At 50.9% G+C, this 57671-nt stretch carries 50 protein-coding genes, 5 tRNA genes, 1 riboswitch and 1 other annotated feature (1 of these 57 running past the window's edge); of the genes, 8 read left to right on the top strand and 47 right to left on the bottom strand.

The features are described 5' to 3' along the window. The 13 genes from WMO41_RS05145 to WMO41_RS05085 all read right to left on the bottom strand — a co-directional run. Positions 1–834 carry the 5' portion of an AAA family ATPase gene (locus tag WMO41_RS05145; RefSeq protein ID WP_349228838.1) on the bottom strand. Its footprint begins 753 nt before the window's first position, so 834 of the gene's 1587 nt are visible here — the first part of the coding sequence; the start codon lies at positions 832–834; its stop codon lies off the left edge, out of view. 278 nt (positions 835–1112) lie between these two features. Further along, complete coding sequence (locus WMO41_RS05140) at positions 1113–2405, bottom strand: adenylosuccinate synthase (protein WP_349228837.1); 1293 nt, start codon at positions 2403–2405, stop codon at positions 1113–1115. A 222-nt stretch (positions 2406–2627) separates the two neighbouring features. After that, on the bottom strand, positions 2628–4058 hold the full coding sequence (purB, locus tag WMO41_RS05135; protein WP_349228836.1) for an adenylosuccinate lyase: 1431 nt from the start codon (positions 4056–4058) through the stop codon (positions 2628–2630). 67 nt (positions 4059–4125) lie between these two features. Further along, a complete protein-coding gene (gene purF / locus WMO41_RS05130) occupies positions 4126–5565 on the bottom strand; it encodes an amidophosphoribosyltransferase (protein WP_349228835.1) in 1440 nt (479 codons plus the stop codon). 146 nt (positions 5566–5711) lie between these two features. After that, positions 5712–6107, bottom strand: a complete 396-nt coding sequence (locus WMO41_RS05125) for a hypothetical protein (RefSeq protein ID WP_349228834.1) — start codon at positions 6105–6107, stop codon at positions 5712–5714. Positions 6108–6289: 182 nt separating this feature from the next. Continuing rightward, positions 6290–6616 carry a hypothetical protein gene (locus WMO41_RS05120; protein WP_349228833.1) on the bottom strand — a complete coding sequence of 109 codons (327 nt, stop codon included), beginning with the start codon at positions 6614–6616 and terminating at the stop codon, positions 6290–6292. Between the two features lie 130 nt (positions 6617–6746). Continuing rightward, the gene (gene dapB / locus WMO41_RS05115) at positions 6747–7502 is read right to left on the bottom strand and encodes a 4-hydroxy-tetrahydrodipicolinate reductase (protein ID WP_177292119.1); all 756 of its coding nucleotides are present in this window, start codon (positions 7500–7502) and stop codon (positions 6747–6749) included. A gap of 89 nt (positions 7503–7591) precedes the next feature. Further along, positions 7592–8476 carry a 4-hydroxy-tetrahydrodipicolinate synthase gene (gene dapA, locus WMO41_RS05110; protein ID WP_349228832.1) on the bottom strand — a complete coding sequence of 295 codons (885 nt, stop codon included), beginning with the start codon at positions 8474–8476 and terminating at the stop codon, positions 7592–7594. 153 nt (positions 8477–8629) lie between these two features. Continuing rightward, positions 8630–8805, bottom strand: a riboswitch (Lysine riboswitch). A 40-nt stretch (positions 8806–8845) separates the two neighbouring features. Then, a complete protein-coding gene (locus WMO41_RS05105; RefSeq protein ID WP_349228831.1) occupies positions 8846–9331 on the bottom strand; it encodes a cob(I)yrinic acid a,c-diamide adenosyltransferase in 486 nt (161 codons plus the stop codon). 145 nt (positions 9332–9476) lie between these two features. Beyond that, complete coding sequence (locus WMO41_RS05100) at positions 9477–10121, bottom strand: single-stranded DNA-binding protein (protein ID WP_177292116.1); 645 nt, start codon at positions 10119–10121, stop codon at positions 9477–9479. Positions 10122–10205: 84 nt separating this feature from the next. After that, positions 10206–11549, bottom strand: a complete 1344-nt coding sequence (locus WMO41_RS05095) for an MATE family efflux transporter (RefSeq protein WP_177292115.1) — start codon at positions 11547–11549, stop codon at positions 10206–10208. Positions 11550–11687: 138 nt separating this feature from the next. Continuing rightward, positions 11688–13517 (bottom strand): translational GTPase TypA, encoded by a 1830-nt coding sequence (gene typA / locus WMO41_RS05090; protein WP_349228830.1) that lies wholly within the window; start codon positions 13515–13517, stop codon positions 11688–11690. Positions 13518–13704: 187 nt separating this feature from the next. Beyond that, complete coding sequence (locus WMO41_RS05085; RefSeq protein WP_349228829.1) at positions 13705–14355, bottom strand: YigZ family protein; 651 nt, start codon at positions 14353–14355, stop codon at positions 13705–13707. Positions 14356–14530: 175 nt separating this feature from the next. On the opposite strand from WMO41_RS05085, the gene WMO41_RS05080 reads away from it, so the two are divergent. Beyond that, a complete protein-coding gene (locus tag WMO41_RS05080; RefSeq protein WP_349228828.1) occupies positions 14531–17212 on the top strand; it encodes a transglycosylase domain-containing protein in 2682 nt (893 codons plus the stop codon). A gap of 90 nt (positions 17213–17302) precedes the next feature. On the opposite strand, the gene WMO41_RS05075 is transcribed toward WMO41_RS05080, so the two are convergent. After that, on the bottom strand, positions 17303–18763 hold the full coding sequence (locus WMO41_RS05075; RefSeq protein WP_349228827.1) for an SLC13 family permease: 1461 nt from the start codon (positions 18761–18763) through the stop codon (positions 17303–17305). A gap of 15 nt (positions 18764–18778) precedes the next feature. After that, positions 18779–19732 (bottom strand): 3-hydroxyacyl-CoA dehydrogenase family protein, encoded by a 954-nt coding sequence (locus WMO41_RS05070; protein WP_349228826.1) that lies wholly within the window; start codon positions 19730–19732, stop codon positions 18779–18781. A gap of 205 nt (positions 19733–19937) precedes the next feature. On the opposite strand from WMO41_RS05070, the gene WMO41_RS05065 reads away from it, so the two are divergent. Together WMO41_RS05065 and ilvD are read left to right on the top strand one after the other, a co-directional pair. After that, positions 19938–20849 (top strand): LysR family transcriptional regulator, encoded by a 912-nt coding sequence (locus WMO41_RS05065; protein WP_349228825.1) that lies wholly within the window; start codon positions 19938–19940, stop codon positions 20847–20849. Positions 20850–20864: 15 nt separating this feature from the next. Further along, positions 20865–22550, top strand: coding sequence for a dihydroxy-acid dehydratase (gene ilvD, locus WMO41_RS05060; RefSeq protein WP_349228824.1), 1686 nt, complete (start codon positions 20865–20867; stop codon positions 22548–22550). 231 nt (positions 22551–22781) lie between these two features. On the opposite strand, the gene WMO41_RS05055 is transcribed toward ilvD, so the two are convergent. From WMO41_RS05055 to WMO41_RS05020, 8 genes are all read right to left on the bottom strand, one after another. Next, positions 22782–23138 (bottom strand): SpoVA/SpoVAEb family sporulation membrane protein, encoded by a 357-nt coding sequence (locus WMO41_RS05055; RefSeq protein ID WP_349228881.1) that lies wholly within the window; start codon positions 23136–23138, stop codon positions 22782–22784. An 82-nt stretch (positions 23139–23220) separates the two neighbouring features. After that, positions 23221–24354 (bottom strand): stage V sporulation protein AD, encoded by a 1134-nt coding sequence (locus tag WMO41_RS05050; protein ID WP_349228823.1) that lies wholly within the window; start codon positions 24352–24354, stop codon positions 23221–23223. A gap of 168 nt (positions 24355–24522) precedes the next feature. Continuing rightward, positions 24523–26502, bottom strand: a complete 1980-nt coding sequence (locus WMO41_RS05045; RefSeq protein ID WP_349228822.1) for a TRAP transporter permease — start codon at positions 26500–26502, stop codon at positions 24523–24525. 73 nt (positions 26503–26575) lie between these two features. Further along, positions 26576–27634, bottom strand: a complete 1059-nt coding sequence (locus WMO41_RS05040; RefSeq protein ID WP_349228821.1) for a TAXI family TRAP transporter solute-binding subunit — start codon at positions 27632–27634, stop codon at positions 26576–26578. A 270-nt stretch (positions 27635–27904) separates the two neighbouring features. Further along, positions 27905–29818 (bottom strand): ABC transporter ATP-binding protein, encoded by a 1914-nt coding sequence (locus WMO41_RS05035; protein WP_349228820.1) that lies wholly within the window; start codon positions 29816–29818, stop codon positions 27905–27907. A gap of 4 nt (positions 29819–29822) precedes the next feature. Continuing rightward, entirely contained in the window at positions 29823–31562 is a 1740-nt protein-coding gene (locus tag WMO41_RS05030; protein ID WP_494338428.1) for an ABC transporter ATP-binding protein, read from the bottom strand. Between the two features lie 27 nt (positions 31563–31589). Next, positions 31590–32024: a MarR family winged helix-turn-helix transcriptional regulator gene (locus WMO41_RS05025; RefSeq protein ID WP_349228818.1), complete on the bottom strand. Its 435-nt coding sequence runs from the start codon at positions 32022–32024 to the stop codon at positions 31590–31592. Between the two features lie 191 nt (positions 32025–32215). Continuing rightward, positions 32216–33097, bottom strand: a complete 882-nt coding sequence (locus tag WMO41_RS05020; protein ID WP_349228817.1) for an NAD(P)/FAD-dependent oxidoreductase — start codon at positions 33095–33097, stop codon at positions 32216–32218. A gap of 197 nt (positions 33098–33294) precedes the next feature. On the opposite strand from WMO41_RS05020, the gene WMO41_RS05015 reads away from it, so the two are divergent. Further along, a tRNA-Leu gene (locus tag WMO41_RS05015) sits at positions 33295–33378 on the top strand. Positions 33379–33383: 5 nt separating this feature from the next. After that, positions 33384–33467: transfer RNA gene (locus WMO41_RS05010), tRNA-Leu, on the top strand. 49 nt (positions 33468–33516) lie between these two features. Here WMO41_RS05010 and WMO41_RS05005 read toward each other — a convergent pair. From WMO41_RS05005 to WMO41_RS04955, 11 genes are all read right to left on the bottom strand, one after another. After that, a complete protein-coding gene (locus WMO41_RS05005) occupies positions 33517–33972 on the bottom strand; it encodes a SpoVA/SpoVAEb family sporulation membrane protein (protein ID WP_349228816.1) in 456 nt (151 codons plus the stop codon). 112 nt (positions 33973–34084) lie between these two features. Further along, a complete protein-coding gene (locus tag WMO41_RS05000) occupies positions 34085–34516 on the bottom strand; it encodes a stage V sporulation protein AB (RefSeq protein WP_349228815.1) in 432 nt (143 codons plus the stop codon). Then, entirely contained in the window at positions 34506–35138 is a 633-nt protein-coding gene (locus WMO41_RS04995; protein WP_349228814.1) for a stage V sporulation protein AA, read from the bottom strand. Before WMO41_RS04995 ends, WMO41_RS05000 begins: the two co-directional genes overlap by 11 nt. Beyond that, a complete protein-coding gene (locus WMO41_RS04990) occupies positions 35135–35290 on the bottom strand; it encodes a hypothetical protein (RefSeq protein ID WP_349228813.1) in 156 nt (51 codons plus the stop codon). Before WMO41_RS04990 ends, WMO41_RS04995 begins: the two co-directional genes overlap by 4 nt. Before the next feature lie 125 nt (positions 35291–35415). Then, positions 35416–36135, bottom strand: a complete 720-nt coding sequence (locus WMO41_RS04985) for a SigB/SigF/SigG family RNA polymerase sigma factor (RefSeq protein ID WP_349228812.1) — start codon at positions 36133–36135, stop codon at positions 35416–35418. A 4-nt stretch (positions 36136–36139) separates the two neighbouring features. Continuing rightward, positions 36140–36556, bottom strand: coding sequence for an anti-sigma F factor (spoIIAB, locus tag WMO41_RS04980; protein ID WP_177292430.1), 417 nt, complete (start codon positions 36554–36556; stop codon positions 36140–36142). Positions 36557–36677: 121 nt separating this feature from the next. Continuing rightward, positions 36678–37019, bottom strand: coding sequence for an anti-sigma factor antagonist (locus tag WMO41_RS04975; protein ID WP_177292428.1), 342 nt, complete (start codon positions 37017–37019; stop codon positions 36678–36680). Positions 37020–37177: 158 nt separating this feature from the next. Next, positions 37178–38482, bottom strand: coding sequence for a tetratricopeptide repeat protein (locus WMO41_RS04970; protein WP_349228811.1), 1305 nt, complete (start codon positions 38480–38482; stop codon positions 37178–37180). Positions 38483–38494: 12 nt separating this feature from the next. Further along, the gene (locus tag WMO41_RS04965; RefSeq protein ID WP_279221191.1) at positions 38495–38629 is read right to left on the bottom strand and encodes a hypothetical protein; all 135 of its coding nucleotides are present in this window, start codon (positions 38627–38629) and stop codon (positions 38495–38497) included. Positions 38630–38631: 2 nt separating this feature from the next. Beyond that, positions 38632–39864: a bifunctional folylpolyglutamate synthase/dihydrofolate synthase gene (locus WMO41_RS04960; RefSeq protein WP_349228810.1), complete on the bottom strand. Its 1233-nt coding sequence runs from the start codon at positions 39862–39864 to the stop codon at positions 38632–38634. 117 nt (positions 39865–39981) lie between these two features. Then, entirely contained in the window at positions 39982–42633 is a 2652-nt protein-coding gene (locus WMO41_RS04955) for a valine--tRNA ligase (RefSeq protein ID WP_349228809.1), read from the bottom strand. A 678-nt stretch (positions 42634–43311) separates the two neighbouring features. On the opposite strand from WMO41_RS04955, the gene WMO41_RS04950 reads away from it, so the two are divergent. Together WMO41_RS04950 and WMO41_RS04945 are read left to right on the top strand one after the other, a co-directional pair. Continuing rightward, positions 43312–43384 (top strand) — tRNA-Val (locus WMO41_RS04950). 14 nt (positions 43385–43398) lie between these two features. Then, positions 43399–43472 (top strand) — tRNA-Met (locus WMO41_RS04945). 83 nt (positions 43473–43555) lie between these two features. On the opposite strand, the gene WMO41_RS04940 is transcribed toward WMO41_RS04945, so the two are convergent. After that, the gene (locus tag WMO41_RS04940; RefSeq protein ID WP_349228808.1) at positions 43556–44167 is read right to left on the bottom strand and encodes an SAM-dependent methyltransferase; all 612 of its coding nucleotides are present in this window, start codon (positions 44165–44167) and stop codon (positions 43556–43558) included. Then, positions 44164–44364 (bottom strand): hypothetical protein, encoded by a 201-nt coding sequence (locus tag WMO41_RS04935; RefSeq protein WP_349228807.1) that lies wholly within the window; start codon positions 44362–44364, stop codon positions 44164–44166. Before WMO41_RS04935 ends, WMO41_RS04940 begins: the two co-directional genes overlap by 4 nt. Before the next feature lie 189 nt (positions 44365–44553). On the opposite strand from WMO41_RS04935, the gene WMO41_RS04930 reads away from it, so the two are divergent. Further along, entirely contained in the window at positions 44554–45645 is a 1092-nt protein-coding gene (locus WMO41_RS04930) for a ribonuclease H-like domain-containing protein (protein WP_349228806.1), read from the top strand. An 82-nt stretch (positions 45646–45727) separates the two neighbouring features. Here WMO41_RS04930 and WMO41_RS04925 read toward each other — a convergent pair whose 3' ends face one another. The 11 genes from WMO41_RS04925 to WMO41_RS04875 all read right to left on the bottom strand — a co-directional run bounded on the left by WMO41_RS04925 (position 45728) and on the right by WMO41_RS04875 (position 57570). Beyond that, on the bottom strand, positions 45728–47659 hold the full coding sequence (locus WMO41_RS04925; RefSeq protein WP_349228805.1) for a diguanylate cyclase: 1932 nt from the start codon (positions 47657–47659) through the stop codon (positions 45728–45730). A gap of 164 nt (positions 47660–47823) precedes the next feature. Further along, positions 47824–48600, bottom strand: coding sequence for a tryptophan synthase subunit alpha (gene trpA, locus WMO41_RS04920; RefSeq protein WP_349228804.1), 777 nt, complete (start codon positions 48598–48600; stop codon positions 47824–47826). Next, positions 48593–49777, bottom strand: coding sequence for a tryptophan synthase subunit beta (gene trpB, locus WMO41_RS04915; protein WP_349228803.1), 1185 nt, complete (start codon positions 49775–49777; stop codon positions 48593–48595). The genes trpA and trpB overlap by 8 nt, the downstream gene beginning before the upstream one ends. 75 nt (positions 49778–49852) lie before the next feature. After that, positions 49853–50200 (bottom strand) — a binding site (T-box leader). Between the two features lie 130 nt (positions 50201–50330). Continuing rightward, positions 50331–50984, bottom strand: coding sequence for a fructose-6-phosphate aldolase (fsa, locus tag WMO41_RS04910; RefSeq protein ID WP_349228802.1), 654 nt, complete (start codon positions 50982–50984; stop codon positions 50331–50333). A gap of 111 nt (positions 50985–51095) precedes the next feature. Beyond that, complete coding sequence (locus WMO41_RS04905; protein WP_177291944.1) at positions 51096–51791, bottom strand: L-ribulose-5-phosphate 4-epimerase; 696 nt, start codon at positions 51789–51791, stop codon at positions 51096–51098. 142 nt (positions 51792–51933) lie between these two features. Next, entirely contained in the window at positions 51934–53550 is a 1617-nt protein-coding gene (locus WMO41_RS04900) for an FGGY-family carbohydrate kinase (RefSeq protein WP_177291943.1), read from the bottom strand. A 501-nt stretch (positions 53551–54051) separates the two neighbouring features. Further along, positions 54052–55086, bottom strand: a complete 1035-nt coding sequence (locus WMO41_RS04895; protein ID WP_349228801.1) for an ABC transporter substrate-binding protein — start codon at positions 55084–55086, stop codon at positions 54052–54054. 15 nt (positions 55087–55101) lie between these two features. Beyond that, positions 55102–55818 (bottom strand): ABC transporter ATP-binding protein, encoded by a 717-nt coding sequence (locus tag WMO41_RS04890; protein WP_349228800.1) that lies wholly within the window; start codon positions 55816–55818, stop codon positions 55102–55104. Then, a complete protein-coding gene (locus WMO41_RS04885) occupies positions 55805–56617 on the bottom strand; it encodes an ABC transporter permease (RefSeq protein WP_349228799.1) in 813 nt (270 codons plus the stop codon). Before WMO41_RS04885 ends, WMO41_RS04890 begins: the two co-directional genes overlap by 14 nt. Continuing rightward, positions 56614–57309: a hypothetical protein gene (locus WMO41_RS04880; protein ID WP_349228798.1), complete on the bottom strand. Its 696-nt coding sequence runs from the start codon at positions 57307–57309 to the stop codon at positions 56614–56616. The genes WMO41_RS04885 and WMO41_RS04880 overlap by 4 nt, the downstream gene beginning before the upstream one ends. Before the next feature lie 189 nt (positions 57310–57498). Beyond that, positions 57499–57570, bottom strand: a tRNA-Glu gene (locus tag WMO41_RS04875). Positions 57571–57671 lie beyond the last annotated feature (101 nt).

Raw genomic sequence — 57671 nt, 5'->3', positions numbered from 1 at the left:
CTTCATAATTTCAACTACAGCTTTCGGATTATATACCTGTGTTTCCTTGAGCAAATATCCATCATACCAGTGTTTTACTTCATCAAAATCTACATCGTACTTTTTGCAGAGTTCTGATACTTCTTCTTCCGTAAAACCTGTATAATCCGCAAAAATTTTTGCATCCAGCATAGTAAACTCATCAAAATTATTAAGAGCGGACTGTGTTTTTACTTTCTTGATTGGCAGAATCCCCGTCAGATACGCAAGCTGAATGTACTTGGTAGGTTCCGTTCCTTTGAAAAGGCCACGTAAAAAATTGATGTATTCTTCCTGTACCTTTTTGTTAGCTGCTTCATCACGAATCAAAACATCCCATTCATCAATAATAACAATAAATTTCTTTCCGGTTGCTGTATTGATGCGCGATAATGCCTCCGGCAAAGATGTAACTGTTTCTGAAAGCTCCTCTGGATAATACTCTCTCAGTTCTTTAATTGTCTGCTCTGCAATATAAGTCAGCACACCTGCCGCACCACCTGCCGGTTCCAGGCACCATTGAATATCGAGATGAATGACATCATACTGGTTCAGATGCTTCTGAAAGTCTGCGCTCTTTCCAATTTCGAGATTCATAAACATGGCGGCTGAATCACAGCCTTTGCTGTAATATGCCGTAAGCATATCTGCGGTGATTGACTTTCCAAACCTGCGCGGACGGCTGTTGCAGATGAATTTGGAAGTGGTATCCATGACACGGTTTGTATAATTCAGCAAACCGGTTTTATCTACATAAATTTCTGAATTTAACGCAACCTGAAATGCCGCGTTTCCGGAATTTACAAAAGTTCCCATGCCTGCACACTTCCTTCCATTTGTTCTTATATAAACCAACGCATATATTTTGATTTTATCATTGCCACACAGAAATAGCAAGTTTCATCGTCATTTTGCCCACAGTACGCTTTGTGAATTTCGTACAATTTGGTCTTTGAATTTTTGTTGATTTTTATGCTAAAATTTGATTATGGAACAGAAAATGCCAGGTGGCGCCAATTCGGCGCCCCTGGCATTTTCGTCACTTCATAACTGTTCAGTACCCTCACAGTTACGTTACTTCATAGTATTGCTATTTACAGTCTTACGATCATAGCCTCGCGTCCAGCGCCGGTTCCGATGAACTTCACCGGAGTCTTGGTGTACTCCTCAATGAAGTTGATGTAAGCCTTTGCGTTCTTCGGGAGATCCTCGAAGGTCTTGCAGCCGGACAGATCACCGAAGTTACCGTCGAACTCTTTGTAAACCGGCTTGCAGTTCTCTAAGAACTTTAAGTTAGTGGAGAAGTCCTCGGTCTCTACGCCGTTGTGGTCGTATGCTACACAGACTTTGATCTTGTCGAACTTGCCGATGGTATCTAAGTGGTTTACGGAAATACCGGTCAGTCCATTCAGACGCTTTGCGTATTTTAAGGTTACCAGATCCAGCCAGCCGCAGCGTCTCGGTCTGCCGCTTACAGTGCCGTACTCATGACCCAGGTCACGGATCTTGTCGCCGGTTTCGTCAAGCAGCTCGGTTACGAACGGGCCCTCGCCAACACGGCTGGAGTAAGCCTTGATGATACCGTATACGTTGCCGATATCGGATGCGCTTAAACCGGTACCGGTAATGATGCCGCCGATAGTCGGGTTGGAGGAGGTTACATACGGATAGGAACCGAAGTCGATATCAAGCAGGGTTGCCTGGGCACCCTCTACGATGACCTTCTTATCCTCTTCCAGTGCCTTGTGCAGATAGGTTACGGTATCGCACACATACGGCTTTAACTGCTCTGCGTACTCAGAGTAGGTCTTGTATACATCCTCAAAATTCAGTTTCTCATCGATGGTGGTGTCTTCCGGATTGTAGAACTTTAAGAGTGCTTTTCTGGACTCTACCAGTTCTTCCAGATGGCTCTTGAAGTTATCTGCGTACAGATCCTCCACTCTTAAGCCGGCACGCTCGTACTTATCACAGTAGGTCGGTCCGATACCTCTGCAGGTGGTACCGATCTTGGATGCCTTTCTCGCTTTCTCTAACGCGCGGTCCAGCATCGGATGGTACGGCAGGATGACATGGGTCTTGTCGCTGATCTTTAAATGGTTGTCGATATCATATCCGTGTGCCTTTAAGTTCTCGATCTCTCCTAACAGCACCTGCGGGTTCATAACAACTCCGTTGCCGATTACGCCAATGGTATGACCGGACAGGATTCCGGACGGAATCAGACGCATTGCAAATTTTACTCCGTTTACTTCGATTGTATGGCCTGCATTGTCACCGCCGGTTGCGCGGACAGCGATATCTGCATCCGTTGCAAGATAATCAATGACTTTACCCTTACCTTCGTCACCATAAAAACATCCAATAACTACATCTACCTTTGACATAATCAGTCTCCTTCGTTATAACTGCTGCCGTAACTGTTCTTTGCTGTTCCAGTTACCTGCTTTCCTTAAATTCAGGCGGAGCTTTCTGCTCCGCAAACATTAACAGTATATAAGATTCCTGCACTAAAATCAATACGCAAACACAAAAAGGCGGACAGATTTTCTAATCTGCCAGCCTTTTATTATCAATGTATCTTATTAATATTTATTAGTTTAAAAGGTTTATACCGTAATCTCGGCGGTCATGCCCAGATCCTCTTTGTTTGCTTCCAGGATCGGATTTACCACTTCGCTTAAGAACTCATCTACCTGCTTCGGCGCGCGGCCCACATAGCGGGACGGCTCCATGCATGCCTTCAGCTCGTCTAAGGAAAGTCCGAATGCCGGATCTGCAGCAATGAGCTCTAACAAGTTGTTGTCCAGGCCCTTCTCTTTGACATTTCTGCCTGCTTCCATAGAAAGCTGGCGGATGCGCTCATGCAGCTCCTGACGGTCGCCGCCTGCCTTTACTGCATCCATCATGATGTTCTCGGTAGCCATGAACGGAAGTTCTGCCATGAAATGCTTTTCGATCACCTTCGGATATACCACCAGGCCATCTACCACATTCAGGTACAGATCCAGAATACCATCAATAGCAAGGAAGCCCTCCGGGATGCTCAGGCGCTTGTTTGCGGAGTCATCCAGGGTACGCTCAAACCACTGGGTGGAAGCCACCATCATCGGGTTCATGACATCACTCATCACATAGTTGGAAAGGGATGCGATACGCTCGCTGCGCATCGGGTTTCTCTTGTAAGCCATAGCGGAGGAACCGATCTGGTTCTTCTCAAACGGCTCTTCCACTTCTTTTAAGTGCTGTAACAGACGGATGTCGTTGCTGAACTTATGGGCGCTCTGGGCAATGCCTGCCAGAATATTTAACACACGGGTGTCCACCTTACGGGAGTAGGTCTGTCCGGATACCGGGTAGCATGCGGAAAAGCCCATCTTCTCCGCGATCATCTGGTCTGCCTTGCGGCATTTCTCGTGATCGCCCTCAAACAGCTCCAAAAAGCTTGCCTGGGTACCGGTGGTTCCCTTGGAGCCAAGAAGCTTCATGGTAGAAAGCACATGATCCAGATCTTCAAGATCCAGACAAAGCTCGTTTAACCACAACGTTGCGCGCTTGCCCACGGTAGTCGGCTGGGCCGGCTGGAAATGGGTAAATGCCAGGGTCGGCTGGTTTTTGTATTTGTCTGCGAATTTTGCCAGCTCTGCCATCACGTTGATGAGTTTTTTGCGGACCAGTCTTAATCCCTCAGTCATGATGATGAGGTCGGTGTTATCACCAACATAGCAGGAAGTAGCACCCAGATGGATGATACCCTTTGCTTTCGGGCACTGCTGGCCGTATGCGTATACGTGGGACATCACATCGTGGCGCACCAGACGCTCGCGCTCCTTTGCTACCTCGTAGTTGATATCCTCCGCGTGTGCCTTTAACTCATCGATCTGCTCCTGAGTGATCGGCAGGCCCAGCTCCTTCTCGGTCTCTGCCAGCGCGATCCACAGTTTTCTCCAGGTTTTGAATTTCTTGTCCGGGGAGAAGATGTACTGCATCTCCTTACTTGCGTAACGCTCGGACAACGGGCTTTGGTATCTGTCGTTCATAAGAACCCTCCAATATTTTTCTGATTGATAGTTGTTTTTGCTGACTGCGGCCTGCGCAGCCAGACTTTTATTTGGTGTATTCGCCGCGGATGTCCTCGTGCGGCGGGTCTAACGGATAATCTCCGCTGAAGCATGCAGTGCAGATTGGAAGTCCTGCAGACAGCTCCTGCAAACGCTCCATCTTTAAATAAGATAAGGAATCTGCCCCAATGATCTGGCGGATTTCCTCAATGGTACGGCCACTGGCGATCAGCTGGTCCTCGGATGGAATATCAGTTCCGAAATAGCACGGATGTAAGAACGGCGGCGCACTGATCTTCACATGAACCTCTTTCGCTCCTGCATCCCGCAGCATCTTGACAATGAGATGGCTGGTGGTACCGCGGACAATGGAGTCATCAATCATGATGACGCGTTTTCCGGCTACTGCTTCCTTTAATACATTCAGTTTGACCTTTACCGCGGAGACACGGCTGCTCTGTTTCGGCTTGATGAAGGTACGTCCCACATAGGAGTTCTTCACAAACGCCGTTCCGTACGGAATGCCGGACTGCATGGAGTAACCAAGGGCCGCGGCGTTTCCGGATTCCGGCACGCCTACCACAAGGTCGGCATCCACCGGGGAGTCAATGGCGAGACAGCGTCCTGCATGGATGCGGGCATGGTAAACGCTCACACCGTCAAACACACTGTCCGGTCTCGCAAAGTAAATGTACTCAAACACGCATCTGGCCTGCTTTTTCGGATCTGGCAGGCACATGCTCTTATCGGATTTGATGCCATCCTTTGTGATGGTAACGATCTCACCCGGCTCTACGTCACGGACAAACTCCGCGTCGATGGTAGCCAGAGCGCAGCTCTCGGATACCAGAATGTAGGCATTCTCCTTTTTACCGATACAGAGAGGCTTAAAGCCAAACGGATCTCTGGCGCCAATCATTTTGCGCGGGCTCATGATGACCAGGGAGTAAGCGCCTTTGATCTTCTTCATGGCATTGGCTACCGCTTCCTCTACGGAAGAAGTACGCACACGCTCTCTGGCAATGTGGTACGCAATGACCTCGGAGTCAATGGTAGTCTGGAAGATTGCTCCGGTGTATTCCAGTTCTCTCCGCAGCTCCGGCGCGTTGACCAGGTTTCCGTTGTGGGCCAGCGCCAGGGTACCTTTGACATAGTTTAGTACCAGCGGCTGCGCGTTCTCGCGGGTACTGCTTCCCGCGGTGGAATAACGCACATGTCCCACACCAATATTTCCATGTAACCCCTCTAAGATGTCCGGTGTGAACACCTCATTGCAAAGCCCCATCCCCTTATACGCATTTACCTTCCCCTTCGGTCCCTCTGTGTCACTGACCGCAATACCGCAGCTCTCCTGCCCCCGGTGCTGCAATGCGAACAGTCCGTAATAGATCTCGGATGCCACATCATTGCCGTCAAAATCGTACATTCCGAATACGCCACACTCTTCATGCAGCTCATCTGGATTCAGCAAGCGTTTTTCTTCCATCGGCTTTCTTATTCCTCTCTGTGTATTTATAAGTGTCATAAATAAAAGAAGTTAATTTCAGAAGAAATTATAATACACAGGTATCTGAATTGCAATATATTTTTTTCGTCTGCCTGTTCTTTGCATGCACAAAGTTTCAAACAGGCCTATTTCCGCTGCACGGAATCGATCCGGTGGTAGAACTGAACCTCCAGTGCCTCCAGATTCAGGCGGACGCCGTAAATATCCTGTTCTTTTGCGCTTGCCGCTTCCCCGGCGGCATTGCCTTTCCCGTCCCTTCCGGCATCCATATCCTCCATCCCATCCAGGCTGGTCTTTGGGATCAGCTCCACCTCACAGATTTCTTCCCTGCACACCAGATTCAGCTCCGGCCGGTTCTGGTTCCAGTACAGGCCTGCGCCAGCCAGAAGCTCCGCACAAAGCGCTGCTGCCAGACAGGTCCGGAAACGCCGAATCCGCTGCGCACGCTGAAATTTTTGTGCCAGCCGCCGGATACCTCGTTTTCTCCAGCGTCTGCACGCACGATTCCATTTTCCGATCAAGAATCCTCCTATGTAAGCTCCCGCGAAATAGCGGGAACTTTGTGAAAAGCGAAGGACACCGCCCCGCAGCGTATTCTTTTCCCTGCTGCGCTGCAGCAAAAGGGAAAGTGACTCGTTTTGCTTAAGACGGTGTCTCTCTTGTTTGTTACTCTGCCGTACGGAATTTTCGGTTCAGAAAATTCCTATCTGTCAACTGCACGCTCCACATCATTCACCAGACCATCTACCACGCCGGTGCTCTCCCGCACGTCGCTGCGGTTTCCGGTTGTTCCGCCGGTTCCTCCGGTGCCATTACCGGCTCCTCCATTTTCCATGGAACCATTGCTTTCCATTCCGTTTGCGGCAGTGCCGCTCTCTCGCATGCTGCCGTTTGCTCCGTCGGACGCGCTCTGGGAAGCGGTGGTAGCTTCGTCTGCCATGCCGGTGTTGTTCTTATTGCTGCATCCGGCCAGGGCGCAGACGACCAGCGCCAGGATGAGCACACATGCGGTCATTCTGATTTTTTTCATCATCATATTCTCCTTTCTTTCCTGTTGCTAGTATGGGAAAAAAGGGAGGTTTTTATAAAAAATCAGAATTTCCTTTTTTATCAAATTTTCAGCCGGTTTTCTCCGGCATAAATGCCTTTGTGCCAGCTGCCTAGCCGATTACATCCTGCATATCGTACAGACCCGGCTCCTTTCCGGCCAGAAACAGTGCTGCCTGCAGCGCGCCTTTTCCGAAGATCGCCTTGGAATATGCGGTGTGGCTGAAGGTGATGACCTCGTCAGTTCCTGCAAAGATCACATCGTGGTCGCCTACAATGGTACCGCCGCGCACAGCGGAAATACCGATTTCGTTTTCATCACGTCTCACGCGCTCTGTACTGCGGTCGTATTTGTAGTGATAGCGGTTGTCCATCGCCTCGTTGATGGAATCAGCCAGCGCCAGCGCGGTTCCGCTCGGAGCATCCAGCTTCTTGTTGTGGTGTTTCTCCACAATCTCAATATCAAAGCCTGCGTTAGCCAGAACCTTAGCCGCATCCTGTACCAGCTTCATCAGGGTGTTGATGCCAAGGGACATATTGGCAGAGCGCAGAATTGCGGTCTTTTTGCTGGTCTCTTTTACTTTTTCAATCTGCTCCGGGGAAAGTCCGGTGGTGCAGAGTACTAACGGCATCTTGTGAGCGCCGCAGTAATCTAACAGATGGTCCACTGCCTTTGCGGATGCGAAATCTACGATCACATCTGCCTCCACATTGCATTCCTCCAGGGATGCAAATACCGGGTAGTCGCTTAACACAACCGGGTTTACGTCAATTCCTGCTACGATCTCAATGCCGTCCATCTCTTTAGCCAGGCCGGTAATGGTGCGTCCCATAGCGCCATTACAGCCGTGCATGATCATTCTTACCATATTCAGAAGTCCTCCTGTGCAAGTCTCATTCCATTTTCTGCAGTTTCTGTTGCTGCGATCAGCCCTGCTGTTTCGCAGCTTCTTTTCTTTTACAGAATTCCGTACTCCTGCATTGCCTTTTTCAGGCGCTCCTGGTTCTGCGGCTCCATCTCGGTCAGCGGCAGTCTTAACGGGCCTGCTTCCTTACCCATCAGGTTCAGCGCAGCCTTCACCGGAATCGGATTTACCTCGCAGAACAGGGCATTGATCAACGGAAGAGCATCTAACTGCATCTGACGGCTCTTTTCAATATCGCCCTTGAAGAAGTTCTCGCAGATCTCGTGGGTCTGTCTCGGAGCTACATTGGACAGAACGGAAATCACGCCCTTGCCGCCCATAGCCAGCAGCGGAACGATCTGGTCATCGTTGCCGGAGTACAGGTCTACGCATCCGTTTGCCAGATGCATGATCTCAGCGATGGCGGAGAAGTTACCGCTTGCTTCCTTCACGCCGACGATGTTCGGAACCTCGCGGCAGAGCTTTACGATGGTTTCCGGCTTCATGGTCAGGCCGGTACGAGTCGGAACATGATATAACAGGCACGGGATGCTTACAGACTCCGCAATTGCGGTGTAGTGAGCAATCAGGCCATTCTGGGTTGCCTTGTTGTAGTAAGGAGTTACCAGCAGCAGTCCGTCTGCACCAGCCTTCTCAGCCTCTTTGGAAAGATGGATTGCCTCTCTTGTGCAGTTGGAACCGGTACCTGCAATGACCGGAATCCGCTTGTTTACTACCTTGCAGGTGAAACGGATCACATCCAGATGCTCCTCGTGGCTCATGGTAGCGGACTCACCTGTGGTGCCGCATGCGATGATCGCGTCGGTGCCCCCTGCGATCTGCTCCTCTAACAGTGCCTCAAGTTTCTCGTAATTTACCTCTCCAGATTCTGTAAACGGGGTTACCAGCGCAACACCAGCGCCTTCAAAAATAGCCATGTGATTTTCCTCCTTCATATTCTTCCTGTGTAGTCTTAAAACCGGCACAATCGTTCGGATATTATTCAGAGCATGCGCATAAGTGCTTTTACAGACAAAATAAGGAGACTGACAAATTCCGGTCAGCCTCCTTAAAGTCGTTCTTTGCTTTCTGCTTTAAGTAGCTCTCCATCCGGTTGGATGACAGTTACAGGATTCTTCACCCTGTCCCCAGATAAATGACGTCCAGACCGCCCTGTATCTTCGGCGCCCGCCCTTTCAAGAAACCCTCTTCTGCTTCTGGTGCATCAGATCCTCTACTCATGCTTCGCGCAACCTCTACTTGCCTGTTTGTGTATAATAGTAGCATTAACCTATTTAATTGTCAAGTTATCTGCAATCCACTTCTTCCACTTTGTCTGCGATGCGGCGGATGCCTTCCGGCAGTACCTTGCCGGTCACAATGACCTGGACCTGGTCGCGGCATTTCAGCAGACCCTCCAATTCCTCTTCCGTCACGATGTTCTGATCCACCAGGCCAAGGGCCTCGTCAAGCACCAGAAGATCGCACTCTTCCGTGGTCAGCACCTTTTTTGCATAGTTCAGTCCATTGCGGATATTGATTTCTTCATCTTTCTTTTCCGCATCGCTCAGCTCCGCAAAATAACGGTCTGACTTTTCAAACCGGAATACTTTGAGTTCCGGCTCCATGCGCTTTAATACTTCCAGATTTCCTGTTTTTTCACTGCCTTTTAAAAACTGGATCACGATCACGGTTTTCTGCTCTGTGAGCGCCTGGAGCGCTCTGCCAAGGGCCATCGCTGTCTTTCCTGAGCTGTCTTTGCCGCAGATGGCCTCTAGTCTTCCTGTACTCATCGCTTTTGCACCTCTGTTTTTCTTAGCATTTGGGAGCCTTCTGTCTAAGCAGACGCTCCGTCGAAATCATTCATCTCGTTGATACAAGCGTCATTATCCTATCACATTCCCCTGCCATTTGCAAGTCCGTGTACCGTAAATCCGTTTATACAGCGTCATCCTCCGGCTCTCCACACTCCAATTTGCTGATGGAAACCTCATAGGCCACGCGCTTTTCGCACTCCGTCTCACTGAGCTTTTTGGTGTATTCCCGGCTCTGGACACGCCCCCAGACTCTCACCCGGGTTCCCACCTCAAAGCCGGATGCAAACCTTGCGTTTCTGCCCCAGGCAATGCAGGGAATGTAGTCAGACTTGCCATACGGACGGTTCACTGCCAGGAGAAGATCCGCGATCTCACGGCCCAGCGGCGTTTTCCGGTAGACCGGTGCCTTGCAGATATAGCCGTCCAGGAAAATCTGGTTCGTTTTGGTATAATCCGTGAACTTTTCCATAAAATGAATCTCCCGGACAAATACCGACAGCACCAGGCGGTTTTTGATACCCTCATGCCGGTTATAGGAACGGAACTGGCCAATGGCCTCCACCGTGCAGCCAATGTAATCTTCCTTTACGTCCAGAAGGCGCTCAGAAATCATGAGCGGGATAATGTCAGCCTGTTCGCTCAGGCGGCTCACCGCCACATTTACCAGATAGAAGCCCTCTCCGAACACCTCATGACTGAAGGTAAATCCGGAAATGATCTCCCCGATCACACTCACCTTATTGTTTTCAATCACTTTTTCTGACATAGTATTTTCTCTCCTCTTCCCATTTCATTTCTTTTAGCTTGCTCTCAGCTATTATCATATGTATGGGAAAATGAGAAAATTTATTCAGTGTTTCGCTCGACAAATGGCGGCAAATCGCGCCACCAGACAGCCGGAAACGACAGCAGAGATCCACTCACTGATCCAGAATCCGTGCCATACCCCCACCGGACCCAGAAAATGGTTTAAAATCCAGGCCGCCGGGAGGATCACAACCAGATAGCGGCACAGGGAAATGATGAGGGAGGACATGCCCATTCCAAGTCCCTCAAAGGCGCCGCTGGCCGTTACCGACACGGAGGAGATCAGGAATCCCATGCTGATCAGCCGGAGGGCCTGCGCCCCGGCCTCCACGGTCTCCGGATTTGTGGTAAACAGCTGCATGAGTCCCCGGGAGAAAAACATGCAGCCCAGGGTTCCCACCGCCATGATGGCGGCGCTCATCACCAGAGTCAGCTCAAATAGCCGCCATACGCGCTTCATTTCCTTTGCGCCATAATTGTAACCAATGAGCGGGCGCAGGCCCTGCACAATGCCGCTGGCCGGAAGGTAAAGGAAGGTCTGGAGCTTGTAATAAATACCAAGCACCAGCACGTAACTGGCAGAGGATGCCGCCAGAATCCCGTTTAACGCAGAGATCAAAAGGGATGGCAGCGCCAGGTTTAAGATGGCCGGAACGCCGATTCCGTAAAGCCGCTTAAGGATCGGCGGATTTGGCCGCAGATCCCGCCCGGAAAATTTAACCGGGAACGGTTTTCCCACATACATCACCAGATAAACCGCCAGGGAAACCATCTGTCCAACACAGGTGGCAATGGCCGCGCCGGAAATTCCCAATTCCAAGAAACCTCCTATTCCAAAGATCATGACCGGATCTAAAACAATGTTGGTGACAGCGCCGCACAAAAGGCTCACCATGGCCACCTTCATACGGCCCACTGCCTGGAAAATCTTCTCAAAAAACAGTTCTGCCATAATGACCGGCGCAAACGAAAATGTAATCCATACATAGCGCATAGCCAGCGCTTTTACCTGTTCATCGTCCGTAAACATGGCTAAAAAATGCGGCATAAATAAGAGGGAAATCACTGCCAGCACCACGCCGTGCACCAGGCAGCATAACAGCCCCTGTCCGGCCGCATTTCCGGCCTTTTCCTTTTCCCCCGCCCCCAGATAAAGGGACACCAGCGCGTTGATACCCACGCCAAAACCAATGGCTGCCGCGTTGATAAAATTCTGGACCGGATATACCAGAGAAAGCGCCGTCATGGCATCTTCACTGATTTTCGCCACGTAAAAGCTGTCGATGATGTTGTAAAGGGAGTTCACCAGCATGGACACCACCATCGGCAGTGCCATGGATACCAAAAGTGGGAACACCGGTTTTTCTTTCATGAATGTATCTGTCATGTTCGTCTCCTTTCGTAAATGAGTTTGTCCAATGAAACCAAAAAAACGCCACACAGCCGCCCTCTCAGAAACGAAAAGGAGCTGTGTGGCGAAAAGTAGTCAAAGCTAGAAAATTCCACACCAGGTTTTGGAACTATTTTATTTTTTGAAGGAAGCTCTCTTACGCATGGTCGGATCCAGGATCTTCTTGCGGATACGCAGGTTCTCCGGGGTTACCTCAAGAAGCTCGTCGGTATCGATGAACTCCAGGCACTGCTCCAGGCTCATGATCTTCTTCGGAACCAGCTTTAATGCCTCATCGGCGCTGGAGGAACGGGTGTTGGTCAGCTTCTTGGTCTTGCAGACATTGACCTCAATATCCTCGGTCTTCGGGTTCTGGCCGATGACCATACCGGAATAAACCTTCTCGCCCGGTCCTACAAAGAGGATACCGCGCTCCTGTGCGTTGAACAGACCGTAGGTGATGGTCTCGCCGCTCTCGTAAGCGATCAGAGAACCGGTCTTACGGTAGCTTAAGTCACCCTTGTACGGGCCGTAGCCATCGAAGATGGTGTTAATGATACCGTTACCCTTGGTATCGGTCATGAACTCACCGCGGTAGCCGATCAGGCCTCTGGCCGGAATGGAGAACTCCAGACGGGTATAGCCGCCATTTGCCGGGCTCATGCCCTGCAGCTCGCCCTTTCTGGAAGTCAGCTTCTGGATGACTGCGCCGGTAAACTCTTCCGGAACGTCAATATAAGCTAACTCCATCGGCTCTAACTTCTGGTTGCGCTCGTTATATTTATACAGTACCTCAGCCTTGCTGACTGCGAACTCAAAGCCCTCACGGCGCATGTTCTCGATGAGGACAGACAGATGCAGCTCACCACGGCCGGAAACCTTGAAGCAGTCCGGAGACTCAGTCTCCTCTACACGCAGGCTGACATCGGTGTTCAGCTCACGGAACAAACGCTCTCTTAAATGACGGGAGGTCACAAACTTACCTTCCTGGCCTGCCAGCGGGCTGTCGTTTACCATGAAGTTCATGGAAATGGTCGGCTCGGAAATCTTCTGGAACGGAATGGATTCCGGATTTTCCGGGGAGCAGATGGTATCACCGATGTGCAGATCCGCAATACCGGATACAGCCACGATATCACCGATGGTTGCTTCCTGAACCTCAACACGCTTTAAGCCATCGAACTGGTACAGCTTACCGATCTTGACTCTGCGCATCTTGTCCGGATCATGATGGTTTACGATAACACAGTCCTGATTTACCTTCAGGCTTCCGTTGTCGATCTTGCCGACACCGATACGGCCAACGAAATCGTTGTAGTCAATGGTGCTGATGAGCATCTGGGTATCTGCGTCCGGGTCTCCCTCCGGAGCCGGGATGTAGTCTACGATAGTCTCAAACAGCGGGCTCATGTCTACTTCCGGATCGCTCAGCTCCTTCTTTGCGAAACCTGCACGGGCAGACGCGAAAATGAACGGGCAGTCTAACTGCTCGTCAGAAGCGTCCAGGTCCATGAACAGCTCTAATACCTCATCGATAACAGCTTCCGGTCTTGCCTCCGGACGATCAATCTTGTTGATGCAGACGATAACGGACAGGTCCAGATCCAGGGCCTTCTGCAGAACGAACTTGGTCTGCGGCATCGGTCCCTCGTAGGCGTCTACCACCAGGATAACGCCGTTTACCATCTTCAGAACTCGCTCAACCTCACCACCGAAATCCGCATGTCCTGGGGTGTCGATGATGTTGATCTTCTTATCTTTATAAAATACTGCGGTATTCTTGGAAAGAATGGTAATTCCACGCTCACGCTCGATATCGTTGGAATCCATAACACGCTCTGCTACTTCCTGATTGGCACGGAATACACCGCTCTGCTTTAACAGCTCGTCTACCAGGGTGGTTTTACCGTGGTCAACGTGGGCAATGATCGCGATGTTACGGATGTCTTCTCTCTTCATTTTCATAATCGTAATCTTCCTCTTTCTTTAGGCGAAAATGCGCATCGGCGCACTCTCTTAAGCTTTAAAAAAACTAAGGACTTGTTGCCAGGTCCTTAGTTCACGTCTATCATCACAATTTATTAATATAGCATCACGCATAGCGGATTGCAAGACTTTTTTCCGCAATCCCAGGCTTTTTTCTGTTTAAAATTTAAAACAGCACCAGTTCTCCATCCGCAAAGCCATAATAACATTCTTTTTCCCGGGTCATGACCGCTTTTCCACCGGTTTTCTCGGTGATCTGAGCCACCAGGGATCCTTCTTTTTCCAGCGGCACCATACAGACTACATCCACCGCGTCCGTGTACTGGGTATCCAGAACCGGAATCTCCATCTGGGCGGTGATGTACTGAATCTTGCCGATGCCATTGTAATCGGTATGGATCTTTAATTCCACGCCCGGGCATTTCTCCACGATCACGCTGTTTTTAAGCCCTTCCTGCACCGCACCGGAGTAAGCCCGCACCAGGCCGCCGGTTCCAAGGAGCGTTCCACCAAAATAACGGGTCACCACCACGCAGATATTCTTCACTTCCGCGCCCAGAAGCACATCTAACATCGGGCGGCCCGCGGTCTGGGCCGGCTCGCCGTCATCACTGCAGCGCTGCACCTGTCCGCGCTCGCCAATGACATAAGCCGAGCAGTTGTGTCTGGCATCCCAGTATTTCTTTTTCATCTCATCAATGAAGACCACCGCCTCCTCCTCGCTCTCCACCGGTCTTGTGGTGGCAATGAAGCGGGATTTTTTCTCGGTCAGTTCGCCCTCTCCGCCCTCGAAGAGGATTTTATATCGTTCCATCATGGGTATACTTCCTATATATCATTAATCTTGTTTCGCTCCTATCTTACCAGTAAATACGGCTTCTTGCAAGGAGTTATGCTGTTCCACCGTCATACGTTGCATTGTAACGCCCGTTTTGGTATAATCATAATTGGATTTTTATAGAAAAATCCCGACAACAAAGGAGGATTCCTACATGAATTATGGAAAAGACGCGACAGAAAAGCGTCTGCAGGCCGTAAACTCCCGGAGCCGCAAATACCGCTCCCGGATTTTTCTTACCTTTATAAAGACCTGCTGCGTGCTCTGTCTGTTTAGCGTTCTGGTCATATCCAGTATCGGCATCGGTATTGTCATGGGCATCATCGACAATTCCCCGGAGCTGAATGTGGACAGCATCGTCCCCATCGGCTATGCCACCACCGTGTATGACAGCGCCGGTAACTTAACCGACACTCTGGTAACCGCAGGCTCCAACCGGGAAGAAGCTACCTACGATGAACTCCCGCAGGACCTGATCAACGCTTTCGTTGCCATTGAGGACTCCCGCTTCTGGACCCACAACGGCATCGACCTACGCTCCATCTCCCGTGCCGCGGTCGGTGTGCTGACCGGCGAGAACCGCGGAGGCGGAAGTACCATCACCCAGCAGCTCATCAAGAACAACATGTTCAATGGCGGTATGGAGACCAGCTTCGGTGCCAAGTTAGAGCGAAAGCTCCAGGAGCAGTATCTGGCCTTACAGCTCACAAAATCCATGGACCGCAAGCTGATTTTAACCAACTACTTAAACACCATCAACTTAGGTAACAATGCCCTGGGCGTCAAGGTAGCGGCAAGGCGGTATTTTAATAAGGATATTTCTGACCTGACGCTCTCCGAGTGTGCGGTCATTGCCGGAATCACCCAGAATCCGTCCCGCTTAAACCCCATCAGCGGCCAGGAAGCCAACGCGGAAAAGCGCAAGGTCATCCTGCAGTATATGTTTGAGCAGGGGTACATTACCAAAGCGCAGCAGGAGGAAGCCCTGGCAGACGACGTATACGCCCGCATCCAGATGGTGGACAATGTCTCCAAAGAGAACTCCACTCCGTACAGCTATTTTACCGACGAGCTGACCCAGCAGGTAAAGGATACGCTGATGGAAAAACTGGGCTACACCGAGACGCAGGCCCACAACCTGCTCTACAGCGGCGGACTTCAGATCTACACCACCCAGGATCCGGCCATCCAGGCCATTGTAGATGAGGAAGTCAACGATCCGTCCAACTACTCGGCTGCCCGCTACAGCCTGGAATACCGTCTCTCCGTAACCCATGCGGACGGCTCCACCGAACATTTCTCGGAAAAGAACTTAAAATCCTGGCACGCGTCCACCTTAAACGCAGGCTGGGAAGGCCTTTACAACAGCGAAGCCGAGGCGGACGCCGATATTGAAGCCTATAAGGCGGCTATCCTGCAGGAAGATGACACCATCATCGGAGAACGTTCCAGCAAGGTGCTGCAGCCTCAGGTTTCTTTCGTGATCATGGACCAGAAAACCGGACAGGTCAAAGCCATCAGCGGCGGCCGCGGTACCAAGACGGCCAGCCTGACCTTAAACCGTGCCACTGATACTACCAGACAGCCGGGTTCCACCTTCAAGGTCATCACCGCCTTTGCCCCGGCGCTGGATACCTGCGGCGCTACCCTGGGAAGCGTTTATTACGACGCGCCATTCACGGTAGGAACCAAAACCTTTAAAAACTGGTATAAGCAGGGTTATCTCGGCTACTCCAGCATCCGCGACGGTATTATCTACTCCATGAACATCGTTGCCGTGCGCACCATGATGGAAACCGTAAGCCCGCAACTGGGCGTGGAATACGCCAAGAACTTCGGCATCACCACTCTGACCGACACCGACATGAACGCGGCAACTGCCCTGGGCGGCATCACCAAAGGCGTAACCAACCTGGAGCTTACCTCGGCCTTTGCTTCCATTGCAAACGGAGGTCTTTACACCAAGCCGGTATTCTTTACCAAGATCCTGGATCACGATGGAAAGCTGCTCATTGACAATGAGCCGGAGACCCACCGGGTTCTCAAAGATTCCACCGCATTCCTGCTGACCGATGCCATGAAGGATTCCATGCAGGCCAACCGCATCTTCGCAAGCTCCGGTGTCAGCGTCAGCTCCACCAGCACCCGCGCGGCACTGCCGAACATGTCCGCGGCCGGCAAGAGTGGTACCACCAGCAACAACAACGATATCTGGTTTATCGGCTACACACCTTACTACACCGCCGGTGTGTGGGGCGGCTGCGATGAAAACCAGAAGCTCACCGCCCAGAACGGCGGCACCTCTTACCACAAAGATATCTGGCGCAAGATCATGACCCGCGTGCACGAAGGCTTAAGTGATCCGGGCTTCACCGTGCCGGACAGCGTGGAAACCGCCGAGATCTGCCGCAAATCCGGCAAGCTCGCGATTCCTGGTGTCTGCTCCCATGATCCGCGCGGAGACGCCGTCTACACAGAATATTTCGCCAAGGGAACCGTTCCGACCGAAATGTGCAACACCCATGTGCTTGCCACCGTCTGCAGCGTCACCGGACTTCTTCCGGGTGCCAACTGCCCGAAGACCTCCCGCGTGCGCATTGCCCTCCCGGCAGATGAGGAAGGCGAAACAGACGATTCCAAATACGCAATGCCCACCAGGCACTGTTCCGGTCACACCAGTGTGACGGTTGATCCGTCTTACTTAGGTCCGGATGAAGCCGGCGATGGCTCCGGCAGTTCCGGATCTGGCAGAACCGGTGTTGTCCCCGGTCTTGGACCAGGCGGCACCAGCACCAGGCCTTCTTCGGGAGTGTCGAACGGCCCCGGACGGGACTGATCGTTTTCTTTCATTCTTTTATACCAAAAACGCTGAGGCATTTTAGCCCCAGCGTTTTTTGATGTCCCTCATATTCTGTTTTTTGTTCTTTTACAGCATGGTTCCGATGCTGTATCCAATCAGTGTTACTACAAGCGGTGTAAGAATCATCATGAGAATACCATATTTGTAAATCTGATTCTTGCTGCTGTACTCATTGCCATGGAGCATTGCAATAACGGCAAAGCTGGACGGCATCAGATAAGCGGCAGAACCACAAAAGCTGGTTACCATGGAGATTGCTACCAGATTCACCACACCAGTGCTCATGCCAAGGGCAACGCCCAGGCCGGTCATAACGGTGATGGTGGACACATTGGATGCAAAGTTCGTCATAAATACGGCTGCATAGGCAATGATCAGCACTACGGCCATCGTCGGAACATGGCTGATAAGCGGGCTGATATAGGCAGACATAAACGCGTTCACGCCGGTTTCCTCTGCGCAGATTACACTTCCGAAATATACACCGATACTGATGAAGATCAGGATGCCCCAGTTGATGTGCCTGTTCACGATATCGCGCACATCAATAAGCGGCTTGTTGTCAATGCTGATGATACCCATCAGAACGACCGATAAGGTTGCCCAGAAGGTGATGCCATAGCTGTTCAGGGTAGTCACGAATGCAGCGTCCGGAATAAAGAGCTTTAAGAAGCCCGGTATAATCCAGAGAAGGACGGTCAGGAAAAATACAAATACGGTTACCTTCTCTCTTAAATCCATCGGTCCCTGCTGATCCAGGACTTTATTTACGTCAAAGTCCTTAAATCTGCTGAAATCTGGTTTTGCCAGCAGACGCACAATCAGTGCCATCAAAATGAACAGGACAATGCCGGTCGGAATACCGAACAACAGATACGTAAACAGGCTGATGCTCTGTCCTGTAGCAGATTCATACACGCCAAGTCCAAGAATGATCAGAGAATGGGAAATCGGAGTCATGGCACCGCCGATATTAACTCCAAACAAAGTGATAATGTTGGTAATATGCGGATAACTGTCCTCCCTTGTATACCCCAGTTCCTGGTAGATACGGTTTACAAATGCCAGCATAAAAGCTGCTGCCGGAACCTGATCAATGAAAGCGCCAAGAATCATACCAAGAATACCAAGGGAAATGGTGAAGGTCCAGGGATTCCGGTTCACAAATTTCTGACTCATAAATTTTGCGACCAGGCGGGAAGTGAAGCCGGATTCATTTAACGCATGTGTCATGATAAAGGTCATCAGCACAAAGTAAACAACCCAGTTTCCAAGGCTTCCGCCAATTGCGCCATTCAGCGTTGTAGCTCCGGTTCTTGACAAAAGTACGACCGCCAGCATGGCCGGCCATACCGTATCCACTGCTGAAAGCAGGATTACGGTAGAAATAAAGACACCGATCACACGAATACCTGCAGTTGTCATGGGTGCCGGTGCCGGCATCGCCCAAAAAATAGCCACGATAAGAAGACAGAGCGCAATCTTGATCAGTTTCGGCTTTTCCATACTAAATTTCTGTGTCATCATTCAACCCCTCCTGACTTACATATTTTCTTTCGGCAGATCCCACTGGCAGAATTTCCAGTATGGCGCATTGACCCGTTCCCGGTACGCATCCATATTCACTCCGTGCCAGTCATAAAATCCCTCTCCCGCCTTCACTCCGGTCTTACCTTCCGCAATCAGTTCATCAATACATTTCGGTACCGTCTTGGTATCACTGATGATTGGGAACAGATTCCGGCATGTTGTCCGGTTCAATTCCAGACCACCGTTATCGAAATGCTCAAAAATGCCAATAGACGTATAACGCGGACAGAAGCTGTACTGGAGTGCCCGGTCAATATCTCTCGGTTCTGCAACACCTTCCTCCACCAGTGCAAGAACTTCTCTCCACAGCGCAAACTGCAGGCGGTTTCCGATAAAGCCGGGAGTCGGCTTCTTTAACACAACCGGTTTGCGGTCCAGTTCTTCCAGGAGCCTGTATACATACTCGATAACACCCGGAGCCGTATTCTTTCCCCCACATAACTCGAAATACGGGACCATATGTACCGGATTGAATGGATGCGTTACAATGATCCGATCGCCATATTTTTCACAGGTTTCTGCAAGAACATCCGGTACAATGGAAGAACTTACAGAACAGATGGCCTTTACTTTCGGACAGGTTTCCTCCAGAATATGGTAAATCCCGTGCTTTACATCCGGATTCTCCAGTGCGCTTTCAAATACGATCTCCGCGTCCGCCATATCCTTGTAGTCACTGGAAATAACGAGATAGGTCTTGCAGATATCTGCCTGTTCACTGGTTGCAAGTCCATGTCCTACCATACTTTTCCAGTGATTTTCATAATCATTCAGACACCGTTTAGCCGATGATTCGCTGCGGGCATAAACCACTGTTCTGAATCCATGGCCTGTAGTCAGTACCGCCAGGCTGGTAGCGATGATTCCAGTTCCGACAATTCCAATTGTGCGTACCTCTTTGCCCATGATATGTTACCCCCTTTGTTTTGTTAATTTTTTATCACTATCTGTATCATATCATGTTCGCATTTCATCTGCAATTCGAATTGCGCAGTCATCATATCCAGAATGGAATAGATTGTCTTATCTACTCTTTCCATTTCAGAATAAATGAGTTATAATAATAGTCAGGTTTTATAGTAATCTGACATTTTATAAAGAGGTGTTCATCATGCCAAACATTCAATATTATCAGGAATTCGCAGCACTGTCCCACTACTTAAGCTTCTCCAAAACTTCGGAAGAGCTCTGCGTATCCCAGTCTTCCCTCTCCAAGCATATTGCTGCGCTGGAGCAGGAACTGGGGCTGACCTTATTCATCCGCAATTCCAAAAACTGTGCCCTTTCCGATGCCGGACGTGAAATTCTTCCCTATGTGGAACAGCTGCTGGAAGCCCATCGCAGCATTGAGCAGATTGGTCAGGAGCAATACCGCAAGCTTGCGCAGCAGCGAAGGAATCCTCAGATCTGCATTGCCTCCTGCCCACTGATCGGAGCTTACCGGATTGCGGATTTCATGGCCCATTTCAGCACCCTGCATCCGGAGATTGCGGTCGGCACCTCTGAGTTCGAACCAGGGCTGATTCCCCAGATGCTGAATTCCGGTGATGTAGAGCTGGCCTTTGTCCGTCCCTTTCGGACCGGCATGTCCGATTATGATTCCATCGAGTTTGTGCGCGAAGACATTATCGCGGTACTCCCAAAAAGCCATCCGCTCGCGCAGGAATCTTTCATTCCGCTGGCCGCACTGAAAAATGATCCCATGATTCTCATTGGGGAACAGGCCGAACTTCACTATGTCTGCATGCAGCTTTGCCAGAAAGCCGGTTTTTCTCCCGCCTCCCGCTTCAACGGGCTCCGGCCGGACAATATCATGGCTCTGGTCTCTCTGAATATGGGAGTTGCGCTGCTGTCGCAGAATTTCTACGAGTATTACAAACGGAAAAATACAGTCGGAGTCCGTATTATGCCAACTGCTTCCACCTCTATCCGGCTAATCCGGAAAAAGGGCCATAAACTTTCCAGACCAGCACAGATTTTCTGGAATTTCATCAAAGAAGATTCAAAAAATATACATAAATAATCAGGGGGTATTCACATGCAAAAGAAATTTAAATCCGGCACTTTTCTCCCGGACAGTCTCATCTCCTGCCGCACCCTTTACAAGGCCAACGGCTTCTCCAACGATGACATGTCCCGTCCCATCATCGGTGTCTGTAATTCCTTCACGGACATTGTTCCCGGCCACCGTCATTTGAAAGAGCTGGCTGAGCAGGTCAAATACGGTGTTTACCGCGCTGGCGGCACACCGGTCGAATTCGGCTGCATTGCCGTATGCGACGGTGTCTGCACCACCCACAGCGGTGCCCGCTACTCTCTGCCGTCCCGCGAGCTTGTGGCAGACAGCATTGAGACCATGGCACGGGCTCACCGGCTGGACGGTCTGGTACTCATCGGTTCCTGCGATAAAACTGTTCCGGGCATGCTGATGGCAGCCGCAAGACTGGATATTCCGTGTATCTTCCTGGCCGGCGGCTGCATGCTGGGCGGCCAGTCATTCGGCGGCAAACGCAAATCCGACTCCACCTCCATCGAGGAAGCCTATGGTATGTACCAGGTCGGCAAGATCGACCACGACGTTCTGGAAGACATCACCGAGCTCTGCTGCCCGACCGTCGGTTCCTGCCAGCATATGGCCACTGCAAACTCCATGTGCTGCATGGCAGAGGCTCTGGGCTTAAGCCTGCCGGGTTCCGCGGCAATTCCGGCTGTCTATAACGACCGTATCCGCGCGGCACTTCTCTCCGGCGAGACGGCTGTTCATATGGTATTAAATGGCATCACATCCCGGGATATCCTGACTCCGAAGGCCATCCGCAACGCCATCATGGTCCTTATGGCAACCGGAGGCTCCACCAACTGTGTCATCCACACCCTTGCCATTGCCCACGAGATCGGTCTGGATTCCAAGACTGTCATGGGATGGTTTGAAGAATACGGAAACAACATCCCACTCATCTGCCGCATCAATCCGGCTTCCAAGGAATTCGACGCCGAGGACTTCTACAAAGCAGGCGGCATTCCGGAGGTTCAGCGCCAGATGAAGCCGCTTCTGTACAACGACTGTATGACCGTGACCGGCAAAACCATCGGCGAAAACGCCGCAGCCTGTCGCAGTCTCTACCCGAAGAACCCGGAGGTCATCACCTCCCTCGAGAAGCCATTCTCCACCCTGGCAGGACTTGCCATCATGCACGGCAACCTGGCTCCGGACACCGCTGTAGCCAAACCTGCTGCTGTCGCGGAGGAAGTGCGCCACTTCACCGGCAAAGCCATCTGCTTCGACAGTGAGGACGCAGTCAGCGATGCCATCGCAAAACAGCTCATCAAGCCAGGTCATGTAGTGGTAGTCCGCTACGAGGGACCGAAAGGCGCTCCGGGCATGCCGGAAATGTTCAAGCCGATGAAGCTGCTCTACGGCCAGGGCTTAAACAAGTGCACCGCCCTCATCACCGACGGACGCTTCTCCGGCACCAACAACGGCTGCTTCGTGGGCCACATTTCCCCGGAAGCCGCAGCCGGCGGCCCTATTGCCCTCATTGAGGACGGCGACGAAGTCGAGATCGACATCCCGAATAAAAAACTGGAACTCCATGTCTCCGATGAAGAGCTTGCCCGCAGAAAAGCTGCATTCCACTATGAACCAAAGGAAGTGGACGGATATCTGAAACGATATGCGCTGCACGCGAGAAGCGCGGACCAGGGCGGAGTGATTGTGGATTAACAAACTATCTGTACACAAAAGGCGCGGAAACTGTCTGGCTTCCGCGCCCTTTCTTTGATTATTCGGTTCTTTAGAAAAAAACATCCTCATCCACGTCTTCCGGTTCCTCTGTATCCGGTCTGATCTGAATCCCTCCATATACATCACTATTAGAAACTACAAAAGGTGGAACCACTATACAAAAAAGTTCTGAAAAGGGTTTCATTTTCCTTTTCAGAACTTTTTCTCCATTTATTCTTTCATCTTCGGCTTAAACACCAGCGCCCCCAGATACCCGAACACCAGCGCCGCGGCGATTCCAGCAGAAGCGGCGGTCAGACCGCCTTTGAAGATTCCAATGGGTCCCTCTTCTCCGAATGCCTTTTCTACACCCTTCCACAGGGTATTTCCAAAGCCGAGAAGCGGCACCCCTGCCCCGGCTCCGGCCCATTTCAAAAAGGGTTCGTAAAGGCCCAGCCAGCCTAAGATATTGCCCGCCACGACCAGCGTTACCATGACCCGACCAGGCATCATTTTGGTACGGTCTAACAGAATCTGCGCCAGGGCACAGATGATACCGCCCACCAGAAAGGCACGGACCAGCTCCATCACCACACCGCCACCAAAACTTCCCGGGCCGCCTTCTGCTGCGCCAGCCATCATACTGATTATGCTATGATTCAGAATCATTTCACACCTCCATCCGTTCCAGCATCACCGCATGAGCGATTCCCGGGATGCTCTGTCCTTCGTTATAGCTGACGGTGGAGAGCAGCGCACCGGTTGGCACAAACAGAACCCGGTTCCACTCGCCCCGCATCAGTTTCGGCAGAATGTGGGCGCACAGGGTTACTGCGGAGCAGCCGCAGCCGCTTCCGCCAGAGTGAACATCCTGCTCGCCCCGGTCATAGATTTCCAGGCCACAGTCCATGTGTTTTCCGGTAATATCATAGCCGCTGTTCTTCATAAAATCCAGAAGTGCTTTCTGCCCTACCGCTCCCAAATCCCCGGTGATGATACGGTCATAGTAAGAGGCATCCACACCAAAATCCTCAAAGTTGCGGCAGATGGTATTCCAGGCCGCCGGAGCCATGGCAGCTCCCATGTTCATGGAATCCTTGGTTCCCATGTCCACCAGCTTTCCGGTGGTGATGCCGGTGATCGCCACGCGAAATCTGTGGTCTGCTGCACAAAGCACCTGGATCTGCTTCTGCTGCGCCGCTTCTGTTTTCTTCCCCACATTAGTTTCTGCCTGTTTTTCTTCCGTTCCCAAAGCTTTTTCACTACCCGCTTCTGTTTGCCCGCTTTCCAGCACCACTGCCCCGCACCCGGTCACGGTCCAGGTGGCGCTCTGCGCTCTCTGGTTCCCGTACCCCAGCGGAAAACGAAACTGTTTTTCTGCCGTCGCGTAATGGCTGGAAGCCAGGGCCAGTACACGGTCCGCATATCCGGCATTTACGCACATGGCCCCCAGGCCCAGCGCCTCTCCCATGGTGGAACAGGCTCCGTAAAGGCCAAACAGTGGAATTTCCAGATCTACCGTACCGAACGAGGTGGCAATCAGCTGTCCCAGAAGATCTCCCGCAAAGAGATAGCGCACCTCTCTCCGGTGGATATTTCCCTTCCCCAGCGCCAGATCTGCCGCCTGCTTCTGCATGGCACTCTCCGCCTGTTCCCAGTTTTCCATTCCAAACATTTCATCCTGCTCTTTGACATCAATTCCGTCCGCCAGCGGCCCCTGTCCTTCCTTTTTCCCCGCGACCGAAGCCCAGGACGCCACAAACGCCGGATGTTCAAACCGCAGACTTGCCTTTCCCACCTGCATAAAAAACTCCTTTCCTGCTGCATTCACTCTGAACTTAGTATGCGCAAAAAAGGAGTTTTTATCAAAAATAAGTTACTACACAAAAAGCTGAATTACGATCAGATTTTATCATCTCTGAAAGCAATTCAGCTTTTTCAGTTTACAATGGATTATTTCTATGTGTTATAGTTATGCCGCTACTGCCTCTTTTTCTCTCTTCGCTGCCTGGTATCCGATCACGCATACTGCGCCTACCAGAACCAGTCCGATGAGGTCAGTCAGGCTGCCAGGAACCAGAAGGGTCAGGCCGCCAACCACGCAGAGGATGCGCTCCCACCACTTCATGTTGCGGAATACGAAACCGCTTAAACCTGCTGCCACACCAAAGATACCAACGATGCTGGTGATGGTGATCATCACAACTTCCGGGATGGTGGTGTTGATGAACAGCATAGCCGGGTTCATAGCGATGATGTACGGTACGATGAACGCTGCGATAGCAAGACGACTTGCGTTGAACGCGGTTTTCATCGGTCCTGCTTTCGCAATGGCGGCGCCTGCGTAGGCGGCCAGTGCTACCGGCGGAGTGATATCTGCCACGATACCGAAGTAGAATACGAAGAAGTGTGCTGCCAGCATCTCCACGCCAATTTCCGGGCTCATGAGGATCGGGGCACAGGTTGCTGCCATAATGCAGTAGGTTGCGGTGGTCGGAACGCCCATGCCCAGCACGATACAGCAAACCATGGTGAGCAGTAACGCAATGATCATAACACCTCCGGATGCGGATACGATGGCACGCAGAAGCTTGGACGCAAGACCGGTGGAGGTAATGCAGCCTGCCACGATACCAGCCATGGTACATGCGGACGCTACCGTGATGGTTCCCTTACCCCCTGCTTCCAGGGCGTCAACGATCTTGCCCAGTGAAATGCGGTTGTCGGAGTTGAACAGGCCAACCACGATGGTTACCAGGATTGCGATGGCTGCGGAGCTCTGCATGGTACGGGTACCGTTGGATACCAGAATCACCAGGACAACTAACGGAGCCAGCAGATAAAGTTTTTTCACTAAATAGCTGAATTTCGGGAGACTTTCTTTATCAAGGCCTTTTAATCCCAATTTCTTTGCCTCTAAATGTACTGCAATGTAAATGCCCGCGAAGTACAGAATGGCCGGAAGGATGGCCAGAACCGCGATGCGGGAGTACGGAACGCCGGTGTACTCTGCCATCAGGAATGCGGCTGCGCCCATGATCGGCGGCATGATCTGTCCACCGGTGGAAGCCGCTGCCTCAACTGCACCTGCAAATTCCGGTTTATAACCGGTCTTGATCATCATCGGGATGGTAACAGAACCGGTGGTTACGGTATTGCCTACGGAAGAGCCGGAAACCATGCCACACAGTGCGGAGGAGATCACGGCTACTTTAGCCGGGCCGCCACAGGAAGAACCTGCCACACAGTTTGCCAGATCAATGAAGAATGCGGAGATACTGGTTCTCTCCAGAAACGCGCCGAAAATGATGAATACTACAATGTATTTCTGACATACGTTGATCGGGGTGTTCATGACACCGTTGGTGGTGTAGAACAGATCGTAAACAACTTTACCAAAGCGGACATTGGCGAAGGTGTAGATGAGCAGAGCGCCTACGACAAAGAGGATCGGCAGGCCGACACAGCGGCGGCAGAGTTCTACTAAAACCAGGATTGCCATGATGGCCAGAGCCAGCATGAACGGGTCTTTGGAAATGACGCTGTAGCTGGTTAAGAGAATCTTCTGGGCGTTTGCCACAAAGTACAGGAACGGGCCTGCGCCTGCCACCATCAGCGCTACATCATACCACGGAATGTGGTTCACACGGACATGGCCTTTTTTGATCGGATAGTTTAAAAATCCGATGATAACAATCAGTGCCAGGAATAAGCTTAAACGCACCTCCGGGAGGCTCTTGTCTACCAGGGTCAGATAAATGCAGAACAGGGAGAATGCTGCCATCAGGAAACGGATCACGGTCTTCGGCTTTCCTTCCCATACACGGACATTGGATTCCCTGTCATATTTTTTCATGACCGCATCGACATCCTCTGCGGTTCCGGTTAAGCCGTCGGCTGCCGGTGCCGTGTTCACTGCGGCTTCTGTTTTGTGTTTGTTCAGAAAACTCATAATCGAATCCCCTTCCTATCCATTCTACAGGCGCCTCCGGATTCCGGAAACGCCTGATCAGCTTTTCGGTTTCTTATTTGGTCGGTACAGTCAGGCCTTTTTCTGCGAAGTATTTTGCTGCGCCTGCGTGATACGGAACTGCAGTTACGGAAGCTGCAAAGTCAAGATCCAGTTCGTTCTTCTTGTCATGTCCCAAGGTATCGATGCTGTCGTAAATGCCTGCTACAAAGTTGTAAATATCGTTCTCATCTACGTCATCCTGTGCAACAACCACTGCACTGACTGCAACGGTGGTTGCGTCTTTCTCCAGGCTATATGCGTCTTTTGGAATCACATATTTGGTGTAGTAAGGAGAAGCTGCCTCAAGTTTTTCAATGTGCTCGTCATCTAACTCTACCAGATATACGTCTCTGGTGGCGGCCAGGGAAGTCACTGCGGTGGTCGGTGCTCCGGCTACGATGAAGGCTGCATCGATTTTGCCATCCTGCATGGCCTCTACGCTGTCACCGAAGGACTGGTAAGTAGGTTTGATATCGTCAATGGTCAGATCATAAGCACCCAGGCAGTCCAGAGCGTTGAAGTAAACGCCGGAACCGGAATCGCCAACGGATACGGTCTTGCCCTTTAAGTCAGCCACAGTCTTAATGTCCGGATCCAGGGTTACGATCTGTACCTGCTCCATGTAAAGCGCTGCCACAGTGGAGAAGCCGTCGATTTTGGCACCCTCGAACAGGTTGGTGCCGTTGTATGCGTAAGACATAACATCGGACTGTACAAAGCCAAGCTGTGCATCGCCTGCGTCCATGGCCTCAATGTTGCCCTTGGAACCCTTGCCGACAATGGCGGTCACGGTGGTGTCAGTTAAGTCGCTGACCTGACCTGCGATTACGCTTCCGAATCCGTAGTAGGTACCCTGGTCGCCGCCGGTGGTAAAGATGAGTTCCTTGCCGCTTCCTGCCAGGCCGATCTTGTCTGCCGGTGCTGCTTTGGTATCTGCCGCACTGTCTGCTGCAGTGGTATCTGCTGCCTTGGTATCAGCTGCGGTGGTGGATGCGGAACCGGAGCCGCCGCATGCGGTGAGGGATGCTGCTGCCATCATAGTTGCCATAACCAGTGCCATATTCTTCTTCATAATCGTTGTCCTCCTCAGTGATTGTATTCCAGCGTACACTTTTCTTTCCTGCTGTTTTTCTTTCAACTTGGTGCCAATTATAGCACAGGTTATTTTGAATATCAAGCTTATTGTTGTAATAGTTACAGCTTTTTAGTTGTGCTTTTTCGCGCTAAACTGGTAAAACAATTGAGATTGACAAAATTTTGCAAAGAAAAAGAAGCCAATGTGACTGCTCACATTGACTTCCTTCCTGTTTAAATAAACGGATGCTTTCTATTCTTAAGTTTTCTACTCCAGCTCAAACGCTCCGGTGTACAGCTGGTAATACGTACCCTTCTGGGCAATCAGGTCATCATGGTCACCACGCTCAATGATGCGTCCGTGATCCAGAACCATGATGGCTTTACTGTTTCGGATGGTGGACAGACGATGCGCGATGACAAGCACGGTTCTGCCCTCCATCAGGTTATCCATACCCTGCTGTACCAGCGCCTCGGTACGGGTATCGATGGAGCTGGTTGCCTCATCCAGGATCATGGCCGGCGGATCGGCCACGGCCGCCCGGGCAATGGAGATCAACTGGCGCTGCCCCTGGGAAAGGCTGGCGCCGTTTCCGGTCAGCATGGTGTTGTAACCGTCCGGCAGTCTGGTGATGAAGCTGTCCGCGTTGGCCAGCTTTGCAGCCGCAATACACTCTTCATCGGTTGCATCCAGACGTCCGTAACGGATATTCTCCAGCACAGTTCCGGTAAAGAGGTTGACCTCCTGCAGTACCACGCCGAGAGAACGGCGCAGGTCTGCCTTGCAAATCTTGTTGATGTTAATGCCATCGTAGCGGATTTTACCATCCGGGATATCATAGAAACGGTTGATCAGGTTGGTGATGGTGGTCTTTCCTGCACCGGTCGCGCCAACGAAAGCGATCTTCTGTCCCGGCTTTGCAAACAGGGAGACATCATGCAGCACCAGCTTCTCCGGCACATAGCCGAAATCCACATGCTCCAGACGGATATCGCCCTTTAACTCGGTGTAGGTAACCGTGCCATCCGGGCGCGGATACTTCCAGGCCCAGATATGGGTTGGATGATCCGCCTCCACCAGTTCACCATTCTCATCATGTTTTGCGTTGACCAGAGTAACAAATCCATCGTCCTCCTCCGGCTCCTCATCGATCAGCTCGAAGATACGGCCTGCACCTGCAAGACCCATGGCAATCAGGGCTACCTGGTTGGAGCTCTGGCCCACGGTCTGAGCCAGCTGTCTTGACATGCCCAGGAATGTAATGATAATGCCGACAGATACCGGACTGAAGCCTCTCCAGGTCAGGTTCGGCGCCTGGAAATAAACCATCAGGCCTCCGACAATGGCCAGAACCACGTACATCAGATTACCCATATTGCCGAGAATCGGCATCAGGGCGTTGCCGTACTGGTTTGCCGTCTTGCTGTCCTCGAACAGTTTTTCATTGTATTTCAGGAAATCCTGCTTTGCTTCTTCCTCATGACAGAATACCTGAACGACCTTCTGACCTGACATCATTTCCTCAACGAAGCCCTCTTCCGCTGCCAGAGAGCGCTGCTGATACATCATGTATTTGGAACTCATGCCGCCAAATTTCTTTGTCACCGTCAGCATACCGGCTACAAACAGGCAGACTACGATAAACATCGGAATGCTAAACCTGGTCATCATAATGATCATTACCAGGATGGTCAGAATCGACTGGATCAGCATCGGCATACTCTGGCTGACCATCATACGGATAGCATCGGTATCGTTCGTATAGGTACTCATGATATCGCCGTGGGCATGGGTATCAAAATACCTGACCGGCAGAGTCTGCATCTTCGTGAACATGTCCACACGGAAGTTCTTTAAGGTACCCTGGGTTACCGTTGCCATAATGCGGGTGTAAATCAGGGATGCCAGCACGCCAAGCGCATAGATCACAGCCATGCTTCCGAAAATGGAAACCATCTGCAGCCACACCGTGTCCATGCCGTTCTCCACGCCCGGGAGAATGCACTGGTCAATGAGCATCTGAATATAAACAGTCTGTCCCACTGAAGCCACTGCCGTGATGATAATGCAGATGATCACCGTGATCAGATGTGCCCGGTAGTGGGAAAACAGATATGCCATCAGGCGCTTAAAGGTGCCCGGACGGATGCCGGAGCCTTTTTCGTTCTTCATTCGACTCATCCTCTTACGCCTCCTTACTCTTAGTCTGGGAATCGAAGATTTCCCGGTAAATGCCATTTAACGCAACCAGTTCGTCATGGCTGCCCTGCTCGACAATGCGTCCGCCATCCATGACAAGAATGAAATCCGCATCCTGTACGGAAGAGATACGCTGGGCAATGATGATCTTCGTGGTGTCCGGAAGTTCCTCGCGGAATGCTTTCCGGATCAGTGCATCAGTCTTGGTATCCACTGCTGAAGTGGAGTCATCCAGGATCAGGATACGCGGCTTTTTCAGCAAAGCTCTTGCAATACACAGACGCTGCTTCTGTCCGCCGGATACGTTGGTACCTCCCCGCTCGATATAGGTGTCGTAACCATTCGGGAACTGGCTCACGAACTCATCTGCCTGGGCCAGCTTGCAGGCGTGAAGAATTTCCTCATCGGTCGCGTTCTTGTTGCCCCAGCGCATATTCTCCTTAATCGTACCGGAGAACAGCACATTCTTCTGAAGCACAACAGCAACCGCATCTCGCAGGGATTCCAGATTGTACTCCCGGACATCCTTTCCAGCTACCTTCACGCTTCCCTCCGTTACATCATACAGACGGGAAATCAGCTGAATCAAGGTGGTCTTGGAAGAACCGGTTCCGCCGATGATGCCTACCGTCGCACCGGACGGGATATGCAGGTCAATGTCTGCCAGGGCAAACTTTTTGCTCTTCTCAGAATATTTGAAGGAAACATGGTCAAAATCCACGCTTCCGTCAGCCACATCAGTACTTCCGTTTTCCGGGGAAGTCAGGCAGCTTTCATGCTCCAGCACCTCCGCGATACGCTCCGCGCACTCAGAAGCCATGGTAGTCATAATAAATACCATGGAAAGCATCATAACCGAAGCCAGAATCTGCACACCGTAGCTGATCAAAGAAGACAGCTGTCCGGTGGTCAGTTCCGTCGCGCCGGAATTCACGATCATCTGGGCACCAATATAGTAAACCAGGAACATGGACAGATACATGCAAAACATCATGGTTGGGTTATTGAAAGCCAGGATTTTCTCAACAAAGGTGAAGTCCTTGCGCACATCCTCCGCGGCCCTGTCAAACTTTTCTGTCTCATAAGACTCGCGGACAAAGGATTTTACCACACGGATGCCGGCTACGTTCTCCTGTACGGAATTATTTAAGGCATCGTACTTTTTAAAGATGCGCTTGAAGATCGGATGTACGTGAATGGCAATGCCAAACAGCACTGCTGCCAGAATCGGCAGGATGCATAAGAAAATCAATGACATCTTTACATTGATGGTCATAGCCATGATCACGGAAAAGAGGATCATCAGCGGAGTCCGCACAGCCAGACGGATCAGCATCTGGTAAGCATTCTGTACGTTGGTAACATCCGTTGTCATACGGGTTACCAGGGATGACGCGGAGAATTTATCGATATCCGCAAACGCGAAATCCTGGATTTTAAAATACATATCCTGTCTTAAGTTTTTCGCAAAACCACAGGATGCTTCCGCTGCGTTGCGCGCGGCCAGTACGCCAAATCCCAGGGATACGGTGGCCATGACCAGAAGGATCAGGCCATATTTTAAGAGTGGTGTCATCGTGTCAGCAGACAGATGGTCAATCAGCTTTGACATCACCAGTGGAATCATACACTCGAGCACAACCTCGCCTGCTACAAATAGCGGTGATAAAAGAGACTGCTTTTTGTACTGCCGTACACTTTTCAGTAAAGTCTTAATCACAAACATTTCCTCCTTGTTACACTGTTTCGTAAATTACTGTGCCAAATTCTTCAGCATCTTGTCTGTCACAGTAAAAAAGACCTGCATCTCTTCGTCCGGGATTCCAGCTGTAAGCTTCTGCTCCAGCTTCTCCAGGCCTGAGAGTACGCAGTCTTTGTACTGTAATGCTTCTTCGGTCGCAACAATCTTTTTTCTTCTGGCATCATAAGGTACCGGCTCTTTGCGGATGAGCCCGCGCTGCTCCAATTCTTTTAACAGGGCGCTGGCTGTGGGGGGCCGCAGGCCAAACTCTTCTTCGATATCTTTCTGGAAGAGGTCTTCTTTCTGATGTGTCGCCAGAATAAAATGAAGTGTGCGTCCCTGTGCCCCGCTGAACATTCCGGAGCCAAAGGCCGCACACATCTCTCTGCTGATTCCGTTTGACAAACGTTTGATGCTGCGCATGGCAATTCGTTCTTCCTGCTTCATTGCACCTCATCACACTGTGTGGCTATGCAGCCGTTCTCTGAATTCCTGTATGGAATATCCTTCAGCCGCACATTTTATTTAGTTTCCTAAGTATATTAGGTCATAACCACCAATTTGTCAATCGGAAAATTGTGAACTTTTTATGAAATTATGATCGAACCTTCTGTTTTGGAGCTTTTGGGGCAGTAGAATCATGCCTTGGCAGACTTCTGGCTCCGGCGCTTCTGGTCCAGGTAGGAAACTGCGGAAAGTGCCGCGATATTTCCCTGTCCCGCCGACTTGATATACTGGTAAGGCCGTCCGGCAATGTCACCGCAGGCAAAGCAGCCTGGTACATTCGTCTCCATCTGCAGATTCACCGCCACATGGTTTCCATCCATCTGTAAGCCCGGCACCAGGTTCTTCGGAGACACGCTCTCTCTTAAAATGAAGACGCAGTCCACCGGATAGCTGTTCTCGTTTGTCACCAGCACATCCGCCTTCATGCCGCCGGTAATCTCCTTCGGCACTTCCTTCACTACCGTAATCTTCTCCGAAACCTCCACCGGTTCTTTATACATTGGGATATAGTAGACCTTCTCCGCAATATCAGCCAGGAAATCCGCCTCCGCCTCTTCGGATTTCTGATAACCGATCACAGCCACGGTGGCTCCGCGGTAAAGGGGCGCGTCACAGGTGGCGCAGTAACTGACACCGCGGCCTAAGAATTCTTCTTCCCCCGGAAGCGGCTTTCCAAAATTCACACCGGTGGCCAGAATGACGGTCTCTGCCTCACAGATCTCCTGCCCCACCTGCAGGGAAAAATAATCTCCCATGGGGTAGATCAGGTTCACCCGCTCCTCCGCAATCGGAACCTGCATCCGGTCAATGTGCTCCTCAAAAGCCTTGCCAAGCTCTGCCCCGCTGATGTCCGGAAAGCCAAGATAGTTCTGAATTTCCTGGGCCTTCTGAACCTTGCTGCTCAAATCCCTGCTGCCCACCAAGAGAATCTTCTTTTTGCGGATGGCTGCTGTGACTGCTGCCGAAAGCCCCGCCGGGCCGGTGCCGATAATGGCAATATCGTAACGTTCCATAGATTCGTAATCTCCTTTGTGTATATTTTCATTTCTGCTCTGTTTCTATTATATACCATCCATGCCCGGTTTCAAAAGTTGAAATTTTTTCATTTTTTGAAACCGGGCCTTCTGATAAACATTTCAAATTTTTTCAAAAATTCCGAAAAAAAGTGCTTGCACACTTTCGACTTTTATAGTATAGTATATTCTTGTCGGCGGGAGTGCTGGAATTGGCAGACAGGCTAGACTAAGGATCTAGTGGCAGTTATGTCGTGTGGGTTCAAGTCCCATCTCCCGCAGGTATGCAGAAGTGGCGGAATTGGCAGACGCGCACGGTTCAGGTCCGTGTGGTAGCAATACCTTGTGGGTTCGACTCCCATCTTCTGCATTGCAGAAAACGAGCCATCGTACAGAATTGTGCGGTGGCTCTTCTTTTTTTACGCTATCCCCAAAGATTTTCCAATCAGCAAAATTATCCCAAAAATCCAGCTCGTTAATACACCAAATAAAATGACCGGACCGGCAATCGTAAAAATCTTGCAGCCGATTCCAAACACATGCCCCTCTGCCTTGTATTCAATGGCCGGAGCCACCACAGAGTTTGCAAATCCGGTAATGGGAACCAGCGCCCCGGCGCCGCCCCATTTTACAATTTTCGGGTAGATGCCAAAACCGGTCAGCAGAACGCTGGCCAGAATCAGTTCGATCAACATCCAGGTCTGGGCTTCTTCTTTTTCCATTCCAAAGTAGTTCATCATCAGCATCACCGAGGCCTGCCCCAGGGCGCAGATGATGCCGCCGGTTATAAATGCGTGCAGCATATCGCTCCCCAGTTCATTGACCGGGGTAATCTGTTTGACGTATTCATCGTAGGCTTTTTTATTTAATTCCATGGTATATTCCGTCTCCTTCGCTCTGTTTTTTCCATGTTCACTCAGTCATCATGCTCAGTTCCTGCATTGCAGCCGACCATTCTGCCTCCACAGACACCGATTTCAACCATCATCACTCCGCTGCCATCCCGCACAGAAAATACGCCAGGGACCCGGCCAGTTTTCCCAGCGCAATGGACAGGATCAGATACTGCAGTCCCACCGCCAGATAGATTCTCCGACTGATGACCGGCAGTGCCTTTAAGGTCTCCGCCAGGGACATGACCAGGCATCCCACAAAAATTCCCACCGCCAGTCCGAAGATGCCGAGAAACAGCGAGGAGAATCCCGCCATGGGTATGGGAAATTCATACAGATCCGCGATATTTCCCAGAACGCCCCCGGTTACGATTACCGTTCCGTACAGCAGAATGTGCCGCTTCGTCCCGGTCTCCCCGATCAGACGCGGAAACACACCGATGATAACCAAAAACGCAAAGACTCCGGCCGCGATGATGCCTCCGGCGCTAAGCCCCACAAAAATGAGAGCCAGATTACGAAACATCGATGCCCCGCTCCTTTCTGGAATCGTTCTGGATCACAGTTTTGCAGATGTTATCTTCATACAGCCGCATCTCCACCTCCAACGGTGTCGGATCCGTGTTGATCTTCCACTTCGCGAAATGGTTAAAAAACGCAATGATTCCAACCGCCAGTCCCACCGAGTAGGACAGCTCCAGAATCGTATGCCCGCTTGATTCCTGCCCGGTGATCAGCCGGTACACCTCACCAAACACCAAAGTGACGCTGACATCGTTGTTGAAGGTCATAATAGCGAAGGCCGCCCCGCAAAAGCAGATGATGCAGACAAAAATGGTCTTGCACCACTGCCAGAAGAGGTTCTGCTTTACCTCCGGCTGGTAATCAATGATAAACTCCACCTTTCCCACATTGTTGACAGTTACGGAAGAATCTGCCGCTTCCATAAGCCGGATCACATTCAGGGCATTTTCCACATAGCGTTTCCGCTTCTGCTCCCGGATAGTCTTGATTTTCAGGCTGGCACAGCGGTTCTGCACATGGGTATCGCTGCAGTAAACCTCCGCTACATCCTTCACCTGAATATCCGGCTTATGCAGTTCCGTGATTTCCCGCAGATTCAGGTAGACAGTGTTCTGCGCGCTCATGCGGCCACCTCCCGGGTGATGGAGAGAACCAGTGTCCCATCCGGATCCTTTCGATTTTCCCCACGGTAAAAACAAAGCCACACCACTGCCATGACCAGAAGCACAGCCCCCAGCACGGCCAGCAGCATGGCCTTTGATTTCCAGAATTTCATTCCTGCTCATCCCTTTCCCGCCGGATCTCCCCATGCTTGCTGAATGATACCGCAGCATCTTCATCTCGCAGATTCTTCTCAGCATCCATGACCATCTTCCAGCTTTCTGTACTCAGTATGCGCAGTTATGCCCCCAGATATTCCCGCATCTGCTTCAAGATCCGCTTTTCCAGCCGCGACACCTGCACCTGAGAAATGTTTAAATCCGCGGCGATCCGGGTCTGGGTCTGGTTTTCAAAATAGCGCCTCACGATGATTTCCCGGTCCTTCTCCGGCAATTTTTCCATTAATTGTTTTAATACCAGCCGGTTCATCAGCTGCTCCTCGTCCTGCGTTCCGTCCGGAATCCGGTCCATGAGGCGCAGGCCGCCTTCTTCTCCATTTCCGGTTTCACGGTACAGCGATTCCACCTCTGCCCCGGCTCCCATGCAGGCTGCCACCTCCTCACAGCTGATATCCAGCTCTGCCGCAATCTCGGAAAGTCCCGGCTCCCGCCCAGATTTTGCTGTCAGAGCTTCCCTTGCCCTGCGGATGCGAAGTGCCAGCTCCTTCATGGAACGGCTCACCCGGATCATTCCGTCGTCCCGCAGGAAACGCCGGATTTCCCCGGCGATCATCGGCACCGCATAAGTAGAAAAACGCACCTGAAAATTCAGGTCAAACTTGTCCACTGCCTTTAAGAGGCCAATGCACCCGATCTGAAACAGATCCTCCAGTTCGTGTCCCCGTCCGCTGTAATGTCTTGCCACACTCCAGACCAGCCCCACATTTCCCATGACCAGCTGCTCCCTCGCTTCCTCATCCCCGGCATGGGCACGCCGGATCAGCTCCATTGTCTCATCCATGCAATCACCTGCCGATTTGTTTTCTCATGACAACCTTCGTCCCTTTGCCCGGCTCCGACTCCACATGCACCTGGTCCATAAAGGCCTCCATAAAGGAAAAGCCCATACCGGACCGGGTTCCGGTCTTGTCCGTAGTAAACATGGGTTCCATGGCCTTCTCCACATCCCGGATCCCCACGCCGTAATCTTCCACCACCACCGTCAGTTCTTTTCCTTCCGTCTCCACCTCCACGGTAATGGTGCCGCTCTCCCCGCCATATCCATGAATCTCCGCATTGGTGACCGCTTCTGAGACAGCGGTCTTCACATCATCAATTTCCTCCAGCGTCGGATCCAGGCGGCTCATGAACACCGCTACCACCACCCGGGCAAACTCCTCATTTCTTGAAAGGCTCTCCAGTTCCATCCGAAAACGCTCCATATGCTTCCCATCCTCCCGTTTTTCAGCTTTTCGATTCTTTCGTCCTGCCTGTCCCAATTCCTGGCAGCCGCAGCTTCCACCGGTCTGTTTCCATTTCCGGCAATCGCAGCTTCCACCGGTCTCAGCCAGCAATCGCCGCTTCCTTTGTGTCAAAATATTTCATCAGCCGCCCAATGCCTCCAATGGCCAGTACCCGGCCCACCTGGGCATTAACCCCGTAAATCGTCACGGTTCCGCCGCTTCCTGCCATCTGTTTGTATCGGTTTAACAAGATTCCAATGCCGGAGGAATCCATAAATTCCGTCCGTGAAAAATCAAAAACCACTTTGTTGATATAGTTTTCTGACAAAAGCAGATCGGTCTCATATTTTAAATTCCGGCAGTTGTGATGATCCAGCTCCTTTGGCAGATGAATCACCAGAGTCTGTCCATGAGCCTCGTAGGAAAAAGTCTGTTCGTACATAGAAAATCCCCCATTTCTTATAATCAGCGGACGCGCCGCTGGAGCCTCCCTGATCTGCATAGCAACGAAAAAAGGTACGGCAGAGTGCGCTTCTCACGCTTTCTCTGTCGTACCTTCTGTTCTGTTTTGATTCGTCTTTGCGCTCTGCAAATTCCGTTTTAGTACCCTCTCTGGGTCTTTGCGTCATCCACATACTCCGAATTCGGATAATTCATGATGACATCCGTAAAATACTGCGCCGCCGTCTCCTGATCTCCGGCAGTCACATAGGCCATACCGAGCTTGTAGATCACCTCCGGGTTGTCTCCCTTGATCTGCAGGCTCTTCTGGTAATAGTCTGCTGCCCCTGCCGCGTCTCCGGCCGCCAGAGCCTCATCTCCCAGATTCATCAGAAGCGTATAACCGTTTTCTGACATGTCCTTCTGAATCCAGGCCACCGTCTCGTTCAGCACGCCATCATTTAAGACGGACCAGTCAGTATCCACATAAAGAAGGGTAGCCGTTTTCTGATCCTCATCCCGGTATGCCTGCAGAATCTTCACCAGATTCTGATACTGGGCCAGAGTTCCACCGCTGGAATTCTGCAGAGTCTTTAAATTCTCCTCTGCCTCACTCTGGGCGCTCTTGGCCTCTTCCATTTTCTGGTTCAGACTGTCAATCTCTATGTTCTTCTGATTCAGCTCTTCCAGTGTGTTTTTCAGTTCCTGATTATGCTTCGCGTTCAGCGTCTCGGTGTTGGCTGGCATGACCAGGAAAAAGATCACCATGGCCCCAAGCACCAGACCCACCAGAATGTTAAGCACCGACTGCCAGCCTGTATTTTCCTTGTAGCTCGGCGGCAGGATGATGTCATCATCCTGCATCTGCCGGTGGGAAAAGGCGTTTTTCAGCTTACGCTTTTCCACCTCAGCTTTACCGGTGTTGTGCTTAGCCACATCCATGTAGCGCTGTGCCCATGGGTTGTAACGGTCAATTTTCAATGCCTGATACAGACACCGGCCTGCCTTGATGTAATCCTCCTGATGAAGATATAAAAGTGCCAGAAGCTCCTGTGCCTTAACATACTGCGGAAACTCTTCCACCATGCGCATCAGAAGCAGCGTTGCCAGATCTTCGTTGTCATTCTGGGCGTAGATCAGGGCCTGATTATACTTCTTGGCGGCCTGATCTGCCAGCTCCAGATATCCTCTCGCAGCATGAACCTTGCGCAGGTATTCCTCCGCCAGATTGTCCTGTTCCTGCAGGTTTAGGCTGATGACCCACTGGGTCAGCGCCGCGCCCACCTCACCGATCTCATTGTAAATAAGACCCAGAAGATTTCTGGCTTCAGTCTGGTATTTGTCAAACCGGAGACTCTTCTTCAGCGCATCGGCCGCGCCGGTCAGATCCCGGCTTCTTGCCTTCTCCAGGCCAATGTTGTAGTATGCATTGGCAATCTGCCGGTTTTTTGTTCCTGTTTTCATAGTCGTTTCCTGTTACTCCCTGTTCTTCAGCAGTTCCACCATCAGATCTGTCATGTCTGTCAGATCTTCTTTTACGATCTGCGTTTCCACATCGCCCACTTCCAGGCTCGGCTGGAACCGTGCGATCTCTTCTTCAAAATCCAGCATGATTAACCTCTTTTTCTTAACTTTAAGTCCTCCAGAATCTCCCCGATCAGATACAAAGATCCCACCATATACAGGCGGTCTTCCTCTTTCTTTTCGGAAAGGACATGCTCCAGTGCGTCCTTTGTGGAGTCAAAGGCCGTCACCTGGCTGCATCCGGCTTCCTCGAACTGCTTCGCCAGCGCATCCACCTGAAGGCCCCGCTCACTCTTTAGCTGCACTACCGTAACAGATTCCGGAGCGAGTTCTGTACAGAGCAGACGGATCATCTCATGGTAGTCCTTATCCGAGACTGCGGCAAAGAGGAGCCGGATATTCCCACTGTTCTGTGCCTTCACCGCCTGAATAAACGCGCGGATACCACCCGGATTGTGGGCGCCATCCACCCATACATTCGGAGCCACCTGCTGCATCCGTCCGGTCCAGTGAACCGAGGCCAGTGCCTTTTTGCAGACCTGGGCAGTCACACCTGCAACATCCAGCACGTTTAATACCTTCACCGCCAGGGCGGCATTCATGGCCTGATACGGTGCCGCAAAGGAAACTTCCCGGTAGGAATCTGCTGCCGTAAGTCCGTAAGCCGCACTGCCAAGCCGTTTCGCAGCCGCCGCGATGACGGCTCCTGCTGCCTGGTCATTGTTGTCGTACACCACCGGCACGCCCTGCTTGATGATGCCGGCCTTCTCTGCCGCGATCAGCTCCACCGTATCGCCCAGATACTGGGTGTGGTCAAGGCTGATGGAGGTGATGACACAGGCCAGCGGATGGCGGATCACATTGGTGGTATCCAGCCGTCCGCCCAGCCCTGTCTCCAGAACCACAAAGTCCGGCTTCATCCGTCCGTACAGATCCATGGCCATGAGAAACACAAACTCAAAAAAGGTTGGATGTGCGTAGCCTTCTGCCGTCAGCTTGTCCGTGACTGCTTTTACCCGGGTGAAGCTCTCTGAAAATCCGGCTTCTTCCACGGGACAGCCGTCCAATAAAAACCGCTCCGTCACATCGGTAAGATGCGGGGACACAAAGGTCCCCACATGATATCCTGCCTCCATGAGCATAGCGGTTAAGTCCGCGCAGACCGAACCTTTTCCATTGGTTCCGGCCACATGGATGATCTTTAACTGCTCGTCCGGATTTCCCAGTGCTTCCAGGAAATTCCGCACCTCATCCAGCGTATTTTTCTTTTTTGTCCAAAGCGGGATCCCCAGCAGGTAATCCCGCGCTTTTTTGTCTATCATTGTTATATATGCCTGTCCACTTCATATTATGAACAGTTGCTGAAACCATTTGCCAAATTGCTTCTGTTGCTGCAGATCAGTGCATTTTCTGCACCAATTCTGCAAACGACTGCCTTATTACTGCAGCTGTGCCAGGCGAGCCTTCACCTGCTCCATCATCTGGGTATACTTCTCCAGCTTTGCCTTCTCCTCGTTGATCTTTGCTTCCGGAGCCTTGCTTACGAACTTCTCGTTGGACAGCATGCCGTTTACGCGGGCCAGCTCCTTGGTGAGACGTTCTTCCTCTTTCTGCAGACGCTCAATCTCTTTCGCGATATCAACCAGCTCTGCAAACGGAATGTAGATGGATGCCTCCGGGATCACTACGGATACCGCATCATCGGCAATGCCCTGCTTGTCAGACTGTAAGAATACCTCACTTGCGTAGCCCAGGGTTGCGAAGAATACCTTGCTGTGCTCGAAGATCTGGAGCAGCTTCTGGTTCTCGGAAACCACGTATACCTTTGCCTTCTTGCTCGGAGCCACGTTCATGGAAGTACGGACGTTACGGATTGCGCGGACCGCTTCCTTGATGGTCTCGACTGCGTACTCATCCTGCTCGAAGCTCCACTCAGCCTTGTACTCCGGCCATGCGGATACCATGATGGACTCTTCCTCATCCTGCAGGTTGCAGAAGATCTCCTCGGTGATGAACGGCATATACGGATGTAACAGCTTTAAGGAATTGATCAGAACGGTCTTTAAGGTCCACAATGCGGCAGCCTTGGTGCTGTCCTCATCGTTCCACAGGCGCGGTTTTACCATCTCGATGTACCAGTCGCAGAACTCCTCCCAGATGAAGTCGTAAACCTTCTGCAGGGCAATACCCAGCTCAAACTTATCCAGGTTTTCAGTCACATCCCTGGCAAGGGTGTTTACCTTGGACAGGATCCACTTGTCTGCCATAGTCAGGTCATCCAGAGAAACCTCATGAACCGGAGCCTTCTCCATATTCATCATGATGAAACGGGACGCGTTCCATACCTTGTTTGCGAAGTTACGGCTTGCCTCAACACGCTCCCAGTAGAAACGCATGTCGTTGCCCGGTGCATTTCCGGTGATCAGGGTCATACGCAGCGCATCTGCGCCGTACTTGTCAATAACCTCCAGCGGATCGATACCGTTGCCCAGGGACTTACTCATCTTGCGGCCCTGGCTGTCGCGCACCAGACCGTGGATCAGTACGGTGTTGAACGGGCATTTTCCGGTCTGCTCGTAGCCGGAGAACACCATACGGATAACCCAGAAGAAGATGATATCGTAACCAGTTACCAGCACATCAGTCGGATAGAAGTATTCCAGCTCCTTGGTCTTCTCCGGCCAGCCCAGGGTAGAGAACGGCCACAGTGCGGAGGAGAACCAGGTATCCAGGGTATCCTCATCCTGCTTTAAGTGGGTACAGCCGCACTTCGGACACTTCTCCGGCATGGATTTGGCAACGGTGATCTCGCCGCACTCCTGGCAATAGTATGCCGGGATCCGGTGGCCCCACCACAGCTGTCTGGAAATACACCAGTCGCGGATTCCCTCTAACCAGTGCAGATAGGTCTTGCCGAAGCTCTCCGGAACAAACTTTAAGTCGCCATTCTTTAAAGCAGCGATAGCCGGTTTTGCCATCTCATCCATGCGGACGAACCACTGCTGTTTTACCATCGGCTCAACAGTGGTCTTGCAGCGGTCGTGGGTTCCTACATTATGGGAATGCGGAACAACCTTCACTAACAGGCCCTGAGCCTTTAAGTCCTCAACCATAGCCTTGCGGGCCTCGTAGCGGTCCATGCCGTCGTACTTGCTGCCCTTGCAGTCGATGGTTGCGTCATCGTGCATGATGCAGATCTCAGCCAGGTTGTGGCGGCGTCCTACCTCAAAGTCGTTCGGGTCATGCGCCGGGGTAATCTTCACACAGCCGGTACCAAACTCTTTGTCAACGTACTCATCTGCGATGACCGGGATCTCACGGTCAGTTAACGGCAGCTTTAACATCTTGCCGATGATGTCTTTATAACGCTCATCCTCCGGGTTCACTGCAACAGCGGTATCACCCAGCAGAGTCTCCGGACGGGTGGTTGCGATCTCAACGAAACGGCCTTCCTCACCAACGATCGGGTAGTTGATGTGCCAGAAGAAGCCGTCCTGCTCCTCATGCTCAACCTCTGCATCGGAAATGGAGGTCTGGCAGACCGGACACCAGTTGATGATGCGGGAGCCTTTGTAAATGTAGCCTTTCTCATACAGCTTTACGAATACCTCAAGCACTGCATCGGAGCAGCCCTTGTCCATGGTGAAACGCTCTCTGTCCCAGTCAGCGGAGGAACCCAGCTTATGCAGCTGCTTGATGATGCGGGTGCCATATTCCTTCTTCCAGTCCCAGCATGCTTCCAGGAATTTGTCACGGCCCAGGTCGTGCTTGTCCACGCCCTCTTTTCTCAGCTTGTCGATGACCTTAACCTCGGTCGCGATTGCTGCATGGTCGGTACCCGGCTGCCACAGAGCCTCGTAGCCCTGCATTCTCTTATAACGGGTCAGGATATCCTGCATGGTGTTATCCAGTGCATGACCCATGTGCAGCTGACCGGTAATGTTTGGCGGCGGCATCACGATGGTGAAAGGCTTCTTGCCCTCTCTCTTTCCACGCTCAGCATCTGCGTGGAAGTACTTGTTGTCCAGCCATTTCTGATACAGTTTTTCCTCAATGGCGGAAGGATTGTAATTCTTTTCCAGTTCTTTCATGGTCATTTCCTTTCTGTATGGGTAGAAATCTTCTTTTTCATGGCGGGCCCCTGCGTTATAAAAAGAAAGCCCTCCATGCAGAATCTGCATTCTGCATAAAGGGCGAAAAGTTCCGCGGTACCACCTTTGTTTCTCACTTTGTCACTGCTGCTTCATGAACAACAGCTGTCTCCTTAACGCGGATCAGACGGGAACCCCTACTTTGTATCGGTCCGGTTCGCAGATGCCAGTTCGAAACACTCTGCGCTCCAGACATGATTCAGGATTCCGGCTCCGAAGCTACCTTCCGTGCGTGCCCTCTGAAACCGCCTTTCAGCCGATGGACGGTCCTCTCTGACAGAAGCTTACGACGTACTCCTCTTCTTCCCAGCCTGTTTGCATATCGTGAATATTTTAAAGCAAAGAGCGCGAAGTTGCAAGGGGTTTCGGGAAAATTTATGATTCTTTTAATTTTTGCAGCGAACAACGCACTCCTTTTTATAGCAGGCAATTCCATAGGACAGGATTGTTTTCATTCCATCTTCCTTCTGCTTCTATTATAAACGTTCCAAAAGTCCAAAAGCAACCATAACACGAAAATAATTTTAAAAAATTGTACAAAAAGTGTTGACAATTAAAACAATAAGCGTTATACTACGTAAGCACTGTTGAGTGAGGCATCACTCAGACAGCAAATATGGGGTCTTAGCTCAGCTGGGAGAGCATCTGCCTTACAAGCAGAGGGTCATAGGTTCGAGCCCTATAGGCCCCATACCAATTAAATATGGCGGAATAGCTCAGTTGGCTAGAGCACACGGTTCATACCCGTGGTGTCGAGAGTTCAAATCTCCCTTCCGCTACTAATAAGGCAATCTGTGAAAGCAGGTTGCTTTTTTGTTTATCTTTTTGCTAAAGAGGGGCAATTTTACAACTGCCCCCTTCTTCACTCCAGCATAAACTCCACAATCCGCTCTCTCGCATCTTTCCCGTCAAACAGATCCCGACAGTCAATCTCATCTGCAAACATCAGTTCTTCCACCGTCATCAGATATGCCATATATTCGTCAGACGGATAATAGAAAAACAGCCGGATCTCCCTTGGTCTCTCGTACCAGGAATCCAGAATCCGGTGAATCACTTTCTGTAATAATTCTACCGAAAACGGATTGAAAAAATATGCCCGGTTCACTGCTTCCGGCACTGGAAACTCTCCTGCATCTGCCAGAACAAACTCTGTCCTTCCACCGGATACTGCCGTCTTTTGATTCTCCGCTGCCGCCTCATAAATGCGCGGATCATACTCTACACCAATGCTGTGACACCTGGTCTGATAGGAAAGATAGCAGTCTACCCGCCCTTTGCCGCAGCCGTAATCTAAAAGCGTATCTCCTTTCCGGATCCATCCGCTGTTGGCCAGGCGCTCTAACACAGCATACGGAGTCGGCTCATAGGGATAGCGGTACTGATCCGCGTTGGAATCATCCCGCCCCATAGTCTTGATCTTCAGCAGGCGGTCCCACTGGTTTTCTTCCTGTTCCATGCTCCTTCCGCTCATGAGCAGCCCTTCTCCCCTTCTTCCGGCCAGATATCTCCCACATCCAGCCCCCGCTCTGTCAGCCACGCATCCTCCACGGAAACATAGCGCTCATTTCCATCTTCATCGGCTAATGTCACGGAAACCTTCGGAGCCTGCCCGGGAAGCCGGCCTTCGCATCCATAATCTCCATCAAAAATATGCCTGATTTTCCACATGATAATTTATTCCTCTTTCCTTTTCATCTTCATCAGTATAACGAAAATCCCGCGCCCTATCAAGAATAATTCGATTTGACATCACATCTTTCCACCGCTATAATCGAGTTGCAGTTCATCTGCCAACACTTCGTAACTGTTCAGTACCCTCACAGTTACAACACTTCCAAAGATAAGGAGTTCAACACATTGATCACCATAGAAAAAAAGCTCCGGCTTCCCGACACCTACCCGCTAGAGCGGATCGGAAAGCTGGAGGAGCTTCTCTTTTTTGATATTGAAACCACCGGCTTCTCCGGTGACCGGTGCCAGCTGTATCTGATCGGCTGCACCTATTATAAGGAAAATACCTGGAACCTGATCCAGTGGTTTGCCGATACCAAAGCGGCAGAAAAAGACCTGCTGGATCACTTCTTCGATTTTCTGAAACAGTATAAAACCGTGGTCCATTTCAATGGAGACGGCTTCGATATCCCGTTTTTACAAAAACGCTGCAAGCATTTTAACCTGCCCTACAGCTTTTCCGATGTTGCCAGCTTTGATATTTACAAAAAAGTAAAGCCGTACCGGAACCTGCTTGGACTGGACAGCTTAAAGCAGAAAACCATTGAGCAGTTTCTTGGCATTGCCCGCACGGATAAGTACAATGGCGGACAGCTCATCGAGGTATACAAAGATTATCTGATGACTCATGAAGAAGATCCGTATGACTTGCTCATTCTGCACAACGAAGACGATTTAAAAGGCATGCCCTCTATCCTCCCGATCCTGAATTACCCGGATTTTCTGGAGCAGCCCTTCACATTGTCTGAACAGGAAATTGTAGATGAACCGGGCGCAAATGGACGCTGCAGGCATCTTTTAAAGCTGACCTGCAAAAGCTCCTGCTCCCTTCCGGTTCCGGTAAAGGCTTCCATGCCTCCGGCACGCTGCGTAATGGAGAAAGACCAGATCACCTTCCTGATAGAGCTGACAGAAGGAACCTTAAAGCATTTCTACCCGGACTATAAGGACTACTACTATCTGCCCTTTGAAGACCGGGCCGTCCACAAAAGCATCGGAGCCTGCGTAGACAAAGATGCCCGCGTGAAAGCGTGCGCATCCAACTGCTACACCAAAACCACCGGCTTTTTCCTGCCCCAGTTTGAAGATATCTGGGAGCCGGTCATGAAACAGGAATACAAAGATAAAATGCGCTACGCCGCCCTGGGCGATGTATACCTGGCCGATGAAGCTGCCCTGCAGAAATACATAAAAGCAATTCTTTCCTATCTAAAATAACAATATTGGAAAGCAACGAAACTGCCGGGCGGCACCATCCTGGTGCCTGTCCGGCAGTTTCGCTGCTTTCTCATATTATGATTTACTGGATCTCCAGCATTTTCTGCTTGATCTTCTGCTCAATCTCCATAAAGCACTCAATCAAAATCGGATTGAAGGTTCCGCATTCACCCCCAAGGATCATCTCAATCGCACGTTCATGGGTGAAACCCTTCTTGTAGGCGCGTTCACTGATGAGGGCATCGTAGACATCGGCCAGGGATACGATCTGGGCGGAAATCGGGATCTCGTCTCCCACCAGTCCGTCCGGGTAGCCTTTTCCATCATACCGCTCATGATGCCAGCGGCAGATCTGATAGGCAATGTCGATCAGCGGCTCATCTTTATAGCGCTCCATCTTGCTCAGCATGGAAGCGCCGATCAGGGTATGCTTCTTCATCTCGGCAAATTCTTCCGCAGTCAGTTTTCCCGGCTTATTCAGGATTTTCTCATCAATTCCAATTTTTCCGATATCATGGAACGCGGACGCAATCGAGATCATCTGGCATGTTTCCGGTGTCAGGCGGTACTGGTCTGTGCGCTGCAGAATGCCTTCTAACAGCATTTCTGTCAGAATCTTAATATGCAGCACATGAAGGCCGCTCTCTCCATTTCGGAATTCCACGATCTGGCTTAATACTTCGATCATCATCTGGCTGTTTTTCTCATTCTCATGAATATGGTCAGATACCAGCGCGATCAGGCGGCGCTGCTTTGCGTACAGCTTAATGGTGTTAAACACTCTCTGGCGGACCACATAGTTGTCAAAGGGCCTGCTGATGTAATCAGATACCCTAAGCTGGAACGCCCGGCGCATGTATGCGTCGGACTCTTCACTGGAAATCATGATGACCGGAATATCCTCGATCCAGCGGTTCCGGTTCATGTGTGTCAGGACCTCAAAGCCATCCATAACCGGCATGACAATATCGAGAAGCACCACAGAGATTTCCTTTCCGTACTGCTTCAGGAGTTCCATGCATTCCATTCCGTTCTCAGCCACAATGATATCGAAATCATCTTCCAGCATGGTGATGAGAATTTCCCGGTTCATCTCGGAATCATCGACTACAAGGATCTTCTGTTTATGCACGGCACCGCTTTGTTTCAGCCTGCTTTCTTCCTGCTCCGTCACCACCATATTTTTGTTGTTCTTCGCCTGATACATGAGATGATCCGCTCTGGTAACCGCAGCATCAATCTTTTCGTTCTGGCAGAGTGTTCCGCCTACACTGATGGAAATCTGCAATTTGGTATAGCCTGGAATGTTGGCCTCATGTACCCGTTTCTTGATAGTCTGGAGTTTTTTGTTAAAAACATCTTCCGCAATATCCGGCATGACCAGAAGAAATTCATCTCCTCCGAAACGGATCAGGCAATCGGATTTGCGGGTATGTTTTCTCACGACATCCGCAACCGTGCGAAGAGCCATGTCTCCGGCATTGTGGCCATAGGTATCGTTGTAGAGCTTAAAATCATCCAGATCTACAAGGGCAATTCCCGCTGTCCACTCACGCTCTTTCATTTCGTCTTCATAATAACGGCGGTTGAACGCATCCGTAATGGCATCTTTGTAAAGTTTATCATTATAATGAACAAACAGATCCACAAGCTTTTCATGGTTCAGCTGGCCAAATGACCATTTGTTATCCAGGAGACGGATCAGCTCCATCACGTACTCTTTTCCACCGATTTCCACATACCGGGCAATCAGCTGATAAAGAACCCCGTCAAAAACCTCCAGTTTTCCGCGCTCACTTCTGCTGGCGGCCGCATTCGCAACCACGCAGTTCTGACACTGCTGTTCCATTTCCTGAAAATTACATTTCTCACACCCACTCTGATTTTCTCTGCAGGACTCCCGGATATGGTCTGCGTCCTCAACCGTGAACAGGCGGACGGCCTGAAATACCTTTTTGAAGTTTTCTATTTCTTTTTCTGCCTGTCTGGCTGTTATCTTTTCGTCTACTGCCATGTATGTTCCGCCTTTTCGCGCGCCAGATCTGTTTTCTGATATTTTTCGATCTGCGTTAAATCATATATCTATGATAACATTTTGCGCGGAAAATAACAACTCGATAATCCGTCATATTTCGACACAGCCTGACAAATGCTGAAGCTGCAGCCCATTCCGGATTTTTACATCCTGTGAACGGCCTCACACATGGCCTTTACATATTCCCCAACATGCTCCGGCGCATCCGCTCCATACTCTTTGCAAAGCTTCACAATGGCCGATCCCACAATGGCTCCGTCCGAAAGTCCGGCCATCTTCGCGGCCTGCTCCGGGGTGGAGATACCAAATCCAACCGCGCACGGAATGTCTTTCGCTTCCTTCACCAGCTTCACCATGGCTCCGATGTCAGTGGTGATCTCACTTCTCATACCAGTTACACCGAGGGACGATACACAGTAAACAAAGCCATTCGCCTCCTTCGCGATCATGCGGATGCGGTCATGGGAGGTCGGAGCAATCAGGGATATCAGATCCAGTCCGTACTTGCGGCACACCACATCAAACTCTTCCTTCTCCTCAAACGGCACATCCGGCAGGATCAGGCCATCCATGCCGATCTCTGCTGCCTTTTTTACAAAATGCTCCGTTCCATAGGAGTAAACCACATTGGCGTAGGTCATAAACACCATCGGAATCTGGGTGTTTTTTCGGATTTTCACAACCATATCAAAAATCTTGTCCGTGGTAACGCCGCCGGATAACGCACGGATGTTGGCCTCCTGGATCACCGGGCCCTCCGCCGTCGGATCGGAAAACGGGATGCCAAGCTCGATTAAGTCTGCCCCTGCCTTTTCCATGGCGTAAACAATTTTTTCGGTTACCTCCAGGGACGGATCCCCACAGGTGATGAACGGGATGAATGCTTTTCCTTTTTCAAATGCCTTTGCGATATTACTCATGTAAGTCCTCCCCTCTGTATCTCGCTACGGATACACAGTCTTTATCTCCTCTTCCGGATACATTTACGACAATGATCTTGTCTTTTCCCATAGCCGGTGCCAGCTTCATGGCATGAGCAATAGCATGGGCGCTCTCGATGGCTGGGATGATGCCCTCGGTCCGTGACAGATACTCAAAGGCCTCCACGGCTTCCTCATCGGTGATGGCTACATACTGGGCGCGGCCTGCATCAAAGAGTGCCGCATGCTCCGGTCCGATGCCTGGATAATCCAGTCCGGCGGAGATGGAATATACCGGTGCGATCTGTCCGTATTCATCCTGGCAGAAGTAGGATTTCATTCCGTGGAAGATACCCAGGCGTCCGGTGGCAATGGTGGCCGCTGTCTCCGCAGTGTTTACGCCCCGTCCTGCTGCCTCACAGCCGATGAGCTGTACATCCTTATCTTCGATGAAGTTATAGAAGGCACCGATGGCATTGGATCCGCCACCCACACAGGCCAGCACAGCATCTGGAAGCCGTCCTTCCTTCTCTAACATCTGCTCCTTAATCTCTTTGGAGATGACAGACTGGAAATCCCTGACAATGGTCGGGAACGGGTGCGGTCCCATGCAGGATCCCAGAACGTAGTGGGTATCCTCAATGCGGTTGGTCCACTCTCTCATGGTCTCAGACACCGCATCCTTTAAGGTTCCGGTTCCGGAGGTAACTGCGTGAACCTTGGCACCTAACAGGCGCATCCGGTATACGTTTAAGGCCTGGCGCTCGGTATCCTCCCTTCCCATGAAGACCTCACATTCCATTCCCATGAGGGCTGCTACCGTTGCGGTGGCCACGCCATGCTGACCGGCTCCGGTCTCGGCAATGACTCTGGTCTTGCCCATCTTCTTGGCCAGGAGCATCTGACCGATCACGTTGTTGATCTTGTGTGCGCCGGTATGGTTTAGATCCTCGCGCTTTAAGTAAATCTTTGCTCCACCCAGATCCTTTGTCATGCGCTCCGCGTAGTAAAGACGGGACGGTCTTCCTGCATACTCATTTAACATCGTGGTCAGTTCCCGGTTGAATTCCGGGTCATCCTTGTAACGGTTGTACGCCTCTTCCAGCTCGATCACTGCATTCATCAGAGTTTCCGGAATGTACTGACCGCCATGAATTCCAAATCTGCCTTTGCTCATCGTGTTTCCTCCTCATAATTGAAATTGCTTCGAAAATAAATGAAACAAAAAACGTCCCGGCATAGCGTTTTGCCATGCCGGGACGAATGTGATCGTGGTGCCACCCGATTTTCACAGACAGTGCCAGGTTCCTTCGTGTTCGCTCTGCTTTCTGCTCTCCAGGATCCTCTGAATAAACAAAAAGCAGATATCCCACATCGGAATATCTGCCACCAATCTGTCTCATATCCAGGTACGGAAAACTGTAAGATCTGTTCTCGATACCCGTATCCATTAACGCTGGAACACGGCCTCAGCTACTTGCAAAGCGTTCGCCTGGCGTCTCACAAACCCATTCCAAAAGAAGCTTCATACTGCCTTCCACCAGCCGGCAGCTCTCTGTGATGTCACTCCAGATGTACTCTCTTTGATCATCGACTTTCGAATGTTTATTTTAATTGGTTTAAAGTTAGCACAGGTCAAAGAATCTGTCAACTACCAATTTCAATTTTTTTGCAAAGAAAACGCGCCCTCGCCGGACGCGTTTTCTGATTCTTTGTGTTATGTACCGAAATTATTCTCCAAATACAGCCTTGTAGTCTGCCTGGAATTTTGCGATACCCTGATCGGTTAACGGATGCTTGGTCATCTGCTCTAATACCTTGTATGGTACGGTTGCGATGTCAGCGCCAGCCTTTGCGCAGTCGATGACATGGATCGGGTTGCGGATGCTTGCTGCGATGATCTCGGTCTGGATGTCGTGCATCATGAAGATTTCTGTGATCTCGTTGATTAAATCGATACCCGGCATGGAAATGTCATCCAGTCTGCCCAAGAACGGAGAAACGTAGGTTGCGCCTGCTCTTGCAGCCAGCAGAGCCTGTGCTGCGGAGAAGATCAGGGTTACGTTGGTCTTGATGCCCTCTGCGTGCAGAACCTTAACAGCCTTTAATCCCTCTACGGTCATCGGGATTTTTACAACCATGTTCGGATGGATGGCTGCAATCTCACGGCCTTCTTTGATCATGCCTTCTGCGTCGGTGGTGGTAGCCTTTACCTCACCGCTGATCGGTCCGTCTACGATGGAAGCGATCTCTGCGATAACCTGCTTGAAGTCACGGCCCTCTTTTGCGATCAGGGACGGGTTGGTGGTTACACCACAGATAATGCCCATATCATTTGCTTTGCGGATCTCATCTACATTTGCGGTATCTACGAAAAATTTCATGATTCAAAATTCCCCCTTGGATTTATTTTTCTATAGAAATAGTAATCTCTATTTGCATGAATTGCAACAGATTTTACCTATTTCATACAATTTTGTCATTCATATAACTTTTCATTTTTTCTGGCCATAGTATGCGTTCGGACCATGCTTTCTTAAGAAATGCTTGTCCTGCATGCACTGCGGTGTGCGGTTGTCTGCGTTCGGATTGATGAGCTCCGTCATGAAGTTCATCTTTGCGATTTCTTCCAGAACCACTGCGTTGTGAACCGCCTCTGCGGCATTCTTGCCCCAGGTGAAGGGGCCATGGTTTTTGCAGAGCACAGCCGGAACGTACATCGGGTTTTTGCCCTTAAAAGTCTCTACGATGACAAGGCCGGTGTTCTTCTCATAACCTTCCTCGATTTCCTCCGGGGTTAAGTTTCTCGCGCACGGAATCTCGCCGTAGAAGTAATCAGCGTGGGTGGTTCCGTAGCACGGAAGTCCTCTTCCGGCCTGCGCCCAGGCAGTTGCGTGCGGGGAATGAGTGTGAACAATGCCGCCGATCTCCGGGAATGCCTTATAAAGTTCCACATGGGTCGGGGTGTCGGAGGACGGGTTCATGGTTCCCTCTACCCGGTTTCCGTTTAAGTCCATAACCACCATATCTTCCGGTTTTAACAGATCATAATCAACACCGCTCGGCTTGATGACAAACAGGCCGCTCTCACGGTCGATTCCACTGACGTTGCCCCAGGTGTAGGTGATGAGGCCGCGCTTCGGCAGCTCCATATTTGCTTCATATACCTGCTGTTTTAATGCTTCCAGCATACTGCTATTCCTCCCTCATTCTGTCTCCCGGTTCTTCCGCACCTGTCTCTGCGGCCGGTTCCCCGGGAGTACATCTGTTTTATTTCAGCAGCTTTGCAGACGGCCTGGTAACCTCCACTCCCATCTGCAGCGTGCATATTTTTCAAGCTTTCTCCGGCAGAGTCTCCACAGCCGCCCGCTCGATCGGCAGTCCTGCGTGATAGCGTACCATAAACTCGTCGAAGCCCTTCACATCCTCTGCGTCCGGCTCCATGACGGTTCCGTGCTGGCCGCCGAATACCTTCTTCTCCAGGTAAGCGTCCAGGGTCTCGCCCTCTTCCTTCCATACGCGGTAAGATGCCAGGAGTGCTGCGCCCCATGCGCCGCCCTCGCCTGCGGTCTCCATGACCTCAACCGGAACTCCTGCTGCGGCTGCCATGATCTTCTGGCCTACGCCCTTAGTCTTAAACAGGCCGCCGTGTCCAAGCAGGACATCCAGTTTTACCTGCTCATCGCGGAACAGGATATCCAGACCGGTCTTTAACGCGCCAAGAGAAGTGTAGAGATGGGTTCTCATAAAGTTAGCCAGGTTGAATTTATCATCCGGGCGGCGTACAAACAGCGGACGTCCCTCTTCAAAACCGGTGATGTGCTCGCCGGAGAAGTAGTTGTATGCCAGCAGGCCTCCGCAGTCCTTGTCTCCCTCTAATGCCTTGTTGTAAAGAACACCGAACAGGCGGTTCATGTCTACCTCCATGCCCATGCTCTCCATGAATTCTCTGAACAGGCCGACCCATGCGTTTAAGTCGGAGGTACAGTTGTTGCAGTGTACCATGCCAACCAGGTCTCCGGCAGGGGTAGTAACCAGATCGATCTCCGGGTGTACCTTCTTTAATTCTTTTTCCAGAACGACCATGGCAAATACACTGGTGCCCGCGGATACGTTACCGGTGCGGACCTTTACGCTGTTGGTGGCGGTCATGCCGGTTCCTGCGTCGCCCTCCGGCGGACACATTGGGATGCCTGCCTCCAGGTTTCCGCTCACATCCAGCAGTTTTGCGCCCTCCGCAGTTAAGCTGCCTGCGTCCTCACCTGCTACCAGAGCCTTCGGCAGGATGTCGCGCAGCTTCCAGGAATAGCCCTTGTCTGCTACCAGAGCGTCAAACTTCTCTACCATCTTCTGGTCAAAATCGTGGTTGTGGATGTCCACCGGGAACATACCGGCTACATCACCGATACCCAGTACCTTCTGTCCGGTGAGTTTCCAGTGCACATAGCCCTCCAGGGTGATCATGTAGTCGATGTCCGGTACATGCGGCTCTCCATTTAAGATAGCCTGATACAGATGCGCAATGCTCCAGCGCTGCGGGATCGGATACGCAAACAGCTCTGTCAGCTTCTCAGATGCCTCCGCGGTGATGGTGTTTCTCCAGGTGCGGAACGGAACCAGAAGCTCTCCGGCTTTGTCAAATACCATATAGCCGTGCATCATGGCGCTGATGCCGATGCCGCCGACTGCATGCAGGGTCTCGCCGTACTGGCTCTTTACATCCTCTGCCAGTTTTGCGTATGCGTCCTGGATGCCGGTCCAGATATCCTCCAGAGTATAGGTCCAGATGCCGTCGGTCAGGCGGTTCTCCCAGTCATGGGCACCGGACGCGATGGGCGTATGGTCCTCCCCTACTAAAACAGCTTTGATCCGGGTGGAACCGAACTCGATACCGAGAGCGGTCTTCTTTTCCCGGATCCACTGTGCGATGGTTTCTTTGTTTGCACTCATGCGTATGATCCTCCTTGCATTTTATGAGACCATTTTACTACTTTTTCACAAAATTGTCTTGTCTTTTTCGGCTGCTTTTTGTATTTCTGTCACAATGTTGTACTTTCTTTCGCAAAACAGTAAAATCCTGTCATGTATTTTTGACTGGATTTTGTCGAATATTGCCAGTTATTTCTGGTAATCATGTCTTTCCGGCACTCCGGATGCCACTGAGTAAAACTGCCGTGTAATTCCCGTATTTACGCGGTTTGCTGCTTCTTTACAACACCCGTTTCTTTCTGTATGATCTGTTTTATATGTAAATTTTTACAGACAGCTTTTCATCCGGCCGGAACTTTACCGGTTCCGCCGCAAAACGGGAGTCAAGTTGTCGTTTGTATCCATATGAACCCATCCAAACAAAAACCACAAGAAAGTTTCCTAAAGCTCAAAAAAGCAGGCCCACCATAGTTTCTACCCTATGGCAGCCTGCCCTTCTTTTCGTTTTGAAATTTAAATGAATTACTGAATGAACAGTGTATTAACATCCAGGGCCTCGTCGATCATGCCGGACTCCAGCATAAAGTCTGCGGTCTTCTGGAAGCCGTCCTTGTCATCATCGGTGATGTCCAGGGAGAAATCGTAGTAATCGTACATCTCTTTGACAGCATCCTCATCCAGATCCAGCTCTTTTGCCACGATGCTCATGGTCTCGTCCGGGTTCTCTTTCATGAAGTCTGCAATCTCCTGCTGAGACTTCTCCAGCTGCGCGATCACTTCCGGATGCTCATCATAGAACTTCTGGGTGGTTGCTACTGCGATGATGGCTTTGATAAGGCCTTCGCCGTCGGTTACCTTGTGATAACCCTGCTTCTCTGCGTTGTAAGCGGTTGCGCCTGCCAGTAAAGCCACATCTACGCTGCCGCCGTCCAGACCGGCTTTTGCGTCCGGAATACTCATGTTGACGTAATTCACATCATCCAGAGTCATGTCAGCCTGGGCCAGATAAGACACTAACAGTTCATGCAGGTTGGTTCCGGTCGGACCTGCGATGGTCTTGCCCTTTAAGCTCTCCGGGCTGGTTAAGGTGTCATCCTTGGAGTACATGCAGAATGCCTTCGGGGAACGGCTGTACATATTTAATACTTTAATATCTGCGCCGTTTGCTGCAGACAGGATCACAGAAGTTGCACCAACTGCGTACAGAACCTGTACATCTCCGGAAGCCAGTGCCTGAGTCTGGTCTGCACCAGAGGTCAACTCTGCATACTCGGTGGTAATTCCCATCTCGCCAAAATCCTTTGCGAAAATGCCCTGATTCTTCTCGATGATGGTTGGTACGTTTAACGGCGAAGTAACGTAAGTAAATACCAGCTTATCCAGATCAGATTTTGCTGCCTCGCTTTCTTCTGCGGTGGTCTCTTCTGCAGAAGTCTCTTCCACACTGCTCTCTGCCACGGTAGTCTCTGCCTCCGTCTCTTTCTTAGCGCTGCCGCATCCGGTCAGGGCTGATACAGTCATGCATGCTGCAAGACCCAGTGCGATCCATTTTCTCATAATTGTGTTCCTCCTCTAGTTGATAAAATTTAAGTTGTTTATAATATCCCGTTTCAGGGAAATAAAACCATCATCCAGGAGATTGCGCTCCTCTGCCGGTGTCTCCACCGGATAAATCTTTTTCACCATTCCCCTTTCAATGACCACAATCCGGTCACCCAAGATCAGCGCCTCATCAATGCTGTGAGTCACAAACAGGATGCTGCTGTGCTTCACCTTCTGCACCCGGAGAAGCTCTTTCTGCATCTGTTCCCTGGTGAAATAATCAAGAGCCGCAAAGGGCTCATCCATCATAATAAAATCCGGCTCATAAGCCAGTGCCCTCGCAATGGCCGCCCGCTGCTTCATACCGCCGGAAAGCTGGGACGGATAGGCTTTCTCAAAACCAGAAAGTCCCACCGTTCCAATGAGACTCTGAATTTTTTCTTTATTCTGCTCTGATTTTTTCAATCCGAAAACCACATTGTCCCAGACCGTCAGCCAAGGCATCAGACGCGGCTCCTGAAATACAAAAGCCGTCTTGTGATTGCCTTCCCACAAAATCTCACCTGAATCAGCCGGTTCCAGACCGCCGGTCAGCCGCAAAAGTGTCGTCTTTCCGCAACCGCTCTGCCCCAGAATTACCGTAAACTGTCCGTGCGGAATATCAAGATCAATGCCATTTAAAACCGGCACATTTCGGTCTTCCACCAGATAGGATTTCTGTATGTTTTTCAGTTTAATTCCAGCCATTTTCCCCAGATCCTTTCAAAAAGATACTGATAAACGCACCAAAAAAACGGTCCGTCACATAACCCACGATTCCAATCACCAGAATACCTACAATGACCTTGTCCGTGCGGGACATCTGCTGGGCAAATAGAATCATGTGGCCCAGTCCGGTGGAAGCAGCCACCATCTCCGCTCCGATAATCGCACGCCAGCTGTACCCCAGTCCAATACGCATGCCCACCAGAATATCTGCCATGGCGTAGGGAAGCACAATACGGAAGAACTTCTGCCGCTCGGAATATCCAAACATGGTTCCGACTTCCAGCAGCTTTTTATCACAGCCGGTAAAGCCCTTTACAATGTTCAAATACATGGGAAAAAACGAGGCCAGTACAATAATGACTGTCTTGGTGGTCTCTCCGATGCCGCACCACAAAATCAGTAAAGGAATCATGCTGAGCGGCGGTACATTGCGGAAAAACTGCACCGTATGCTCATAGTAACCGAAAGTTTCCGGAAATAATGCCCGGAACATACCAAGCACAAAGGCCAGCACAAAGGCGATAGCAAAGCCCTTCAGAACACGTAAAAAACTGATTCCGATGTCTCTTGCCAGTTCCCCGCTCTGCAACATTTTCAGGAAACTGTGGAATACCTTTTCCGGCGTTGGAAGGACATAGACACTTAAGATTTCTGCTTTGCAGACCAGATACCAGACTGCAAACACAATAGCCACGCCGGCCAGAGGCTGGGCCCAGGATCTGATTGCCTTGCGCACCGAAAAAGCACTCGCGGTGTCTCCACTGATTTTACTGTTCATCGCACTCCATCCCCCATATGGCAGCCCTGCCGGCAGTAGAGAAGTTCCAGAAGCAGTGGACTGCGCTCTGCCCTGGCTGTATCTTTCTTCCCGTTCCGATTTCCTGCCTCTGTCGTTCCAGTCAGCACTCCGCCTGTCGTTTCCTGTATTATTTCATCTCGCAGATATTCTTCAATCTCTTCCTGCCCGCTCAGACTAAATACCGGTACAGACAGTCCCGCAAAAAATCCCGGCGGAATCGGACTGGATTCCGGTGCCGGTTCCAGTCTCTCTCCTAGTTCCGAAAGAAAGTCTTTCCAGCTCACAAAACGGGTTCGCGGCAGCTCCAGTGCATTTCCCTGCTCTGCCAGAATTCTGCAAGGAGTGGTGATGATCTTCTCACCACCTGCCAGATCCGTCCGCTCGCTGAGTTCTCTGGCACAGTGAATCAGGATTGGTTCAATATCTGCCACCTGAATGGAAAGATTCTGTTCTTCATTGTATCGTTCAATCAGATTTACCGCCTCGGGACACCTGGCATCCGCCACAATTCCATCTGCGTGTTCCATTAGTTTGGCATACTGTTTTAACACGATGCCACCCCAGTCTTCCCGGCAACGCACCTGCGTAAGCTGGTGTTCTGTCAAAATTTGTTTCAAATTCTTCTCCGATACCATACGCTCCGATACCGGGTTAATCCATAAATATGTCAAATGATTCTCCTCTTGCTGTCAGCCTGTGTTGTCTTTGTTTTCTGTTTCTAGTCTTCTCTCTATGAAATTCTTTTATAATTAGCATTTGCTAACCCGTGCTGAAAAGCATATCAAACTTGTAGGGATTTGTCAACAGCAGATTTTCTCACTTAGAAATAAAAAATCCAGACAAACATGTCTGGATCAATATGACCTCGCCGGGAATCGAACCCGGGTTTACGCCGTGAGAGGGCGTCGTCTTAACCGCTTGACCACGAGGCCGTATTCTATTTTTAATATGACATGTACCCTCAAAACCACATATTGAATTTCATCCGTTTCTTTACCTAAACCGTCTTGGTTAAGCCCTCGACCTATTAGTG

The organism is Ventrimonas faecis (assembly GCF_040096075.1).
Taxonomy (GTDB): domain Bacteria; phylum Bacillota; class Clostridia; order Lachnospirales; family Lachnospiraceae; genus Brotaphodocola; species Brotaphodocola faecis.
This window is presented reverse-complemented; position numbering and strand designations above follow the sequence as displayed.

What these genes read in the sequence shown, in the direction of transcription:
- WMO41_RS05100 (WP_177292116.1), bottom strand. Translation starts at nt 10,121, where the DNA reads ATGTCAGAAAAAGTGATTGAAAACAATAAGGTGAGTGTGATCGGGGAG.
- typA (WP_349228830.1), bottom strand. Translation starts at nt 13,517, where the DNA reads ATGAAAATGAAGAGAGAAGACATCCGTAACATCGCGATCATTGCCCAC.
- WMO41_RS05055 (WP_349228881.1), bottom strand. Translation starts at nt 23,138, where the DNA reads ATGGAGCTGGTCCGTGCCTTTCTGGTGGGCGGTATCATCTGTGCCCTG.
- WMO41_RS04955 (WP_349228809.1), bottom strand. Translation starts at nt 42,633, where the DNA reads ATGAAAGAACTGGAAAAGAATTACAATCCTTCCGCCATTGAGGAAAAA.
- WMO41_RS04935 (WP_349228807.1), bottom strand. Translation starts at nt 44,364, where the DNA reads ATGTGGAAAATCAGGCATATTTTTGATGGAGATTATGGATGCGAAGGC.
- purB (WP_349228836.1), bottom strand. Translation starts at nt 4,058, where the DNA reads ATGAACGACAGATACCAAAGCCCGTTGTCCGAGCGTTACGCAAGTAAG.
- WMO41_RS04890 (WP_349228800.1), bottom strand. Translation starts at nt 55,818, where the DNA reads ATGGCTGGAATTAAACTGAAAAACATACAGAAATCCTATCTGGTGGAA.
- WMO41_RS05025 (WP_349228818.1), bottom strand. Translation starts at nt 32,024, where the DNA reads ATGAAGCAGGAAGAACGAATTGCCATGCGCAGCATCAAACGTTTGTCA.
- WMO41_RS04900 (WP_177291943.1), bottom strand. Translation starts at nt 53,550, where the DNA reads ATGAGTGCAAACAAAGAAACCATCGCACAGTGGATCCGGGAAAAGAAG.
- trpB (WP_349228803.1), bottom strand. Translation starts at nt 49,777, where the DNA reads ATGAGCAAAGGCAGATTTGGAATTCATGGCGGTCAGTACATTCCGGAA.
- dapA (WP_349228832.1), bottom strand. Translation starts at nt 8,476, where the DNA reads ATGGCTATTTTTGAAGGCGCTGGTGTTGCGCTGGTAACCCCGTTTACA.
- WMO41_RS05140 (WP_349228837.1), bottom strand. Translation starts at nt 2,405, where the DNA reads ATGTCAAAGGTAGATGTAGTTATTGGATGTTTTTATGGTGACGAAGGT.
- WMO41_RS05045 (WP_349228822.1), bottom strand. Translation starts at nt 26,502, where the DNA reads ATGAGTTTTCTGAACAAACACAAAACAGAAGCCGCAGTGAACACGGCA.
- WMO41_RS05050 (WP_349228823.1), bottom strand. Translation starts at nt 24,354, where the DNA reads ATGCAGGTGGGAAAGGCAAGTCTGCGGTTTGAACATCCGGCGTTTGTG.
- WMO41_RS05020 (WP_349228817.1), bottom strand. Translation starts at nt 33,097, where the DNA reads ATGGAACGTTACGATATTGCCATTATCGGCACCGGCCCGGCGGGGCTT.
- WMO41_RS05080 (WP_349228828.1), top strand. Translation starts at nt 14,531, where the DNA reads ATGAATTATGGAAAAGACGCGACAGAAAAGCGTCTGCAGGCCGTAAAC.
- WMO41_RS04965 (WP_279221191.1), bottom strand. Translation starts at nt 38,629, where the DNA reads ATGCTGGATTTTGAAGAAGAGATCGCACGGTTCCAGCCGAGCCTGGAA.
- WMO41_RS05085 (WP_349228829.1), bottom strand. Translation starts at nt 14,355, where the DNA reads ATGATGGAACGATATAAAATCCTCTTCGAGGGCGGAGAGGGCGAACTG.
- WMO41_RS05070 (WP_349228826.1), bottom strand. Translation starts at nt 19,732, where the DNA reads ATGGGCAAAGAGGTACGCACAATTGGAATTGTCGGAACTGGAATCATC.
- WMO41_RS05105 (WP_349228831.1), bottom strand. Translation starts at nt 9,331, where the DNA reads ATGAGTACAGGAAGACTAGAGGCCATCTGCGGCAAAGACAGCTCAGGA.
- dapB (WP_177292119.1), bottom strand. Translation starts at nt 7,502, where the DNA reads ATGGTAAGAATGATCATGCACGGCTGTAATGGCGCTATGGGACGCACC.
- WMO41_RS05120 (WP_349228833.1), bottom strand. Translation starts at nt 6,616, where the DNA reads ATGAAAAAAATCAGAATGACCGCATGTGTGCTCATCCTGGCGCTGGTC.
- WMO41_RS04995 (WP_349228814.1), bottom strand. Translation starts at nt 35,138, where the DNA reads ATGAGCGCGCAGAACACTGTCTACCTGAATCTGCGGGAAATCACGGAA.
- WMO41_RS05040 (WP_349228821.1), bottom strand. Translation starts at nt 27,634, where the DNA reads ATGAAGAAGAATATGGCACTGGTTATGGCAACTATGATGGCAGCAGCA.
- WMO41_RS04905 (WP_177291944.1), bottom strand. Translation starts at nt 51,791, where the DNA reads ATGCTGGAAGCATTAAAACAGCAGGTATATGAAGCAAATATGGAGCTG.
- WMO41_RS05030 (WP_494338428.1), bottom strand. Translation starts at nt 31,562, where the DNA reads ATGTTTGTGATTAAGACTTTACTGAAAAGTGTACGGCAGTACAAAAAG.
- WMO41_RS04985 (WP_349228812.1), bottom strand. Translation starts at nt 36,135, where the DNA reads ATGGATGAGACAATGGAGCTGATCCGGCGTGCCCATGCCGGGGATGAG.
- trpA (WP_349228804.1), bottom strand. Translation starts at nt 48,600, where the DNA reads ATGAGTAATATCGCAAAGGCATTTGAAAAAGGAAAAGCATTCATCCCG.
- WMO41_RS05065 (WP_349228825.1), top strand. Translation starts at nt 19,938, where the DNA reads ATGCCAAACATTCAATATTATCAGGAATTCGCAGCACTGTCCCACTAC.
- WMO41_RS04975 (WP_177292428.1), bottom strand. Translation starts at nt 37,019, where the DNA reads ATGTACGAACAGACTTTTTCCTACGAGGCTCATGGACAGACTCTGGTG.
- WMO41_RS05005 (WP_349228816.1), bottom strand. Translation starts at nt 33,972, where the DNA reads ATGGAATTAAATAAAAAAGCCTACGATGAATACGTCAAACAGATTACC.
- WMO41_RS04990 (WP_349228813.1), bottom strand. Translation starts at nt 35,290, where the DNA reads ATGAAATTCTGGAAATCAAAGGCCATGCTGCTGGCCGTGCTGGGGGCT.
- ilvD (WP_349228824.1), top strand. Translation starts at nt 20,865, where the DNA reads ATGCAAAAGAAATTTAAATCCGGCACTTTTCTCCCGGACAGTCTCATC.
- WMO41_RS04925 (WP_349228805.1), bottom strand. Translation starts at nt 47,659, where the DNA reads ATGGCAGTAGACGAAAAGATAACAGCCAGACAGGCAGAAAAAGAAATA.
- WMO41_RS04960 (WP_349228810.1), bottom strand. Translation starts at nt 39,864, where the DNA reads ATGATAGACAAAAAAGCGCGGGATTACCTGCTGGGGATCCCGCTTTGG.
- WMO41_RS04940 (WP_349228808.1), bottom strand. Translation starts at nt 44,167, where the DNA reads ATGAGCGGAAGGAGCATGGAACAGGAAGAAAACCAGTGGGACCGCCTG.
- WMO41_RS05075 (WP_349228827.1), bottom strand. Translation starts at nt 18,763, where the DNA reads ATGATGACACAGAAATTTAGTATGGAAAAGCCGAAACTGATCAAGATT.
- spoIIAB (WP_177292430.1), bottom strand. Translation starts at nt 36,556, where the DNA reads ATGGAGCGTTTTCGGATGGAACTGGAGAGCCTTTCAAGAAATGAGGAG.
- fsa (WP_349228802.1), bottom strand. Translation starts at nt 50,984, where the DNA reads ATGAAATTTTTCGTAGATACCGCAAATGTAGATGAGATCCGCAAAGCA.
- WMO41_RS04885 (WP_349228799.1), bottom strand. Translation starts at nt 56,617, where the DNA reads ATGAACAGTAAAATCAGTGGAGACACCGCGAGTGCTTTTTCGGTGCGC.
- WMO41_RS04970 (WP_349228811.1), bottom strand. Translation starts at nt 38,482, where the DNA reads ATGAAAACAGGAACAAAAAACCGGCAGATTGCCAATGCATACTACAAC.
- WMO41_RS04895 (WP_349228801.1), bottom strand. Translation starts at nt 55,086, where the DNA reads ATGAGAAAATGGATCGCACTGGGTCTTGCAGCATGCATGACTGTATCA.
- WMO41_RS05095 (WP_177292115.1), bottom strand. Translation starts at nt 11,549, where the DNA reads ATGACAGATACATTCATGAAAGAAAAACCGGTGTTCCCACTTTTGGTA.
- WMO41_RS05000 (WP_349228815.1), bottom strand. Translation starts at nt 34,516, where the DNA reads ATGTTTCGTAATCTGGCTCTCATTTTTGTGGGGCTTAGCGCCGGAGGC.
- WMO41_RS05035 (WP_349228820.1), bottom strand. Translation starts at nt 29,818, where the DNA reads ATGAGTCGAATGAAGAACGAAAAAGGCTCCGGCATCCGTCCGGGCACC.
- purF (WP_349228835.1), bottom strand. Translation starts at nt 5,565, where the DNA reads ATGGAAGAAAAACGCTTGCTGAATCCAGATGAGCTGCATGAAGAGTGT.